A 43,530-nucleotide genomic window follows, 5' to 3' on the forward strand; every position below is an offset into this window, starting at 1 on the left:
ACCAATGATCGCTAAAACGACATCTTTCGGTGTAACACCTTGACCTAATTTGCCATCTACACGCACTAGCATGTTTTTCATTTTCTTTTGAACTAAGCATTGGGTTGCTAATACGTGTTCAACTTCAGACGTCCCAATACCATGCGCTAAACACCCAAATGCACCGTGAGTCGCTGTATGTGAGTCACCACAAACTACGGTCATACCTGGCAAAGTTAAGCCCTGCTCAGGCCCAACCACGTGCGCAATCCCCTGACGGATGTCGTTGATGTCAAACTGCACCACGTTAAAGGTTTTACAGTTGTCATCTAAAGTTTGTACCTGAATACGTGAGGTATCATCTTCAATACCTGCAATACCATCTGCACGCTCTTTTTTAGAGGTTGGTACGTTATGGTCAGGGGTTGCCACGTTGGCACTTAAACGCCACGGTTGACGACCTGCAAGTTGTAAGCCCTCAAACGCTTGTGGAGAAGTCACTTCATGTAATAAATGACGGTCGATATACAATAAAGCTGAGCCATCATCACGTTGGGTGACCAAGTGATCATCCCACAATTTGTCATACAAAGTTTTTGCTGTTGGATTTTGTGCTTGTTGGTTTTCGCCTGCCATGTCAGATCTACTCCACTGGACTGGGTAATTTTTTCATTCATTCGATTATAACCGCGAATTTGTATAAATCTAATTTATCATTTTTATTAATTTAAAAACTTTTGGGAATTAATATTTATATCGAAGCAAAATATTTTTTATCGGTTCACATTTGTTTTGTTTTCAGGTTAAGTTCAATCAACATCGTTTCATCTAAAAAATAATCACGACTAAAATCTAATTTTCCAATCAAAAATACAAAAATATTCGTTTTTACAAATTAAATAAGAATGATTATCCTTTAGCTATCACACAGAGAAATGCCAAAGCAGCACAGGAGTATTCTCATGAGTCATATTCAAAAATTTGTTGCTAACAATCAACGCATGTTCAAAAAGACTTTGAGCTACTACATTATGCACATCACCGTGGCAATGGTGGTTGGTTATGTGGTCACGGGTAATATTTGGATGGCCATTACCTTAAGTTTGGTGGAACCAACGGTTCAAGCGGTGGCTTATTTTATTCACGAACGTATTTGGGAAAAGAAAACACAAGCTGAAGAGACCAATATTATCGCCTAGTTAACATATAGTGATGATCTAGTCATCCTCTTCTCAAGTGAATACTGCTGTTCTGATTCTTCCTCTTAGATCATCGTAGCGCATGCACCGATGATCTTTTTTTACACCCTTTTCAATCCGCTCCCTTGAGGATATTTCTGCCTACAGTTTCAAAATATGTAGAATTTGTTTTGATTAATTCTAATTTTTTCTAAATAATAAACACAGTGATAAAAAATACTTATAGGTAGTTCAGATGAATCTTGCAGCCTTCGAAGCTTTTGTAAAAGTCATGGAAACGGGTTCTATTTCTTTGGCCGCAGATCAACTGTTTATTACCCAGCCTGCAGTAACCAAACGCATTCACAGTTTGGAAGATTATTTTGGTGTAAAACTGTTTGAATCGGCAGGACGTGGCGTACAAGCCACACATGCGGCACATTCATTGTTACCTAAAGTTAAAAACTGGCTGAATGAGCTGGGCGATATTCATCACACCCTCAGCCATGAACAAGGGCAAGTTCAAGGCAAACTAAAAATTGGCACCAGTCACCATATTGGTTTGCACCATTTACCCAATCATTTACGTGAATACGTACAGGAATTTCCCAATGTCACACTCGATGTGCATTTTGTCGATTCTGAACAGGCACATGAGCAGGTTTTGGCGGGAGATTTAGAACTGGCTTTTCTGACCCTTCCACCTAAACTGGATGAGCGCTTGGCTTATGTCACCATTTGGAATGATCCTTTGGTCTTTGTCGTGGCACCATTTCATCCTCTAGCAGGTCAAAAAAACCTACAATTGTCCGACTTACTTAGCTACCCAAGTTTATTGCCCGCTGCGCAAACCTATACTAGTCAAATCACCTTAGCAGAGTTTGAAAAGCAAGGGGTAAAACCTAAAGTCACCATGAGCAACAATCCGTTAGAATCAATTCGGATGTTGGTGTCTATTGGTTTGGGGTGGTCTGTTTTACCCAAAACTTTGGTCAACCAGGACTTGCAACAGTTAGATATTGATTTAGAAATGAACCGTCAACTCGGTATGGTATGGCACCCTGGGCGGACACAATCACGTGCAGTTTTAGAATTGATTGAGATGATGAAGCATTAAGCATCACAAGCGAAGCTATTTAAGCGATGGAGGCTCAAAAGTTCTACTATCTATAAACTTACTTTTCTAGACTCAATAAAATGCCCTCAAGTGATTCATCACTTGAGGGCTATTTTTATCAGCATTTCAAAATGCTGCGTGGTCTATTTCTTAACGATTGAGCGAATCTTCATGTAAAGATTCATTCAATTGATCCACCACAATCGCCCATGAACCATCCGATTTTATTTTTTCAACAATAAACTGACGTTGTGCGTCTGTCCAAAAATCAGCATCGGCAATATTGGTTTCTGCGCTCAGTTGATGTGTCACAATAAATTGCTGAATCGCTTCTTCACTGGCATCTAAACCTAATTGTTCAAATAAATGTGTCATTCTTGGGCGTACACCGCTCATTTTTTCACTCCTGCTGTTTTTTAATTCTTGCCTTACCTTAGCATGCCTATTCTAAAAATGAATGACATAATCCAACATTGCAGCAAATAAAAACAAAACAGAAACAAGCGACTAGTCACACCTGATACAGCGACAATTGCACTAGTCTGAGCTTTAAATTGACCAGTCCTGCACATCCCAACCTTGCTCTTCCGCCAAAGCCTGTAAACGTGCATCGGGGTTTACTGCAATGGCATGATCGGCATATTCCAGCAAGAAACGGTCGTTAATGGAATCTGAATATGCCCAAGACTCGGTCACATCACGACCTTCTAGCCATTGCTCCAAACGTACCAATTTGCCCTTTTGGTAACATGCGGTGTTAATTACCTTACCTGTATATTTTCCATCGACCACTTCCGCATTGGTGGCAATAATTTCAGTAATGCCAAATTCACGAAAAATAGGTGCCGTAATAAAGTCAGATGTTGCGGTGATGCCTACCAATTCATGTCCTAAAGCCTGATGACGCTGAATTGCTTTAAAACCTTCAGGACGCATTTGCGGACGAATCACCTTTTGCATAAATAATTCATGCAATTCGGTCAGGTATTGATTGTCGTGCTGAGTTAAAAATTCAAATACAAATTCGTTATATGCAATTGGGTCGAGCTGTCCTGCCTTATAGTCTTCATAAAACTTGTCGTTCATGGCGCGGTGACGGACTGGATCGACCAAACCTTCATTTACCAAAAACTCACCCCAAGAATGATCTGAATCAGTATTTAACAAGGTGTGATCGAGATCAAATAGCGCCAATTTCATGAAAATACTCGTAAAAACTGAAATTTAAGAAAAAAATTGTAAATCTATCTCCGCTAGTCGATAGAAATTCGTTAAGATCATAGCAATTTTAACATTATTTACACTTTGCGTTTTCGAGTTGGAGAAAAGAAATCATCATCCCCGAGTGCAAAGTCATAAATTAAACAATATTTAGGTAGCCAAATGATCGACTCAGAAGGTTTCCGACCCAATGTCGGGATCATTTTGGCAAACGAGTTTGGACAAGTTCTATGGGCAAAACGCATTGGTCACAATGCATGGCAATTTCCACAAGGAGGTATCCAATATGGAGAAACCCCTGAACAGGCACTTTATCGTGAGCTGAGAGAAGAAGTTGGCTTACTGCCCGAACACGTCCAAGTTATCGCGCAAACTAAAGGTTGGCTGCGTTATCGTTTGCCACATCGGTACATACGCACGGATTCAGACCCAGTATGTATTGGTCAAAAACAGAAGTGGTTTTTATTGCAACTGACGGCTTCAGCCCATCATATTCGGCTGAATTTGTCCGACCCACCTGAATTTGATCAATGGCAATGGGTCAGTTATTGGTATCCGCTCGGTCAGGTCGTCAATTTTAAACGTGACGTCTACCGTAAAGCGATGGTGGAATTGTGCAATCAATTACCGCTCAAAAAACCTTAAAAACCTGCAAAAAAATGTAGGTTTTTAAACTTAATGTTATAGACGCAGTTGTGATAACTTAGGGTCATGAGCTGTGTAACAACTGACCTAAAAATAACCCATCTAAATATGGAGTAGCGCGTATGTCAAACATGCAACTGGATACCCTTAGACGCATTGTGCAAGAAATTAATGCGTCCACCAGTTTGCATGAATCACTCGACATTATGGTGAATCAGGTCGCAGAAGCCATGCATGTGGATGTCTGCTCGATTTACCTGTTGGATGAACGTAATCAGCGCTACCTCCTCATGGCTTCAAAAGGTTTAAACCCTGAATCTGTAGGACATGTATCTTTACATACCAGCGAAGGTCTAGTCGGACTGGTTGGACAGCGTGAAGAAATCGTCAACCTAGACGATGCGCCTAAACATGAACGCTTCATGTATTTAGCCGAAACAGGCGAGGAAATTTATAACTCCTTCCTTGGCGTACCAGTCATGTACCGTCGTAAAGTAATGGGGGTTCTTGTGGTGCAAAACAAGGACAAACAAGACTTTTCTGAAGCGGCAGAGTCCTTTTTAGTGACGCTCTGCGCCCAGCTTTCAGGCGTGATTGCACATGCGCATGCCGTGGGCAATATTGATGTATTCCGCAAACCGAACAACCTGCCTGCCTACAAAACCTTTCAGGGGGTTTCGGGTTCAGGCGGGATTGCTTTAGGTCGTGCGGTCATTTTGTATCCTCCTGCGGACTTGGCTGCTGTGCCAGACCGTGAAGCCGATGACATTAGCGAAGAACTGACATTACTGGACAACGCACTCGATGCAGTACGTCAGGAAATTCAGGCGCTCGATGACAAAATGCAGGATGCCTTAATGGCGGAGGAACGTGCACTGTTTAGCGTATTCCTGCGCATGTTGGATGAAAATGCCCTACCTGCCGAAATTAAAGAACTGATTCGCGAAGGGAACTGGGCACAAGGTGCGGTGCGTATTGTGATTGACAATCACATTGCCTTATTTTCGCAAATGGAAGATGACTATTTACGTGAGCGTGTGTCTGATCTGAAAGATTTAGGCCGTCGTATTTTAGCCTCTTTGCAAGAAGCCGATGCCAGTCACCGTGAACTGACCGATGAAAGCATTTTAATTGGCGAAGAAATTTCCACCGCAGCTTTGGTAGAACTGCCTGTCGATAAAATCGCAGCGATTGTCACCACCGAAGGGGCGATGAATTCTCACATGGTCATTGTGGCACGTGCTTTGGGTATTCCAACCGTAGTTGGCGTAACTGAGTTGCCGATCAACAGCCTAGACGATGTGGAAATGATTGTAGATGCGCACCAAGGTCGGGTGTTTATCAACCCGCCACGTCGCATGCGGACACGCTATAAAGAAATTCAAAAAGAAGAAGAACAGATTGCCAAAGACCTCAAGCAATATGAAACCAAAGATGCCATTACCCCTGACGGCGTAGCGGTAAAATTGTATGTCAATACAGGCTTGATGATTGACGTGGTGCGTGGCGTACAACGCGGTGCTAAAGGTGTTGGTTTATATCGTTCTGAAATTCCATTTATGCTGCGTGACCGTTTCCCGGGCGAAGAAGAACAGCGTGCTATTTACCGCCAACAGCTCAGTCACTTTGCCAACAAACCTGTGGTGATGCGTACGCTAGATATTGGCGCAGACAAGGACTTGCCGTACTTTTCGATTGAAGAAGAAAACTCAGCCTTGGGTTGGCGCGGGATTCGCTTCACGCTAGATCATCCTGAAATTTTTTCTTCGCAAATTCGTGCCATGCTCAAAGCCAGTATTGGTTTGAATAATCTGCATATTTTGCTGCCAATGATCACCAGTGTCAGCGAGGTTGAAGAAGCCTTGTATTTGCTAGATCGTGACTTGCAAGCAGTGCAGGAAGAAGAACAGGTTAAAATCACCAAACCGAAAATTGGCATTATGGTAGAAGTACCGAGTGTGCTGCTGCAAATTGATGAATTTGCCCCGTTGGTGGATTTTTTCTCGGTAGGATCAAACGATTTAACCCAGTATTTATTGGCAGTGGATCGTAACAATCCGCGTGTGGCCAACGTCTATTCACACTTTCATCCTGCAGTACTGCGCGCCTTAACCCGCTTGGTGAAAGAATGTCATAAATATGACAAGCCTGTGAGCGTTTGTGGCGAAATGGCAGGAGATCCGCTGTCTGCGGTAATTCTGATGGCAATGGGCTTTAATACCCTGTCGATGAGCTCAAGTAATATCTTGCGGGTGCGTAAAGCAATTTGTCATGTACCAATGACCGATGCACAACATTTATTAGATCAGGCGTTAAAAATGAATAATCCGCTGATGGTGAAAAGTCTGATGGAATATTATTTTAAAACCCATGGCTTGGGCGATATGGTGAAACTAGCGACACGTATCGTATCTCCATAAAACTTAGTTTAAGCCTCAAGCAACACACCATTCACTCCAAAAACAACAAGGGCGATAATCATCGGAATATCGCCCTTGTTTGTGTTTGCTATAGCCTCGTTTGGCATTTTTCTTACGGTCTACAAAAACCTGACTTTTGTTGACCTCGTGCATGTGCTTGGCCACAAAGTTATGCTGAATAAGCTCAGGCTGTTTTTTCTTTGCCATTACGCTGTTCCTTTCGGTTGATCATGGAAATGAGCAGTGTCGCTACTCTTTTAGATGGAGATGTTGAGGGAAAATTCAAGCCAATTGCTTCTGCATAACGTGACTATTCTCTCACCAATGTTCCATATTAAATTGGGAAGCCGATCATACGCTTTTTTGTACATTTTACAAGCGATTTTCACTCAATAGTGCTAAGATAAAAAGAAGGGTAAATAAATTATTGCCGCCACTTTATCAGATTTTTCTGACGGTTATTTTTGAAGGCTATTTTAAAGAACACTCAGCGGCTTTACCCATACAATTATAGCATAAAATTATAAAAAATTTTATTACTTTTCAAATACTTATTAGTTATAAAATCCACTAGAAAAACTGCAATGATTGGCTAATATGAATATAGAAGATCAGTTTAACAAGACCATTAAAAACAGGAGTCAAATTCATGATTTATGAAGTTTCTGGAGATATTTTACTGAGCGAAGCACGTGCGATTGCTCACGGTGTTGCCCCTAACGATAACTTTGCAACAGGTTTGGCTTTAAGTCTGCGTGAGCACTGGCCTGCGCTATATAAAGACTTCCGCAACTATTGTCATATTTACCATCCTAAAGCGGGTGAGCAATGGACTTGGGTCAATGCCGAAGGTCAACGCATCGTCAACCTGATGACTCAGGAAGCGGCTTATGACAACGGTTCAAAACCAGGTAAAGCATCGACAGAATACGTCAACCGCACTTTGAAAAACTTAAAACAGTTGATTGAAGAAGAGAAAATTGAAAGCTTGGCGTTACCGCGTCTTGCAACAGGTGTAGGCGGTTTAGATTGGGAAGATGTACGTCCACTCATCTACAAACACTTAGAAGATTTGGATATTCCAATTTACATCTACACTCTATATCAAAAAGGTGTAAAAGCTGAAGAGCCTGCGAAATAAGTTTCGCTGAAGCAATCAGCTTTGCTACAAGCGAGCGTGATTGATCACGACTCGACTGCAATATACGGTTCAATTCACCCGTTTGGTTTTACCAAGCGGGTGAATTTTTTGTGCAGAATCAAGTAGCAAGGGATGCTATGCTGAAAATGCACGCTGCAAGATGGATGCAACATCGACCTGTTTAGGTTTAAGCATACCCACCACTTGCCCATGCAATGCACTATAACGCGACTGAATAAAACCTTCTGCCACAAAACTTGGCGCATAACGCAACAACAAAACCGCTTGTGCCAAAATCACCAAACGGCTCACCAAAGCACGTGCCATAAATTGTAAATCGTTGCTGTTCGTGGTCTGCAATAACTGCTGCAAACCATCTAATTCACTGCCCAAAATAGGATGAGTAACGGCAGTGCGAGCAAAATCCTGCAATAACACCTGAATCAGCTCAGGTTCTCGCTGCATAGCGCGTAGTACATCCAGACACATGACATTGCCTGAACCTTCCCAAATGGTATTTACAGGTGCTTCTTTGAAAATACGTGCCATGATGCTGTTATCGACATAACCATTGCCACCAAAAACTTCCATCATCTCACCTGTAAGTTCCACCGCGCGTTTGCAAATCCAGAACTTTGCAGCAGGGGTCATTAAACGCTTCCATGCCAAAGACACAGCATCATCGCTTTCATAACAATGTGCCAAATGAAAACTGAGCTGTACCGCAGCTTCAGTTTCCAAAGCCAAATCTGCCAAGACTGCCTGCATTAATGGCTGATTCGCCAAAGTCTGTCCAAATGCTTGACGTTGTCGAGTATAGGCAAGGCATTGCACCAAGGCTTGACGCAGCATGGCACTACTGCCCACAGCACAGGTTAAACGAGTGTAGTTCGCCATTTCAATAATGGTGGGAATACCGCGCCCTGCTTCGCCAATCATGATGCCCCACGCCTGCTGAAATTCGACTTCAGAACTGGAGTTACTCCGATTTCCCACTTTGTCTTTTAAACGCTGTACCTGAATATTATTTTTTCTGCCATCTTCTAACCAACGCGGTACAAAGAAACAAGCCAAACCATCTTGTTCGGTATTGGCAACCACCAAATGTGCATCACACATTGGTGCAGAGAAAAACCATTTATGACCTGTGAGCAAATAGGCTTGCCCACGCCCTGTTGCTGCGACTGGAATGGCAAGCGTTTGGTTGGCACGTACATCTGAACCACCCTGCTTTTCGGTCATGCCCATGCCCAACCAAATAGATTTCTTTTGTGAAATCGGCACATCACGCGGGTCATATTCATGCGATAACAGTTTTTCGCCCATGCTTGCCCATAATTCAGGTTCACGCTGAATGAGCGGAATACTGCCTAAAGTCATGGAATTTGGACATAAATTGCCACACTCAACCTGTCCCGCCAAATAAAAGCGACTGGCCCAATCGACCCATTTTGCCGTAGATTGCGGTTGTTTAAATGGATGTGCATGCGTGTCAAACTTGCGATTCAGCGCCATCCAGTGATGCCATGCGGGATGAAACTCCACTACATCTTTACGGCGTCCACGTGCATCGAAGGCATGTAAAATAGGCGTATGCCGATTGGCTAAATCGGCATAGTGATAATATTCTGCCGATGCTGCAATATGTCCCAATTCGCTCAGTCGAGTCTGATCTTGACTGCCATAACGGGTTAAAATTTCTTGTAAAACCGTATCGGTTTCAAATAAGTTATAGTCTTGTAATTCATCAAACTGATTTTGAATTTGATGGGTCATCCATGTCTGCATTGTGTCACTCCTAGATAAACGCGGTGCTATCATTGCATTCAGTATAGAGAAAAATATGCGCTCAGGTGTTCGGCTTTATTTATGAAAAATTCTGAGGTTCAAGTGCGCCGTAAGCCGCGCCAATCAAGGGCTAAACTGACTCAAGAGGCTTTACAAGAAAGTTTTGTTCGGCTTTTGCATGAACGCTCGGCAGCTGAAATTACCATTCGCGAAATTACCGATTTGGCAGGTGTCGGTTTAGGCACTTTTTATGAATACTTTGCCAAGAAAGAAGATTTACTGGCATTGACGATTCACCTGCAAGTCAAACAGCATGCAGAACGCTTAAAAAGTTATGCCCAACAGCAACTTGAGTTATCCACAGTTGTTGAAATAAACCGCTATATCGCAACAATCATTCAGTTTCAGCTTCAGCAAATTCAGGCACAACAATGGCTTTGGGCACAGACTTTTTTACTGGAACGACAAGTTTCACACATTGAAACTTACCAAAAAAGTTACAGCATGATGCTACAGATGTGGCAACAGATTTTCGCACCTGTCATACACAATGCCGAACAACAACTGCGCCTTGCTTTGAATCTGCATCGCATCAGTTATGGTTTTATTTCGCAAAGTTTATTAATCAATCCACATTATCAAGATTGGGATGCCTTGCACACCGATATTTCATTGGCGATTCAACCGTTTTTAGCAGCAGTTTCAGACATTTAGTGCAGCAAAACTGATTATTTAGTTTACAAAGATCTATCGAATACACCAATCATAAACAATAAATTTATCTATTTGTAAAATTATAAAAATCGTTTTACATTAAAATGGTGAGATTTGAAAAGCTTTCATCTACAAAGCCCGATCTGCATGGTATTGTGGTGTTGTAGTTGATTTTTTAAACAAACAAAACGGTTCATGGCCGCTTGTTTTAGAAGCTAAATTTCTAATACAGCCCACCACATGATGATCACAATAATGGAGAACAACGATGAGCCAAGAGATAAAAAAATGCCCTGTAACGCATTTAACCACCGATGCAGGCGCACCTGTTGTAGATAACCAAAATAGTATGACTGCGGGCGCACGTGGCCCACTCCTTACTCAAGATTTATGGCTCAATGAAAAGTTGGCAAACTTTGTACGTGAAGTAATTCCTGAGCGTCGTATGCATGCCAAAGGTTCAGGTGCGTTTGGTACGTTTACGGTCACGCACGACATCAGCCAATATACCCGTGCCAAAATTTTCTCTGAAGTTGGCAAAAAAACTGAAATGTTTGCTCGTTTCTCTACCGTTGCAGGTGAGCGTGGCGCTGCCGATGCAGAACGTGACATTCGTGGTTTTGCTTTAAAATTCTATACTGAAGAAGGCAACTGGGATTTAGTCGGTAACAACACACCAGTGTTCTTTTTCCGCGACCCACGTCAATTCCCTGACCTGAATAAAGCGGTAAAGCGTGACCCACGCACCAACCTGCGTAATGCGACCAATAACTGGGATTTCTGGACTTTGCTGCCAGAAGCACTGCACCAAGTCACCATTGTGATGTCGGATCGTGGTATTCCTGTGGGTTATCGTCACATGCATGGTTTTGGTAGCCACACCTATAGTTTTATTAATGCCAATAATGAGCGTTTCTGGGTGAAATTCCACTTCCGCACTCAACAAGGCATTCAAAACCTGACCGATGCAGAAGCAGCAGAATTGATTGGTCGTGACCGTGAAAGCAGCCAGACTGACCTTTACAATGCCATTGAACGCGGTGATTTCCCGAAATGGACGCTGTTCGTGCAAATCATGCCTGAACTGGATGCAGAAAAAGTCCCTTATCACCCATTTGACCTCACCAAAGTTTGGCCGAAAGGTGATTATCCACTGATTGAAGTGGGTGAATTTGAACTGAACCGTAACCCTGAAAACTACTTCCAAGATGTTGAACAGGCTGCCTTTGCACCAAGCAACCTTGTACCAGGAATTAGCTACTCGCCAGATCGCATGTTACAAGCGCGTTTGGTCAACTATGCCGATGCTGCACGTTACCGTGTTGGTGTGAACCATACACAAATTCCAGTGAATGCTGCACGCTGCCCTGTGCACTCAAACCGTCGTGATGGTCAGGGTCGTATGGATGGCAACTATGGCAGCTTGCCACACTATGAGCCAAACAGCTTCCATCAATGGCAAGAGCAACCACAATACCGCGAACCACCGCTAAAAATTCGTGGCGATGCAGATTTCTGGGATTATCGTGAAGATGATAGCAACTATTTTAGCCAGCCGCGTGCCTTGTTCAATTTAATGAACCCTGAGCAAAAACAAGCACTGTTTGATAACACGGCACGTGCGATGGGTGATGCTTTAGACTTTATTAAGTATCGTCATATTCGTAACTGTTATGCATGTGACCCTGCTTATGGCGAAGGCGTTGCAGCAGCTTTAGGCATGACCGTTGCCGATGCGCAAGCAGCACGTGCCAGTGACCCTGCACTTGGTCAGCCTGGCGTACTGTAATCTTTGTAGTTAAAGATCAAGTCAGTCTAAACAGCAAGACTTTAAACACCAAAACAAAGCCCCTATTTCGATAGGGGCTTTGTGTTCTATATCTATCATTGCCACTTTTCAGTAGCGTGAAAAGTAGCGTGTCACTTTTATTTAAGGTCAAGTTTTTAAAAGATTAAACAATTAATTTCTTACTCTCACGAATACAATAAAACGGATTCATCAGTTTAGAAGAACGCTTCATGGCTTGATGCAAATCTGCCTCAGGCTGATCACGTCCTTCATCAGTCAATTCAAAGGTTCGATAGTGAATTGCCAATGAACATTTGGAATGTAAGTCTTTATGTGCCTGAAAGGCATCTTCAGGGTTCATATGCATATAACGCATTAAATTGCGGGGTTCATAAGCACCAATCGGCAAAAGTGCCACGCGCGGTGCGCCAATGCGGGTTTGGATTTCTTTAAAGTGTGGCGAGTAACCTGTATCGCCCGCAAAGAAGCAATGATCTTGCCCATGTAAAATAGAAAAACCACCCCATAACGCCATGTTCTGATCGCGTGCGCCACGTCCAGAACCATGTTGTGCAGGAGTGTACACAATTTTCAACTCTTTAAACAAAGCCGACTGCCACCAATCCATTTCAATCACATGCAAGTCTGGTGGTAAATACCAAGCATTGCCCAAACCTGTATAAATAGGCATGGCAAATTGATGATTCAGCCATTTTAAGGTGGCTAAATCCATGTGGTCATAATGGTTATGGCTCAAGAAGACGGCATGAATGGTCGGTAAATCTTCCAGTGCAATCCCTGCAGGACAGGCACGTTTAGGCCCTCGCCCCTGTTTCGGACTGGCATGCTCTGCCCAGACTGGATCGGTTAAAAAGTTATACGGTCCAATTTGAATCAGCACCGTTGCATGCCCCACAAACCAAACTTGCCAATCATCCAAACTGGCGTGTGGACGTAATTGTGGCAAAGCACTTGGCGCTGTAAAAAATTGCTGTGCTTCTTGTTGCGGATTGACATTCCAACTGTTCGATTTGCGTTTTAGCAACCATTTCAATAAATCAGTTTGGCTGCGCCCCTCAGGACACGCAATCGGATTAAAAAACTGCGCTCCATCATAATGATTTGAAGGCAAAAACTGTAGCTTGGGTTTACGCCAAGTATGCGACCAACAGGCTTCCGTTGGCAGTTGAAAATGCTTTTGTTCCACGTTGTTCATGTAAGCCCAATAATATATAGCGCATCTACCATGATGCTTTTTATCCTGATCTGTTCAGAAAAAAACACAGCTTTGGTTCATGTGTTGACTCTATCACGCATAGTAGCGAAATCAAGCAGGCAATTTCCTTTATGTTTTTGTTGTTTTGAGAAAAAAGTCGTATCGACAGCGGGTTAATGATCGGAAATTTACACCTCAGATAAACGAGGCTTTAGAAAAACCTAAACACGGGTATAGCAATGCGGGCTTAGCGTTTAGCAAAATATTGTTCGCGCCATTCTTTCCAGAAATACATCACAATCCCGAACATCACCACGGCAATGCCAATAAACGCATTCATGCTGATGTGTTCATTATTTAAGGTCGCACCTAAAATTAACGCGATGATGGGAGTCATCACATTACTTAAAGATACGGTTGAGGCATTTAAACGACGAATCAGCCAGAAATAACACAGCATGGCGACAATAGACGACATGATCATGGTAAATACAAAACCAATCATGGCTTGGCTGCTTGGCATTTGAGTCGGGAAATGCGACCAAATAAAGGGAATTAATAACAATGACCCTGCCGATGATACCAATAAAGAACCTGTGGCTTGTGACATCGGCTTTAAAGGAGCATTGATTTGTTTGACCCAAAAAATTGAGCTGATATAGGACAGCATACTGATAAACATCAACACCACGCCCCATGGATTCACTTTGCTGTCGGCAGAGTCTGCAAAGACAAAGCTGAGTCCTGCAATCGCAATTGCCATCCCTGTCCACTGTAAGGCAATCAATTTTTGCGTGCGTAAAATCACATGACCAATCAAGCCTGCGATTAAAGGAGAAAAGCCAAAAATCAGCGCCATTAAGCCTGAAGTTAAATAATTGGCAGCCAAGTAAATAAATAGCTGTGCACCAATTAAATTCAGACTACCCGCCAAATAGCTTTTCACTGAGGTGTGATCAAAAGGCAGTGGATCGCGCATCAGTTTGAGCAAGCATAGCGCAATCACGGAAGCCCCAATGTAGCGGATAATCAAAACCCACATTGGATGAATTTCCTGCACACTCCAGACAATCGCCAATGGCGTGGTCGCCCAGATTAATACCAATAAGGCATAAATACTGGCGGTTACCACAACAGGAGATGTATTCGTATTCATCGCTTGCTCAACATAAAATGGACACTTTTCTTCGGCAGATAAAAAACAGACCCAAGTTGCCTCAGGTCTGTTTTTCATCAGTTCAAGCTTACTTCACCAATTTGCGAAGGTCTTGGCTCACATCTAAATATTTGTCTGCTTCAAAAGCAGCTTGTTTAGCAATCAGCTTTTTCAAGTGACGCATATCTTTGGCTGAGTTGACGGTAATTCCGCCGACAATCACGCCATCGGTCACACCAAACAATACGAATGAAGACTCACTGCGTTTGGAAGCATCCATCTCACCACGCACATGCCATTCTGCTGCTGACATATCTCCTACAAATTGGTAGTTAATGTCGAGTTGATCAGTCCAGAACCAAGCGGGATTGGCTACAGGATGTTCAACGCCCATCACATGACGCGCGAAGATACCTGCTTGCAGGTTAGCGTTTTCCCAAGTTTCTACACGACGATGGTTGCCACATTCACGCAGTTGTGATGCGACATCACCCGCGGCATAAATATCTGGGTTTGAAGTTTGACAGTTTTCATTCACATGCACCGCAAAGTCTGCATCTAAACCTGCTTCAACTGCCAATTGTGCGTTTGGAATAATGCCAATACCGTAAATCACCGCATCGGCACGTAGTTCTTCGCCACCTTCTAAGGTCACGACAATTTCTTCACCATCTAGCTTGCAGTCTGCAATTTGCGTAGACAGACGTACATCAACTCCTGCCAATAACTGCTGTTGCAGTAAAAACTCACTCAAGATGAGTGGTGATGAACGTCCCATCACCATTGGTCCCATTTCAATGACAGTTACCTGACAGTCTTTAAAGCGTGCTGAAGATGCCAACTCTAAACCAATCACACCACCACCAATTAAGATGATGCGACGACCCGCTTGCAATACAGGTACTAAGGCTTGCGAGTCTTCAAGATTACGCAGCGTGTAAACGTGTTTACCCAGCGCATCAAAATTTGGCAAACGACGTGCAGCACCACCCGTTGCAAGAAGCAACTTGTCGTAGGCAATGACCTCACCATTTTGCAATTCAACCGTATGCGCTTCGGCATTGATTTTACTCACGCCATTGCCACGAATTGTGGTCACACCTAGTTCTGCCAGTTTTTCTTCCGACAGAATCTCGATTTTGGTTTCTTCAGGACGCAAAATCACGTCTTTAGACAGCGGTGGACGCTCATAAGGCAAATGTGTTTCATCACCAATTAAGATGATATTGCCTGCATATTGATTGCCGCGCAGCTCAAGAATGGCGCTCGCCCCTGCCTGACCTGCACCCACAATCACAATTGTTTCTACACTCATGGGCTTAACCTTTTAACTCGGCAGATACGATGCCAAAGCCCGCAATCCACTCACTAATATCTTCATAGCAATGCGTGGTCATTTCATACGCACCCAGTTCATCTAACGCAGCAAAAGCAGCCATCCACGAACGGACTTCCTGACCACCACGACCACCATCGCGACGAATTTCAGCTTCGGTCATGGCTTCCATAGCCACAAAGTCTGCCTGTTTGAATTTTTCAAGCAAGGCAATATCCCACTCAGGGCTGAGTGGCACAGCCACAGAGGTATCACCTGCTGCAAGTTTTTGACCGACTGCAATCACTTTAGCCTGACGTGCATGACGTGCTTCAGGGCTCGGATTACGACCTGCAATTAAAAATTCTTCAACTTCTGGCGGTACTGAACCCATTTGTGGTGTTGGTGGATCGTGTGAAAGACCACCTGTACCCAAGACCAAAACGCGCTCATTTTCAAGATTCAACGACTTGATGAATTGACCCACAGCACGACCTAAAGCAATAGTACGCTTGGTGGTTGGCATCGGCGCTGCAGCGCCATTAATAAACACGGGAATGGTTGGATAACGATCTAGCTGCCCCTCACACAAAAAGTGTAATGGCTGAGTCACCCCATGGTCGGCCTGCATACGATACGAATATGCAACATCTACACCTTCATCCAACACACGGCGCACCATTGCCAAGGCTTTGTCTTCAGGCACATCAATACGGTTGTTGTCTTTGCCGTAGTCCCAGTCACCCGCAGCCGTAGCACGAATACCGACACAGAAACTTGGCATCAAATCGTAAAAGAAACCGTTGAAATGGTCTGGACCAAAGGTAATGATCAGGGTTGGATCGTAAGCTTTGACTTCGGCAGAAAGTTGCTCAAAGGCAGCACGAACTTTTTGTTCTTTAGATTGATCTTGCGGCGTTGCAAATTCCATTAAAGGACTGTGCGATGCACAAATGAGTTTAACGGCCATGAAAGACTCCTAAATAAGGAAGGCAGCCCAGAGAAAGGCTGCCGATTCGTCTATTGAATTTAGACTCAATTTTATTCGTCAAAAAAACCTGCACGTGGTTGACGCAAACCACGAATACCCAAACCACATTCTGCATTGATCAGAACGCCAGTCAGCGCACGGTTATTTTGACGCGATGCCAAGAGCACATAAGAACCGGTCATGTCTTCTGGCTCAGGCAAGAAATTCAGCGGCATACCGCGTGCAATTTTTTCAGGATCACGTGCATCGAGTAAGCCTAGGTTTTCCTGACCTAAAGATGCTGCGCCCTTAATATTGACATTCATCGCTGAAGGCGCAACAGCATTGACACGTACTTTAGGTGCCAATTCATAAGCCAACTCTTTCATGATGCCAACACCTGCATGTTTAGATGCAGTGTAAACAGGACCACCGCCTGAAGAATACAGCGCAGAATTAGATAAGGTTAAGATGATAGAACCTTCAGATTTCACCAATTCATCCAGCGCTGCTTTTGCCCCCAAGATTAACGCCTTGGAATTAATGCCCATGATTTCATCAAAGGCTTTTTCAAGCTGCTCACCAGACGTATTGACGATATCTGCGTAGTGATCCCAAATCCCTGCATTGCCAATAAAGCAATCTAGCTTTCCAAAACGCTCCACAGTGGCCTGCACAGCACGGACATTGTCTGCATAGTTGGCAACATCACCAGCGACTGCCACAATTTGATCACCAAAACGCTCTTTTAAGGCATCGACTTTAGATTGTGAACGCTGTAACACGCCCACATGCGCACCTTCTTCAAGAAAGCGCTCGACCAAAGCCCAACCTAAACCAGAACCGCCACCTGTAATCAGTGCCACTTCGCCTTTTAGCCAACCCATGCTTACTCTCCTGCCATTTCTACATATAACGCGCCGTCTTCAACCACCACAGGGAAAGTTTGAATCGGGTCGGTGGCTGGCAAGCATAATGCTTGACCAGTCTTTAAACAGAAACGTGCAGAATGCAGTGGGCATTCAACTGTGCCATCATCTTCAAGATAACCTTCAGACATTGAGGCATTGCCGTGTGAACAACGGTCATTCATGGCAAAGAACTCACCACCGTTGTTGAATACTGCCAGTGCTTCAATACCGTTCACACCGCAATCCACTTTTAACGCTTCGCCTTCGTCTAATTCGTCAACTTGGCAAACAAAGATTTTATTCATTAGAAGAATACACTCAGGTTGTGTGAGTTATAGGTTACTTGGTCAAGTACAATCTTACGGTTGAAGATCTGGAAGCCTAAGCCACCTTCAACACGACGGATTTTGTCATGGCGCTTACCACAGTAAATAGTCACGTCTTTCTCTTTTTGAGTACGGTACAACAAGTAAGTTACGTGTACGTCGTATTCACCTTCGACCTCTGTCGCTTCAACAATCACGTTGCTGACCATATGCGTGGTACGTGACGGAGGTTCTTCAGCCCATGCCATACCTGTTTCCAGACGTGCAACACGGCGCTCAAGCAAGTGTTTGTTGTCGTTGAACACCCAAGTTGTAGGTGGTTCAACCGAACGACGACGGTCACGGGTTTGCGCATTTGGTGTGGTACGCAAGGTATAAGAAATGTCTTCTGCCATGAGGTCTAACCACTCACGGAATTTCCAGTCGTCCAGCAATTTTGCTTCGCGATACAAGAATTGGCTCACTTCATGTTGAAGTTCTAAACTGATTTGACTCATTTCATTAGCTCCTTCTCGTATTCGTCAGCTGCTTTTTCAACGTCTTCCCATTTTTCATGGATCAGCAAGTCTGCCCAACGGCGGTACATACCACGTGCTGCAGTTTCAGAGAAAATGTAGTTGGTGATTCCTGGAATACCATCTTCACGTACTTTTTCGTTGCCTTTACCCATTTCGACAATGAGCTTGTTTTGACGTGCTTTATAGCCGCGCAATACTTTTTGAATTTCAATCCAGTTTTCAGAGTCATCTTGCTCTAAGAAACCTGCAGGACCGAAGGCACGTGTCGCAGAACGCTCAAATGCTTCTTTCACGTCTTGAGGTGCTTCAGCATCGGCAATACAGAATGCCCATACTTCAGTTTTGTTTGGACCACGTGGATGCCATACGCGCAGTGTTGCAGTACCGTTCAACCAAGACAGTGTTGGGAACATGGTGTTGTGACCTGCAAGACGTAAAGCACGTACTTCGCCTAAACGCTCTTTCACTTCTTCGTAAGTTTCGCGGAAGTAATTGGCAACTTCACCATCAACCCATACGTTTGCATCTGGTTTTTCTGTAAAGAAGAAACCTGAACCGTGACCACGTGAACCATACTGAATTGCATCTTTGGCAGTTTCCCAAACAGGACGAGCTGTTTGCGCTGCACCTAATTGTTTGGTGCTGTCATCATCTGGTTTTGCACCAAGTACCTGAATGGCAGAGGCGTGTGAGAACAAAGCGTGATATTGGTCAGAAGCAAACTGTTCTGCAGCAAATTTCCAGTTACAGTCAATTTCCCACTTGTGTACGCCACCAATAATTTCAGTACCACCCGGACGACGGTCAATCACGCCATCTAAGTACCAAGCGATGTCGCCCATGTATTCTTCTAGGTCTGGAGTGGTTTCATCCCAGCAACCAAAGATCAAGCCTTTGTAAGACTTCACGCGGTTGACTTCCACCAAGCCCCATTGCTCTTTACAAGCACCTTGTGGATACGCACGTTCTTCTAAAGGAATATCTTTGAGTGAACCATCAATACCGTAAGACCAACCATGATATGGGCAAGTAAATGCACGGGTATTACCACAGTCTGCAAAGCTCACACGCATAGAACGGTGACGGCACTGGTTTAAAAATGCTTTGATTGAACCGTCTTTTTGACGTGCCACAATAATTGGATCTTCACCCATGTAGGTGTTGAAGAAGTCGCCAGCTTTAGGAATTTGGCTTTCATGACACAGGAACAACCACGTACGGCCGAACACACGTTCAAGTTCTAATTCGTAGATATCTGGATCTGTATAAATAGATGGAGTGATACGTCCATTTTGTGCATCGACTAAAACGTCGATTTCGCGCACATCAATTTTTCCACTCATGAAAAGCTCTCCTGTGACCAACAACGGCACAAAGTAAATAGACTCAACTTCTGATGGATAATGGTTTTTTAGGGACGTTTAGTGAAATATTTTTTTTGTTTCAATTAATAGTTTTTATAGATTAATCCAACATTATATTTTGCATTTAAATCGTTGCATAATGATGAAACCCTATTTACTTCGTGAATGACACAATAATTCTCACCGAATAGTTGTTTATAGATCATTCTTTTATTAATCTATAATTAGACATATTTTGAATTAATCTTTGGAATGGTTGTATGGAATTACGTCACCTTCGCTACTTCATTACCGTTGCTGAAGAACTCAACTTCAGTAAAGCCGCACTTAAACTTTATACGGCTCAACCTTCGTTGAGTCAGCAAATTAAAGATTTAGAAGAAGATGTCGGCGTTAAGCTACTCAACCGTACCAAACGTAAAGTCGAGCTAACCGAAGAAGGTGCTGTATTTTTAGAACAGGCGCGTCTGACTTTGGCGCAAGCCGACAAAGCGGTTGCCATGGCACGTCAGGTGTCACAAGCCAAACAGAAAATGCTGCGTATTGGCTTTGTTCCTGTGGCAGAAATGAAAATTTTCCCTTTTGTACTGCCTAATTTACGAGTACAAAACCCAGAATTAAAAATTGAATTGCTAAGTTTGAACAACACTGAGCAAATGAAAATGATTAAAAAAGGTGAACTCGATATCACCTTTACCCGCCACAATATCAACAGTGATGAAATTGAGAGCCAGTTTGTACTGCGTGAACCGTTAATTTTTATTTTGCCCAAAGATCATCCGTTAGCAAAATACGAACGCATTCCTGTCAAAGCATTGAATGGTATTGATTTTATTATTCCTTCGGCAGAAGCTTCGTATAATCTGCATCACCTGATTGTCGATTTTGCCAAACAGCACAACATTGAACTAAACATTGTGCAAAAAGCTGACAACATTTTATTTAATATCAACTCGATTGGTATGGGCTTGGGCTGCACCATTTTACCGGGCTATGTTGCCCCCCTCACCATGGAAAATACCGTCATCCGCCCACTTGATGTAGAACTTCCGCATTTAGATTTGTACGTCAGCTACGGCAAAAACAGCCATTCCGCTGCGGTACAGAAATTTATGGAACTGCTCACACGTGTGTTCTATTTGGACATCAACCGCGAACAATAATTCTAAAACCACTCGCGTTTTTCAACCTTTCAAAAGTGCTTGCTGCTTGATGTAGTAAGCACTTTTTTTGTGCATCCTAAATGCTAAAACAAAGCTTTAGACTTAAGTCTAAACTTATTTTTTTAATCTTTTTCTGAACTACTGCTCATTCTTACACTCAAACATTCGCATTTTTGCAGTCTGCTTTTTCCTCGCTTCGCTACCACATTTCCTGCAAATTACAACTTAAGTCTAATAAGTTAAAATAGGCACCCCATCGCTATTTTCTAAAATTAAGCCGATGATAACAGGCAGTAACACCTTTAGATTGCACATCCAGAAAGGATCAAGAATGATAAAAACACCCTTCAGCAGAATGAAAACAGGGATTCAATATCGTCCTTATTTTTTTATCAGTTTTGTGATTACCATTGTGCTGTATGCTATTTTTCAGACCCTCACTGCATGGTCATGGTCAAACTGTTTATTGATTAGCTGGAATATCGCGATTTCCTGCTATTTGGTTTTAACCATGCGCAGTTTGTGGCACAGCGATCATGCACATATTTTACAACGTGCCCAACAACAAGATGCCAGCAAATGGCTGATTTTATTCTTGGTATTTCTAACCTTAGTGATGTGCTTTATTGCGATCATTGTCGAGGTGAATTTATTTGCACAAAGTGAGTTTGTGCGCATGGGACATTTTATTTTATCCATTACCACTATTTTATGTGCTTGGTTTTTTATGCACACCATTTTTGCGATTCACTATGCGCATGACTATTATTTGGCACTGCAACAGCAGCAAGAAGGTGGTTTGGATTTTCCCAAGACGTCGCATCCAACCTATCCTGACTTTTTATATTTCAGCTATGTGATTGGTACATCTGCACAAACCGCCGATGTCTCGATTAGCTCACAACCCATGCGGGTACTGAACACGCTACATATTATTTTGGCTTATAGCTTTAATACCACTATTTTGGCAATTTGCATTAACTTGGTCGCGAGCTTTATTCAGCACTAAATTGGGTACATAAAACACCCATAAAAAAGGATGGCAAATTGCCATCCTTTTTTACCTCACTGCGCTTAATTTACGCCACGTGCAGTTAAGTAGTTTTTAATCACAGTGTTAAATTCTTCCGCTTTTTCAACCTGTGACCAGTGACCACATTGGCTGAAAATGTGTGCATCGGCATGTGGCACAATATTTAAAATATCCCATGTACGCGATACTGGAATCACCACATCTTGCGTACCGTGAATCAGCAATACAGGCACAGTGATGTCTTTCATTTTGTCAAAGTCGAGTGGGAACTCGAAACGGTCACGGTCACGCGCGCCCACAACATCCATTAAACGGTCTGAAGCATAGTCATTTTTTGCAGAAGCAAAACGGACTTTGACCAACTCATCTGTAATCAAGTCTTTATTTACCACGAACATTGAAAGCGTCTTTTTAATGCCTTCTTCAGTCAATACAGGATTTGCATGCGCTTTGAGGGCTGCAGTCTGTTTTGCACCGCCTGTACCCATTGAGATAATACCAAGAACACGCTCTGGGTAATCCAATGCCAACTGGAATGCCAACCAGCCACCCAACGAGTTACCCACCAACCAAGTTTTTTCAATGCCCAATGCATCTAAAGTACGTACAGCATGATCTACCCATGCACGGATGCCATATTGTGTGCCCGGTGCAACCACAGTTTGACCATAGCCGATGGTATCAATGGCGATACAACGTGCTTGCTCACCAATTTGTGGCAAGTTTAACCACCAGTTTGCAGCAGCCGATACGCCTGTACCTGAACCGTGTAAAAATAGAATAGGTGTACCTTCACCCACTTCATGATAATGCGTTAATTCGCCTTCTGCTGTTTCAATCCATTTATCTTCTAAGCCAAAGAATGGATCTGTTGTATAGTCAGGGATTTGAACAGTGCTCATATATACTCCTCGTACAGTCTTTAGCTTGCGTTTGGCTCTAGGTATAGAATTTGACGTCAAGTGGACTCATTCAACATTACTTTTACAGGCTTATATTACCTGTTCACACGGCATCAACTGATACAAATTTACGATCACAACCTACAAAAAAACGATTAAACAACTCTTTGAATTTTATAAATTTAATAAAATAAAAGTCTTAATTTATATAAGGTATTTATTCAGTAAATATTAAAAAAAGAGCGACTATAAAAAGCCGCTCTAATTTTTATCTAGCTTTAGAATTTATAAGTGTAAGTCGTGGCGATACGGTGTTCTTCTAAGTCATTCGCAAAGTTAAAATTGGTATCGATGAACATATAATTAAAGCCTAAACCTTTAAGCTTACCTTCTGGCACAACATAGTTCACAATGACGTTATTTTCGTTTTCTTTACCTTCTGGCTTGCCTGCGCCCAGATCGATATTGTCACCGCGGAAATGACGTACTGTCGCTGTTAAACCAGGAACACCCACATCAGCAAAATTATAGGTATAACCCAAACTCCAAGAACGCTCATCTTTACGAATGAAGCTCGCCACAGACCAGTTGTCTAAGTAAGGCTGCGGCACCCACCCGCCCAAGGTCGGGAACATTGGGGCTTTTGTACCGTGCTCACCAAACATTTGTTGATAACCTAACTGTACAGTGTGCATCCCATTGTTGATTTTTGCACCCGCAGACACGGCCTGGCTGTCAATATTGCCATACAGCTTGTCACCCGATTCGCTGTTGTCAAAATAGCGTACATGGGTATCCAGCTTAGTTTTTTCAGCCAAAGTCGTTTTATAGTTTGCAGCGACATAATGTTGTTGATAGATGTTGGTTACATCCGCATACCAATAACTTCCACCTACTTTAGGGGTAAATTGATGATCTACTCCCACAAGATACATGCCATCGTCTGTGCTTAATTTATTCGCTTCAGCAGCAGAAAAATTATTTTGAGGGAACAACGTAAAATCTTGGTATTGGTTATCATAACGTGCATTAATACCGTCTAAATAAGCCAAAGTTAATTTAGTATCTTTTAAATCCTTTGATTCTAACCATGCACCGCTATAAGTCGTTAACAATTGACGCGATGGGTCAAAAAACACCACAGGTGACATTGGTAATAAGTCACCTACTTTTAATTCAGTTTCAGAAAATTTAACTTTTAGAGTTGCACCGACCTTACCAAAATGATCTTTTGACTCTTTACCATCATGCGGCAAAACCCAGTCTGCATTTTTATCACGACCATTGAGTTTTACTGCGTGTTGAACCAGAAGATCAGCACCCACCTGAATTACGCCTAAATCGTGATAACCCGATTTAGCATCCAAGGTGACTGCTTGTGACCATGAACCAAAGTTCCCCGCAGGGTTGTCTTTAATTTGACGATCTAAATAAAAATTCTTAAATTTAAGTTGAACATTGCTGTCGTCAATAAAATCTGCCTGAGTTGCAGTTGTCCCTAAAGTTGCTGTCGCAGCAAAAAGTGCTATCCATAAATTGTGACGATGCATGCGTTTTTCCTATTCATCCAATAAGCGAATCTGGGCATCATGCAAAACTCTTGTCATGAAAAAAATCCGACCACAGTATTAAGCTTTTCTACAAATTCAGCACTTTCTGTATCGAGCAGCTTTTTTCCAAGTTTTTTAATTCTTTTTAACGATAAAAAATTAAGCTCAAAATCCTCACTAAATGAATTTTTATTTGAATTCACTGCTTAATTTAGGTGAAAAACGCTGTTATTTTTTGCATCATGTGAAGGATTAATCTTTTTTAACTTTAAACCCATGTGTTAGCGTTATTTTCTATAAACCCAACTTATAAGAAAAACATTTTAATCAGCACAAAATTCAGCACATTTTACATCTTTCACAGCATAAAAAAGCACCCCAAACGCATTTGGAGTGCTTAATTCAAGTCTGCTTTATATTAAAAACTTAGGCTTGCATTTCACGTGCTTTAGACATAGTCAATGCCAAGTCTTCAATCATATCTTCCTGACCGCCCACCGTACCGCGACGACCAAGCTCAAGTAGAATTTCACGCGCAGATACTCCATATTTTGCTTCGGCACGTTTTGCGAACAATAGGAACGATGAGTAAACACCTGCATAACCTAAAGTTGCTGCATCACGGTCTGCACGAATTTGATGCGTCATCATTGGAATGATCAAGTCTTCAGCAATATCCTGCACTTTAAACAAGTCCACACCTGTTTCCATTTGCATACGGTTTGCGACCGCTACAAACAATTCAAGTGGTGTATTACCTGCGCCTGCACCTAAACCAGCCGAAGCCAAGTCAACACGGGTTGCACCTGCGGTCACAGCCGATACAGAGTTCGCAACGCCCATGCCCAAGTTATGGTGACCATGGAAACCAATTTCGATGTCTGAGGCGAGGTTGGCACGTAAAATACCTACGCGATCAGTCACATCTTGAGGCAACATATAGCCTGCAGAATCTGTTACATAGATACAGTTTGCACCGTAAGACACCATTTTTTGTGCTTCTTCGAGCAATTTTTCTGGAGAAGCCATGTGCGCCATCATCAAGAAGCCCACAGTGTCCATACCCAGTTTACGTGCTGCAGTAATGTGCTGTTCAGAAACGTCTGCTTCAGTCGAATGTGTCGCCACACGAATGGTTGCCACGCCTACATCATGCGCCATTCTCAAATGATCAACTGTTCCAATACCTGGCAGTAATAGTGCAGAAACTTTTGCCTGTTTCAGGTTTGGAATCACTGCTTTCAGATATTCTTCATCAGTAGCGGCTGCAAAACCATAGTTCACAGAGTTACCACCTAAGCCATCACCGTGTGTGACTTCAATTAAAGGCACACCTGCATCATCCAAAGCAGTGGCAATCGCAACCATTTGCTCTGGCGTGGTTTGATGGCGCATTGGGTGCATACCATCACGTAAAGTCATATCATTAATAATAATCTTAGACATTTTGGTATTCCTTAAGCTTCAGCAGTTTTGAAAACGTGTTCTGCAAACATTTCTGCAGTACGTGCAGCCGCTGCAGTCATAATGTCTAGGTTACCTGCATATTTAGGCAAGTAATCACCCAAACCTTCAACTTCCAAGAAAATTGAAACACGGTTGCCATCAAAAACAGGGCCGTTTACAAGTTTGTAACCCGGTACATATTTTTGCACTTCTTTGATCATGGCATGCACAGATGCTGTAATCGCTGCCTGATCTGGCTCACCTTCCACTAAGCAGTGAACGGTATCACGCATCATTAAAGGTGGCTCAGCTGGGTTAATGATGATGATGGCTTTACCTTGTTTTGCACCGCCAACTTCTTCAATCGCGCCTGCAGTGGTACGGGTAAATTCATCAATGTTTTTACGTGTACCCGGCCCCACAGATTTAGTTGATACCGTTGCAATAATTTCACCGTATTCCACAGGTTGAACGCGAGAAACTGCAGCCACCATAGGAATTGTTGCCTGACCACCACAAGTCACCATGTTGACGTTTGGCACTTCGCCCGCTTCAAGCAATGCTTCAAGGTTCACTGGCGGTACGCAGAATGGGCCAATTGCCGCAGGCGTTAAGTCAATCATCAACACGCCAAGCTCATTCAGTTTGCGGCTATTTTCTGCATGCACATAAGCAGAAGTTGCATCAAAAGCAATTTTAATGTCATCTTCAAGTACGTGAGGAAGAAGACCATCTACACCGTCACTTGTGGTTTTTAAACCCATTTTTGCCGCACGAGCTAGACCTTCAGAGGTTGGGTCAATTCCCACCATCCACACAGGCTCTAACCATTCACTGCGTTGTAATTTATAAAGCAAATCTGTACCAATATTACCTGGACCGATCATTGCACATTTAATCTTTTTCATGCATGTACTCTCTTAGAATCTCGATTTATTCCGCAGCAAACGCAGCTGTCACTGAACCAAAGCCTTCAATTTCGACTTTAAATTCTTCACCTGGCTGTGCAACAACCATAGGACCTAAAGCACCAGTTAAGATGATGTCGCCTTTTAACAATGGACGACCACGGCGCACCATTTCATCGGCTAACCACACGGCAGCGTTTAATGGATTTGCTAAACAAGCTTTACCCACGCCTTGAGAAACTACTTCTTCACCACGGGTCATCACCATTTTGCAGTTCACCAAATCCAGATTTTCTAGCTTGACTGGTTTTGAACCTAGAACGAATGCAGCAGAAGATGCGTTATCGGCCACGGTATCAATCAAACTAATTTTCCAGTTTTCAATACGGCTATCGACCACTTCAATGGCAGGCAAGGCATATTCAGTCGCGCTGATAATATCCGCATACGTGTGTTTTTCTTTGGTTAGATCTTGGTTAATCACCAATGCAATTTCTGCTTCTACTTTTGGCTGAATCAGCAAACCTGCAGGAATCGCTTCACCATCACCATAAGCCATATCGGCAAACAACATGCCAAAGTCAGGCTGATCTACACCCAGTTGTGCTTGAACCACTTTAGAGGTCAAACCAATTTTACGCCCCACCAAACGACGACCTTCTTTTAAGGCACGTTCGGTATTCACTTCTTGAACGGCATAGGCAATATCTACGTCAGCACTTTCACCACCAAGTTCTGGGCGGATTGGCGCAATCGCAGTTTGAGAGAGTTCGGCAGTACGTAATGCTTGCGCAACTGATTCAACAACAGCAGAATTCGACATCAATGTTTCCTTAAACTGCAAAAATTGGGCATATACCCCGAGATGTTGGAAAGGTAATAATAGAAAATAGGGATGATGACCCCGATCTTGTCCATTCTCAGGACAAGCTATCCAGCTCAGAGGTATGTAAACTGATTAAGAATCGGAAAAATGGCGGGTTTATGCCAATACTTATTTTCTTTTTTTCAATAGCTATTAGCTATTAATCTATTTTTATAAAAAGCAAGCAAAACAGTTGTCTGTAGGCTATGACATTATTTTCCGAGTCATTGACTCGGCAATTCGCAGCAATCTTAAAATGTCTTAATCCTAACTTTAGACTAAAAGCTAAGCCTTTTTATGACGCTCCCAAAAGTACATAAAAAAAGAGCAACCTGAAATTTTTCAAGTTACTCTAATTTCAAATTCATCTAAATTGTTTTACTGGGTTTAACTCGCCTGACGTAAACGATATTGCTGCACTAAAAAATCATGCAAACTCGGCACATCATCTGCAATGGTTAAAGGCTGATAACGCTGCAACACCTCTACACTATGCACGCCATAACTCACGCCTACACGCGGCATAGCAATATTTTGTGCCATTTCTAAATCGTAAGAAGTGTCACCCACCATAATCGCTTGCCCGACCTGCACATCGGTACTGCTCAAAATTTCCTGCAGCATTAAAGGATCAGGTTTAGATTTGGTTTCACTTGCAGCACGTGTCGCCACAAACAAATCCTGGCTTTGGGTTTGCGCCAACACTCGGTCTAAACCTTTACGGCTTTTGCCTGTTGCCACTGCCAATTTCAGTCCCAAACCTGACAACTCATCGAGCATATCTGCCACACCCTCAAACCAAGCATCGGTTTTTGAGTGTTCGACATAGTGTTCTGAATAGCACTGCAAAATCGCTTGATGCAGCTCTGGCACTTCAGGAAATAAACGCTGTGCCACTTCAGGCAAACCCAAACCAATAATACTTTTAGCCGCAGCATCGGTCAGGGGTTGCTGAAATTGTTGTGCTGCGAACTGCAAACTCGCCACAATTTGACCGACGGAATTAAATAAGGTGCCATCCCAATCAAAAATGATGAGTTCTACAGGTTTGTTCATATTAGATTCCTAGATTTGATTCGGCTTTTAAATTCCCTCGCTTTACCTTAACTCAAAAGGATAAACGACCAAGAATCAGCACATATATCACAACAAATATTCGATACGCGAAGGGCGACATGGATGTCGCCGTTTCGCTGTGGCACAGAGATGTTCCATCAGCGAAACAAAAGTTTTTTGTTACTTTTCATCTTTGAAAAGTAAGGCATAGCCTATACACCAAAAATTTAAATTAAAAACTTTAAAATGTGGCAGTGAATTACCCCTGAAAACCTCATCTCCTTTTTGCGAAACAATGTTCCTCATCTTTAAAAAGAAGCAAGCTGCTATCGCACAACAGAGAGTTACAAAAATTAAAACTCAGGTGGCGCCGTCGGCTTATCCGCCTTTTGCGCTCTCAACTGCGCCACCAAACTCTGCATATCTTCAGGTAAAGGCGCTTCAATCACAGGATAGCCTGGAATTTCCAAACGCATGGCATGTAAGCACAAACGACGTGGCGCAGGACCCCGATATTCAGTTTGATGACCATATTTATCATCACCCACCAACGGATGCCCAATGCTTAAACCATGCACACGAATTTGATGGGTACGTCCTGACAACGGCGAAGCATATACCAAGCTTGCATGCATAAAACGCTCAGCCACATTCCACTGGGTTTTAGACTCTTTACCTTCTTTAGATACACGTACACGACGTTCGCCATTCGCCAATTCATAACGATGCAACGGCGCATCAATCAATTGTTGATCCAAACTCACCTGCCCTTTGACAATCGCAGCATAAGTTTTTTGGATTTTATGTTCGCGCAATAAATCTTGCAGGGTTTTTAAGGTACTGCGTTTTTTGGAAATCATCACCAAGCCTGAAGTATCACGGTCAATACGGTGAATCAATTCCAAATATTTTTTACCTGTCGCAGCACGTAAGCCTTCAATCAACCCGTAGGCAACGCCACTGCCGCCATGGACTGCAATGCCCGAAGGTTTATTCACCACCATCAAGCCTTCATCTTCATAAACCACACGGCTCAATAAACCCTGTGCCACCTTGTCTGAAATTGGAGCAGCACTGTCGTCTTTTTGTTCATAGCGAATCGGCGCCACACGAATTTGATCGCCAATATTCAGTTTGGTTTCTGCTTTAATGCGCTTTTTATTGACCCGCACCTGCCCTTCACGAATCAAACGATAGATGCGACTTTTAGGCACCCCTTTTAAACGACTAAACAAAAAATTATCGATGCGTTGACCCGCTTGATGCTCATCCACTTCAAACCAAGTGACACTTTGCCATTGTTGGGTAGAATTCATACAGTTAAGAGACCTAATAAAATACTAAAATTGATTAAAAACTGATCATTTAGGCTATGCTTTACACAAGAAACATAAGCTTAGCCCATAGGCAGATGATGCAAGGTTTGATATAGTCAGCGCACGGAAACCATCGTCAGTGGGTTCACGTTGAATCTTTTCAGGTTTTTCTGAAATAGAGCAATCAACCAACATCCCACTACATACGAGCAGGTCCCAAAAGAATTATGCCGACGCCGAAGGCTTATTATATCGGCAAAAAAGCAAACTGTTGCGTTTAATTGTACCTCAGGTACATAAATCAGTTTGCCTGAAAAAATATGTCGCCAACTCTAGTTGGTTTTTAAACGTAAACTGATACACATCAGATTAGTCGCACCCTGAAAACCACTTCAGGCTAAAGCGTTTGATGTATTGGATCTGCACAATTTGTAAAGATACGACGATAATTCCGTATCAAGACACTCTATCTATGAAAGAAGAGATGATCTTCGAGCAATGTGACAGTGAAAGTTACACACATCCAATACACCGCTCGTCCGCCAGTGAAGCGATCAGGTGACTTTATCCGTTTAAAGGTTAAAGCCGTATTGCCATCATCAATACGTGAATCATACACCGCAGCCCCACACAAAAAGGCCGGTAAAAAAAACTCAGACCACAATTGGTTTTTTTGAGATCTGAGCAGTTGATCCGTGATGCTTGATGTTCGCTACGTGTCTAGCGATTTTTTGCTGTGTATCACTATTAGGTGTTACACCCATGAAACGTATGTTGATTAATGCAACACATGCCGAAGAAATTCGCGTTGCACTTGTCACTGGTCAGCGTCTTTACGATTTCGATTTAGAAAATCGTACCCGTGAACAAAAAAAATCGAATATCTACAAAGGTCATGTGACCCGTGTAGAACCTTCTTTAGAAGCCGTATTTGTTGAATACGGTGCAGGTCGCCAAGGCTTCCTGTCGATGCGTGAAATCGCAAACTCTTATTACAAAGCCGACCCTCGCCAAACTTCTAATATTCGTGAACTGATCACTGAAGGCACTGAGCTTTTGGTACAGGTAGAAAAAGAAGAACGTGGCAACAAAGGTGCTGCGCTCTCTACCTTCATTTCTTTGGCTGGTCGTTATTTAGTGCTTATGCCAAATAACCCGAAAGGTGGCGGTATCAGTCGTCAAATTTCAGGTTCTGTGCGTGAAGAACTCAAAGAAATGTTGGCATCTTTAAACGTGCCACGCGGCATGAGCGTGATTGTACGTACTGCGGGCATTGGTCGTTCACAAGAAGAATTACAGCTTGATTTACAACACTTGCTTGACCTTTGGGCGCAAATTCAAAACACCGCAAGCTCTGGCCCATCGCCAATGTTGGTACACCAAGAAGCAGGTGTGGTGACACGTGCGATTCGTGACTACTTACGTGATGATGTTGCCGAAATTTTAATTGACTCAGAACAAGCTTATAACGAAGCCTATAACTTCGTAAAAGCCGTGATGCCACGTCAGTTAGACAAGCTAAAAACCTATACTTTAAATGAGCCGCTATTCGCGCATTTTGGCATCGAAAGCCAAATTCAAACAGCTTATGAGCGTGAAGTGAAATTGCCTTCAGGCGGCTCAATTGTCATTGACCAAACTGAAGCATTAGTTTCAATTGACATCAACTCGGCTAAGTCTACCCGTGGTCAAGATGTTGAAGATACTGCGCTTAATACCAACCTTGAAGCTGCCGAAGAAATTGCGCGTCAATTGCGTTTACGCGACATCGGTGGTTTGGTGGTCATCGACTTTATCGACATGACCAAAGACCGCAACCAACGTATGGTTGAAGCCAAACTTCGTGAAGCAACACAAAGTGACCGCGCACGTATTCAATTTGGTCAATTATCACGTTTTGGTTTAATGGAAATGAGCCGTCAGCGCTTACGTCCATCACTTGAAGAAGCGACTGGTTACGTTTGCCCACGCTGTCACGGTACAGGCATGGTACGTGACCTACGCTCTCTTTCACTTTCAATTATGCGTAAAGTGGAAGAAATTGCCCTGCGTGAACGTCATGGTGAAGTTCAAGTCGAAGTACCTGTTGAAATTGCAGCATTCTTACTGAATGAAAAACGTCACAGTCTGGTTTACCTTGAGCAAACCTCAAATGTGCGTGTGACTGTATTACCTCACCCACACTTAGAAACCCCGCATTACGAAATTTCGTATAATCCTGAAGGCTTTGCACCAACCAGCTATGAACGTACTGAAGCAACTCGTTCAAGCGAAAAAGAGTTGGGTTATGAATCTTCTGAATGGCATTTAGAAGAAGCCGATCAAGCGCACAGCCACGCTGCTGCACCTGCGGCAGAAAAAACCTCTGCAAGAAAACCACAAGCAGCACAGCAAAATAAAGCATCTGCACAACAGCAGCTTGCACCTGCGGCAGCTACAACAGCTGCAAGCCCATGTGCATGGTTAGAAAACCTGTTTGTTCAAAAGCAAGCCAGCACTATTGATCAAGCACGTAGTGCCAACAATGCTGCAGCAGCCATTGAGCAAATGGTAAATAGCGGTGCTGTGAGCCGTGGTCAGTTTGGTCAAATTGCAACTGCGTCTACTGCCCCTGCTGCAAGCAGTCAAAATGTGTACCTTGCACCATCAACAGTGGCACAAAAAACTGAACGTGACTCTGCAGATAAATCTGCTGAACGTGAAGACAAACCTGCTCCGCGTCACAACAACAAAAAGCCGCGTCACAGCAACAACAATAACAAGCACAAAGAGCAACGTGAGCCGCAAACTCAGCACGATAATCAACAACATCAAGTGCATGAAGAAGTGGTTCAAATGTCGCGTCAGGAGCAACGTCAAGAAGCGCGTGAAAACAAACGCAACTCTCGTCGTCAGCACAACAATGACCAAGCACCGCAGCAGCAAGAAGCTCAAAACAACAATGAGCAGCAGCAAAATGCCGTACCACGTCGTGACCGTCGTAACCAACCTCGTCCAGAACGCCCAAATCGTCACCGCGACCCAAGCGTATTGAATGAGCAAGCACCTACCGCAGTGACTTCTAATCAGCCGAAAGTGGACTTAATTGATGCACCGCGTCAAGAGTTCAACACGACGGCTTTGGTGGTGAATGTCGATCAGGCTCAAACTGAAATTGTGGCATTGAATGCTGCGCCATTAGCGGCTGAACCAGTCACAGCAGTAGAAGCAACTGTGCCTGAAACGGTTGCTGAACCAACTCAAGCTGTTGCTGCGGTAGAAGCTGCTCCAGTTGTTGCAGAAGAAACAGCTGCACCTGCGGAAGTACAAGCACAACCGACTGCGCCTGCAAAACGTGCCAGCAACGATCCGCGTCAGCGTCGTCGTCAGCAACGTGAAGCTCAAGCACAGCAAGCAGCTGCACCAAAGTTAACGCCTTCACAGGTGCCAACTTTAGCGCAATACAGCATTGGTAGTCTGATTCGCCACGTCTATGGTGAAGATTGCTCAGTCCTGATTGAACAGTTTGGTTTAATTCCAACGTTCAATCGTGCTTTGCAAAAGTTCACCGATGAATATGCGGCAACGCTTGCAACAGCTGCGCCTGTGGCAGAGAAAAAACCTGTCACACGTGATGTGGAAGTTGCGAAAGCCGCACCAGAAGCAGAACCTGCACCTGTGTTAGATCTGACTCCACCAAAACCTGTGTCAGATAAGCGTGTTGCCAACGATCCGCGTGAGCGTCGTCGTTTAGCCAAACAAGCTGCTGAGCAAGCCTTGGAACAAGCCAAGCAAGCACAGGCAGTAGAAAAAGCTGAAGCAGAAAGCACACCTGCAGCAGAGCCAACGACTGACGTTGTGGCAACTACCGACGCATCTGTAGAAGCAAACTCTACTGCAGAAACGTCTGTAGCGCTAAGCACAGAAGTCGAAGCAACTACAGAAGTAAACCCTGAAGTAGAGGCTACAACTGAAGCTACTCAGCCAGAGTTGAACGCGCAAGACGACCTTGCACAAACTGTCACTGAAACTGCAGCAGCGCAAGAAGAAACTGCCGTTGAAGTGGTCGCACCTGTACAAGTGGAATTAGCAGTAGATGACCCAGTCGAAACTGCTGAATCTGAACAGGACAAAGCAGAAAAAGAGAAAATTGCACGTCCGCGTCGCCCACGTGGTCGTCCACCTAAAAAAGTAACTCCGCCAACTGAGTCTTAATTCGCACTTTTGCAGCGGAATAAAAAAATCCAGTCATTTTAATGACTGGATTTTTTTTGCTACTTTAGAGCAAATGCAGTGGTGACTTAAATTTAAGCAAGTTAATTTGGTGTTAGGTGTTTTTGATTTTTAACAGCTTTTATAAAAACATCAGTCAAAGCTAAAAATTAGGTTGATTGCACTAGGACTAAGGGATTACAAAACAATAAGACGCGATGCTTTGCAGATGCAACGGATGATGACAAAAACAGGATTCTTATGTACCAGATGACAAAAAGCGATTTAATTGGCTTAACGGATGTTGCGGCAAAAATTCCGCAGTTTATGACTAAAGTGCCCCACCTGATCACAGGGTTAAAGCAAGCCTATTTACGCACACCCAATACGCCTGCAGGCTTAGGTCTTGCGTTTGAAAAAGCCGTGCATCGTAACCCGCATGGTTGTGCCTTGATGTTTGAAGATCAGCAGTACAGCTATTTGCAGCTCAACGCATGGGCTAACCAAATTGCACATTACTATTTAAGCATTGGCGCACGCAAAGGTGATGTCATTGCGGTGATGTTGGAAAATCGCCCTGAATTAATTGCCAGTGTCATTGGCTTGGCAAAAATTGGCGTTATCGCGGCTTTGGTCAATACCGCACAAGTCGCCAAAGTTTTGGCGCACAGCATCAATTTAGTCAAACCAATTGCCGTGATTGTGGGGGAAGAATGTCGCCAAGCCATTGCCGATATTCGCCAAGAACTTGAGCTTGCAGAAAATCGTCTGTATTGGTTTGCAGATCAAAATACCCGTACCGATGCCGGCACTGCGCCTGAAGGTTTTCAAAATTTAGCGCAATGCATTGCATCATTCCCAAGCTTTAATCCTGCCACCACACAGTCGGTACAGAGCAAAGATGGGCTGTTTTATATCTATACCTCAGGTACAACAGGCTTGCCTAAAGCGGTGATTTTCACCAATAGCCGTTGGACGTTGGCTTATGGTACCTATGGTCATGTCTTGGGTTTAAATCAGGATGATGTGATGTACTGCACTCTGCCGCTGTACCATGCCACAGGTATTGTGGTGTGCTGGTGTGGCGTAATTGCAGGCAGTGCCACCTTTGCCATCCGTAGAAAATACTCCACTTCATGCTTCTGGCAAGATGTACACAAATTCAATGCCTCTGCGATTGGCTATGTGGGCGAATTGTGCCGTTATTTAATGGATGCGCCTGCTTCTGATTTAGAGCGTGGGCATCGTGTGACCAAAATGATTGGCAATGGCATGCGTCCTAATATTTGGAGCAAATTCAAAACACGCTTTGGTGTTCAAGAAATTCTGGAACTGTATGCGTCTAGCGAAGGCAACGTCGGCTTTAGCAATGTGTTTAACTTTGACAACACGGTTGGTTTTTCACCGACACCTTATGCGGTCATTCAGTTTGATAAAGAAAAAAATGAACCCGTACGCGATGCCAAAGGCAAATGCATGAAAGTCAAAAAAGGCGAAGTCGGCTTATTGATTGGAAAAATCACCCGTCGCTCACCGTTTGATGGCTACACCGACCCTGAAAAAAACAAGGCGGTGATGATGCAAAACGTGTTTAAACAAGGCGATGCCTATTTTAACACGGGCGATTTAGTCCGCGACATTGGCTTCCGTCACGCCCAGTTTGTTGATCGTTTAGGTGATACCTTCCGCTGGAAAGGTGAGAACGTATCCACCACAGAAGTAGAAAACATTGTCAGTGACTATGAAAAAATTGCTGAAGCTGTCGTGTATGGCGTTGAAATCCCACATACCAATGGTCGTGCAGGTATGGCTGCGATTACCTTAAACGAAGGCTGCCAGTTAGATGAACAAGACTTGCGTCAAATGCTGGTGGAGTTTAAAAAAGCAATGCCCGCTTATGCAGTACCCGTTTTTTTACGCATTCAAAAGCAAATGCAAACTACAGGTACATTTAAATATCAGAAGAACACCCTGAAAACTCAAGGTTTTGATTTAAAACAGTGTGATGAAAAAATTCTGGTGTTATTGCCAAACCAATCTGCTTATTGCGAACTGACCCAAGAAATTTACGACAATATTCAACAGTATCAATATCGCTTCTAAGCCACCAGGTTGCCTATTTTTTGATTAGATACGACAAATTTGTTGCATTTATAATCAAACATAGGCAACTTTTTTATTTTTTACTTGCGCTCGCTTCATATCTTGCTACAATACGCTCCATCAAACGAAGTGGTGCTTAAAACCCTCTGGTTTTTCTTGCACTTCACAATCAAGCCTGCTTGATTGCTGGTTCAGGGTCGTTAGCTCAGTCGGTAGAGCAGCGGACTTTTAATCCGTTGGTCCCGCGTTCGAATCGCGGACGACCCACCATTTCCTTGATCAACCTTAGATGGGTCGTTAGCTCAGTCGGTAGAGCAGCGGACTTTTAATCCGTTGGTCCCGCGTTCGAATCGCGGACGACCCACCATCTTCTTCAAGGTTGATATTCTAAAAATGATCATCATCATTTTTACTCCTCTGGGTCGTTAGCTCAGTCGGTAGAGCAGCGGACTTTTAATCCGTTGGTCCCGCGTTCGAATCGCGGACGACCCACCATTCCTTCTAAAAAATCCTTTAAATTACCAGTCATCACAGCACTGTTCTGTGGATCATACTGTTTCATAATTTACTATCAAATTCCCGTATTCTGCCCTGTTTGAATCACAGCCTTTTATCCACTACACCTTGCTCAATTCAGTTGTAGAAGATGTACCATCATTGGCAAATCATGCTTTACACATCCCAAATAAAAACTTGAGGCAAAACAAAAGCCCAAAAGTTTTTCACTCATAGGCTAAGGATTGAATGAGCGAATAATTAACTTGCTCTGATTAAATGATAATTTTGCGAAGGTAAGGGATTGCTTTTAAAGTATTCACGATTATTTTCTGTCGCAATCGCAATTTTGTTTTTATCCATAATTAAATTATGGTCTTGATCAATATTATAGTAAAAGTTCACCCCAGAGGCGCGTGCCACCACAATTTGATGTGCGTCTTCATCATAGAACCATAAGTCTTTGCGGTATTTTTTTTCATTGTCATAACTGATTTGCCCCGCATTGACAAAAATACGATGCGCTGTCCCATCAGGTAATAAGGTCAGAATATAATCGACTGTTCCGCGTTCGCACATAACAAACTTATCTTCACAGCTAATCTGAATAGTATAGCGTCCCACATAAGTCAGATGATTTTCGGGAATATGATGTTCTGTTGCAGCCGTTTGCATGGGTGCGGTTGCCTGCCCTGCTACTTCAGTCAGTCTTTTGGTTTCTACCTGTTCTGTATATTTTTGCACTGCAGCTTGCTCAAGTTGTGAATCATCGCATCCAAGCAATGCCACTGCACTCCATATAGAAACTGCGCAAATATTTAATTTAGCCGACACACTATCCCTCATATAGAGTGACCAGACCGAGTATTCAGTCCTATTCAAACCACCGAATAGACAGCTCAATGTAAGGCATGCTTTTCCTCAATCCTTTGTGGTCAAGCGCTTACTCTGCCCATCGCTTCTCTCTGATATTTTAGGTGGATGCTGGTTTAAGCAACACCAAAAGTTACATAACTTTACTAATTGCCTTGCTCACCGCCCTTTAAAAACCCAAGTGCATCACCATTTTTATTCTATATACAGATGATGTGCTGTGAAGCTAAACATCGGCATGTATTTATTTTGAATTTTAGATCTCTTAAGGAGAATTAGATGGCCAATGTTGGTTTATATCGCTCTAACCGCTCAAATATGATTGCTGGGGTCATGGGTGGTATTGCTGAACGTTTTGGTTGGAACGCAAATTTACTGCGCTTAATTTTTGTGATTGTTTCCGTGATGAGCGCTGCCTTTCCTGGCATTTTGGTGTATTTGGTGTTGTGGTTGGTGATCCCTAAACAAAACCAGTCGAATACAACAAACTATACTCAGGGCTACACAAGACCTGTGCGCACGGTCAATCCTGATCAAGACCGATAAACGGTATTGAAATTTTAAAGACTGACCATATTTAAAGATTCATAGGCTTGAATCATTTACCGATTCACTTGTAGACACCACCCTATTCACACAACTTTCTTCTTTTTCGCTACGATTGCTCCCCCAAGCATCGTAGCTTTTTTTTGCCTTTCAACCTGCAATATATTTTAAAAGTCACAGCATTTCAGGATTGAGTCGTGTTGAATACACATCGACAATGCGAGTCTATTAATTGGTCTTTACAGCAAGCTGTTGATTCAAGACGGCAATCATATCGGCACGGCTAATGATCCCCACCAAACGCTGCTGCTCTACCACAGGAATGTAGTTAAAAGAGCGCTCGACAAAGTACGGCACAAGGTCTTGAATACTTTGTTGCGGTTGCACCGTGACCACTTGGCGTAACATGATATGTTTCACTTGATGTTTCCAGCTATACGGCAAATCTGTTGCGTGTTTAAACCATTCCACTACTTCATACAGCGCCAAAGTTCCAACCAAATGTTGCTCTGTATCAATGACAGGTAAACTCATTAAATTCATGTGTTTGAATTTTTCTAAAGCACTGTGAATATCCTCATCTTGCTGCAAACTGACCACATCTTTACTCATAATATCGGCACAAGTCAGTGCTTGAGTTTGTCGTTCACTGGCTTTGTGTTGCGCTTCTAAAATGATTTTTTGTAAGTCGTATTCACTAATATCTAGCAACTGGGTTTGTGCATCTAAAACATCTTGAATATCTTGCGGCTGAATAGTGGCTTTTTGAGTAGGCGTTGGGTCTTGGGTACGTTGATTCAACTGTGGCGTTTGAGGATAAGGCTTGCCAATCATGCGGTTAAATACAATTGCAATCACCATCAGCAAAACTGAATTAAGCAGCACAGGATAAAAGATGAAGTGATAACCCAGCTCACGCACGGCATCTCCGCCAAGCACTGCGGTAATGGCCACTGCTCCACTCGGTGGATGCAGCGAATCGGTGGTCATCATCAAGAAAATAGATAAAGCCACAGCCACACTAAAGGCTTCGGTTAAATTTGGAATATATAAAGCACAGCTCACGCCCATAATTGCTGCAATACTGTTCCCAACTACAATATTCCACGGCTGCGCCAAAGGACTGGCAGGCACAGCAAACAACAATACCGAAGATGCACCCATTGGCGCGATATACCATGCGTTAATATCGCCCAACACCCACCAACTGATCAGGGAAGATAATGCCAAACCCAATAATGCGCCCAAACCACAAAGTAGGCGTTCTTTTAACGGCAATACTTTAAAATTGGGTTTCAGCGTATTCAGCCAATCAAGTTGTGAATGAAACACGGGCAGGCAATCCAGTGGTGACAATTGGACAAGATTATAAGGCAATCATTCAGTAAGATGTATTTGTTTTATATCTTTCATTTATCAGTGAATTTGTAAAACCCCAAACAACCAACCGCTAGTTGTGCTTTAACCTTTGCCAGCACCCCGCAAAATCCTTATAATTGAGCACAATTTTTCTCTAATTTTAAGTGGATGACCATGAGTCGCGCCATATCGCATATTGATACCTTTCAAGGCTTAATTCTTGCCTTACAAAACTACTGGGCGGAGCAGGGCTGCGTCGTTTTACAACCTTACGATATGGAAATGGGTGCAGGGACATTCCACACTGCCACTTTCCTACGTGCTTTAGGTCCAGAAACATGGAACGCGGCGTATGTACAACCATCTCGTCGTCCTAAAGATGGTCGTTATGGCGAAAACCCGAACCGCTTACAACACTACTATCAATTTCAGGTGGTGCTGAAACCAAACCCAGACAACATTCAACAGTTGTATTTAGATTCTTTAAAAGCAATTGGAATTGACCCATTGGTGCATGACATTCGCTTTGTAGAAGATAACTGGGAATCTCCAACTCTTGGCGCTTGGGGCTTGGGTTGGGAAGTATGGCTAAACGGCATGGAAGTGACTCAGTTTACTTACTTCCAGCAAGTCGGTGGTGTTGAGTGCTACCCTGTAACAGGCGAAATCACCTACGGTCTTGAACGTCTGGCAATGTACTTGCAAGGTGTAGACTCAGTTTACGACTTGGTTTGGACTAAAGGACAGTTTGGTACTGTAACGTATGGCGATGTGTTCCATCAAAACGAAGTTGAACAATCGACCTATAACTTTGAATACGCACCTGTAGAAAAAATGTTTGAACTGTTTGACTTCTATGAAGTAGAAGCGAGCCGTTTAATTGCAGCAGAATTACCGCTACCTGCTTATGAGCAAGTGATTAAAGCATCTCACTGCTTTAACCTCTTGGATGCGCGCGGTGCAATTTCTGTGACTGAGCGTCAGCGTTATATTTTACGTGTCCGTACTTTGGCACGTTCTATTGCACAAAGTTATGTGGCTGCACGTGCAAAATTAGGCTTCCCAATGGCTGAACCACATTTACGTGATGAAGTCTTGGCACAATTAAAAGCACAGGTTGAAGCGGAAGCCAAAGCGCAAAATACTGAGGAAAGCAAATAATGTCTAAACATACAGTTTTATTTGAACTCGGTTGCGAAGAACTCCCACCGAAAAGCTTAAAAACCTTACGTGATGCACTACTTGCAGAAACTGAAAAAGGTTTAAAAGATGTAGGCTTGGCTTTTGATGCAATTGAAGCCTATGCAGCACCACGTCGCTTGGCACTTAAAATTGCTAATGTTGATGCCGCACAAGCAGACACACAAAAACGCTTTGACGGCCCTGCTGTTCAAGCTGCTTACGATGCCGAAGGCAAACCAACCAAAGCCCTTGAAGGCTTTATGCGCGGTCAAGGCATTACTGTAGATCAAATATCTACATTCCAAGCAGGTAAAGTTGAAAAAGTGTGCTACTTAAAAGACGTGAAAGGTCAAAGCCTTGATGCGTTATTGCCACACATTTTACAAACAGCATTGGACAACCTGCCAATTGCAAAACGTATGCGTTCTGCTGCAAGCCGTACTGAATTTGTGCGCCCAGTAAAATGGGTCGTTTTACTTAAAGATCATCAAGTAATTGAAGCAACGATTCAAGACCATCAGGCAGGTAATGTCACTTATGGACATCGTTTCCATGCACCTGAAGCAATCACCCTTGCACATGCAGATGAATACCTTGAGAAGTTAAAAGCAGCGCACGTTGTCGCTTCTTTTGAAGAGCGTCAAGCGATCATTGATCAGCAAGTAAAAGCATTAGCGGATGAAGTGAATGCGATTGCAATTGTTCCTGCGGATCTACGTGACGAAGTCACTGCACTGGTTGAATGGCCGGTAGCTTTACGTGCCAGCTTTGAAGAACGCTTCCTTGCCGTTCCTCAAGAAGCCCTGATCACTACCATGCAGGATAACCAGAAGTATTTCTGTCTGGTGAATGCTGAAAACAAATTACAGCCTTACTTCATTACCGTTTCAAACATTGAGTCTAAAGACCCGACTCAAATTATTGAAGGTAATGAAAAAGTGGTGCGCCCACGTTTGTCTGATGCTGAATTCTTCTTCTTGCAAGACCAAAAACAACCACTTGCATCACGCAAAGAAAAATTGGCCAACATGGTTTTCCAAGCGCAATTGGGCACACTTTGGAACAAGTCTGAACGCATTGCCAAACTGGCTGTTGCTTTGGCGCCAATTACGGGTGCAAATCCGCAAGATGCAGAAAAAGCTGCTTTACTTGCAAAATGCGACTTAACCTCTGAATTGGTGGGTGAATTCCCAGAACTTCAAGGGATTGCGGGAACTTACTACGCACGTCTTGAAGGTGAAAATGACGAAGTTGCAGAAGCACTGGGTGAACAATACTTACCTAAATTTGCGGGTGATGTGCTTCCTAAAACCAAAACAGGCACGACGATTGCCCTTGCAGACCGTTTAGACACGCTCACAGGTATTTTTGGTATTGGTCAAGCACCGACAGGTTCTAAAGACCCATTTGCATTGCGTCGTTCTGCGATTGGTATTTTGCGCCTTGTAACAGAAAACGGTTTAGATGTTTCAATTGAAGACTTAATTAAACTAGCCTTGGCTGCTTATGGTGATGTCTTGAAAGACCACGACAAGACTTTGGCAGATGCAGTCGCATTCCTTGAAGGTCGTTACCGTGCGAAATACGAAGATCAAGGTGTTGCGGTAGATGTGATTCAAGCCGTTCAAGCTTTATCACCAAAATCTCCACTAGATTTTGATAAGCGTGTGAATGCAGTAAATCACTTCCGTGCCTTGCCTGAAGCGGCTGCATTGGCTGCTGCAAACAAGCGTGTTGCCAACATTTTAGCCAAAGAAACCGCGCCTGAAGGTACTGTCGTTGAAGTAAACTTGGTAGAAGATGCAGAAAAAGCATTATTCGCTGAACTTGCAAAAATCACACCTGTGGTTGAGCCATTATTGGCAGCAAAAGACTACACCACTGCACTTTCTCAATTGGCTGCATTACGTGCGCCTATTGATGCCTTCTTTGACAGTGTCATGGTGATGGCAGATGATGCTGAGTTGAAAGCCAACCGCTTACGTTTACTCGCGCAGTTACGTGATTTATTTACACGTGTTGCAGATGTAAGTGTGTTGCAGCACTAAAGTCTTAATTACTTGTAAATTAAAAGAAACCCCGCTATAAATTAGTGGGGTTTTATTTATGTGGGTAAAAATGAGTAAGTTAGAAAAGGGTGAAATAGCTCTATTTAAATATAATAAATTAAGATTTTCTTTTGCAAATTTAAACGCTGGTGATCAACAAATATTAACTAGTGATCCATGGTCGTTAATTAACTCACATCTCCAACAAAAAATATCAAAAAGCCGTGGTGAAAATAAAGTTTTTCTCGAACGTGCATTATATTTTTCTTCTCTTGCAGAGTCCTTTTACAAAGCAGCTAATAGTGTCTTACTGCCTACAAGAGCCACTCTTTTATACTATGGAATGCTCAACTTAGTTAAATGCTTCCTTTCTTATAACAAAATTGAGCTTGAAACAGTTCATGAGCATCATGGCTTAAACTTACCTCTTGGCACTGAAGGAGTAATTCAGGTAAAACCTAAAACCAATGAAGGCGTGAACATATTTGCTATATTTTCAGAAATACTTGGTAAAAAAATTAATCACCCATTAAACATAAACTTTCGTCAAGCTGTAACAAATATTCCTGAAATTCACAGCCTCTGTCATAGCTTAAACTTAATAAGTTGACAAAAATAACTAATCATGCGAAAAAGTTTTTTTAGTTAACAGATGTTCACACATGCCTCGAATTGTTTCTGTACCACTTAGTTTAGAACAGCGAGAACGACTCATTTTTCTGGCCA

At 43.1% G+C, this 43,530-nt stretch carries 37 protein-coding genes, 3 tRNA genes and 1 pseudogene (1 of these 41 cut by a window edge); 19 read left to right on the plus strand and 22 right to left on the minus strand.

From position 1 onward, the window contains the following. Window positions 1-615, minus strand: partial view of a 3-isopropylmalate dehydratase large subunit gene (leuC, locus tag AC07E5_RS15095; protein WP_498625742.1) — the 5' portion only. 834 nt of this gene lie to the left of the window's left edge; the window shows 615 of its 1,449 coding nt (coding positions 1-615); its start codon is at window positions 613-615; its stop codon lies beyond the left edge, outside the window. Window positions 616-941: 326 nt separating this feature from the next. On the opposite strand from leuC, the gene AC07E5_RS15100 reads away from it, so the two are divergent. After that, entirely contained in the window at window positions 942-1,178 is a 237-nt protein-coding gene (locus AC07E5_RS15100) for a DUF2061 domain-containing protein (protein ID WP_167845755.1), read from the plus strand. A 235-nt stretch (window positions 1,179-1,413) separates the two neighbouring features. Then, a complete protein-coding gene (locus AC07E5_RS15105; RefSeq protein ID WP_167845754.1) occupies window positions 1,414-2,274 on the plus strand; it encodes a LysR family transcriptional regulator in 861 nt (286 codons plus the stop codon). A 150-nt stretch (window positions 2,275-2,424) separates the two neighbouring features. On the opposite strand, the gene AC07E5_RS15110 is transcribed toward AC07E5_RS15105, so the two are convergent. Continuing rightward, on the minus strand, window positions 2,425-2,670 hold the full coding sequence (locus AC07E5_RS15110; RefSeq protein WP_498625743.1) for a DUF2789 domain-containing protein: 246 nt from the start codon (window positions 2,668-2,670) through the stop codon (window positions 2,425-2,427). Between the two features lie 153 nt (window positions 2,671-2,823). Continuing rightward, window positions 2,824-3,474, minus strand: a complete 651-nt coding sequence (locus AC07E5_RS15115; protein ID WP_168417510.1) for an HAD family hydrolase — start codon at window positions 3,472-3,474, stop codon at window positions 2,824-2,826. A gap of 183 nt (window positions 3,475-3,657) precedes the next feature. Between AC07E5_RS15115 and AC07E5_RS15120 the strand changes: the two genes are divergently transcribed. After that, window positions 3,658-4,140, plus strand: coding sequence for an RNA pyrophosphohydrolase (locus tag AC07E5_RS15120; RefSeq protein ID WP_004976084.1), 483 nt, complete (start codon window positions 3,658-3,660; stop codon window positions 4,138-4,140). A gap of 122 nt (window positions 4,141-4,262) precedes the next feature. Continuing rightward, complete coding sequence (ptsP, locus tag AC07E5_RS15125; RefSeq protein ID WP_179997404.1) at window positions 4,263-6,560, plus strand: phosphoenolpyruvate--protein phosphotransferase; 2,298 nt, start codon at window positions 4,263-4,265, stop codon at window positions 6,558-6,560. A 15-nt stretch (window positions 6,561-6,575) separates the two neighbouring features. Here ptsP and AC07E5_RS15130 read toward each other — a convergent pair whose 3' ends face one another. Beyond that, entirely contained in the window at window positions 6,576-6,767 is a 192-nt protein-coding gene (locus tag AC07E5_RS15130; protein WP_004976081.1) for a DUF7230 family protein, read from the minus strand. Window positions 6,768-7,209: 442 nt separating this feature from the next. Here AC07E5_RS15130 and AC07E5_RS15135 point away from each other — a divergent pair, with 442 nt between their 5' ends. Beyond that, window positions 7,210-7,701 carry a macro domain-containing protein gene (locus AC07E5_RS15135; protein WP_004976080.1) on the plus strand — a complete coding sequence of 164 codons (492 nt, stop codon included), beginning with the start codon at window positions 7,210-7,212 and terminating at the stop codon, window positions 7,699-7,701. 135 nt (window positions 7,702-7,836) lie between these two features. On the opposite strand, the gene AC07E5_RS15140 is transcribed toward AC07E5_RS15135, so the two are convergent. Then, entirely contained in the window at window positions 7,837-9,489 is a 1,653-nt protein-coding gene (locus AC07E5_RS15140; RefSeq protein WP_131261059.1) for an acyl-CoA dehydrogenase family protein, read from the minus strand. Between the two features lie 81 nt (window positions 9,490-9,570). On the opposite strand from AC07E5_RS15140, the gene AC07E5_RS15145 reads away from it, so the two are divergent. Next, on the plus strand, window positions 9,571-10,203 hold the full coding sequence (locus AC07E5_RS15145) for a TetR/AcrR family transcriptional regulator (protein ID WP_179993531.1): 633 nt from the start codon (window positions 9,571-9,573) through the stop codon (window positions 10,201-10,203). Window positions 10,204-10,471: 268 nt separating this feature from the next. Continuing rightward, on the plus strand, window positions 10,472-11,992 hold the full coding sequence (locus AC07E5_RS15150) for a catalase (protein ID WP_167845750.1): 1,521 nt from the start codon (window positions 10,472-10,474) through the stop codon (window positions 11,990-11,992). A 163-nt stretch (window positions 11,993-12,155) separates the two neighbouring features. Here the strand turns inward: AC07E5_RS15150 and AC07E5_RS15155 are convergent, their stop codons facing one another. The 8 genes from AC07E5_RS15155 to hcaE form a co-directional block, all read right to left on the minus strand. Further along, on the minus strand, window positions 12,156-13,208 hold the full coding sequence (locus AC07E5_RS15155) for an MBL fold metallo-hydrolase (protein ID WP_324529567.1): 1,053 nt from the start codon (window positions 13,206-13,208) through the stop codon (window positions 12,156-12,158). 247 nt (window positions 13,209-13,455) lie between these two features. Then, window positions 13,456-14,364 carry a DMT family transporter gene (locus tag AC07E5_RS15160; protein WP_324529568.1) on the minus strand — a complete coding sequence of 303 codons (909 nt, stop codon included), beginning with the start codon at window positions 14,362-14,364 and terminating at the stop codon, window positions 13,456-13,458. Window positions 14,365-14,452: 88 nt separating this feature from the next. Next, entirely contained in the window at window positions 14,453-15,679 is a 1,227-nt protein-coding gene (gene hcaD / locus AC07E5_RS15165; protein ID WP_131261062.1) for a 3-phenylpropionate/cinnamic acid dioxygenase ferredoxin--NAD(+) reductase subunit, read from the minus strand. A gap of 4 nt (window positions 15,680-15,683) precedes the next feature. After that, on the minus strand, window positions 15,684-16,649 hold the full coding sequence (locus AC07E5_RS15170; protein ID WP_167845747.1) for a 3-carboxyethylcatechol 2,3-dioxygenase: 966 nt from the start codon (window positions 16,647-16,649) through the stop codon (window positions 15,684-15,686). A gap of 71 nt (window positions 16,650-16,720) precedes the next feature. Further along, window positions 16,721-17,536 (minus strand): 3-phenylpropionate-dihydrodiol/cinnamic acid-dihydrodiol dehydrogenase, encoded by an 816-nt coding sequence (gene hcaB, locus AC07E5_RS15175; RefSeq protein WP_131261064.1) that lies wholly within the window; start codon window positions 17,534-17,536, stop codon window positions 16,721-16,723. 2 nt (window positions 17,537-17,538) lie between these two features. Continuing rightward, window positions 17,539-17,865 carry a 3-phenylpropionate/cinnamic acid dioxygenase ferredoxin subunit gene (gene hcaC / locus AC07E5_RS15180; RefSeq protein WP_004976057.1) on the minus strand — a complete coding sequence of 109 codons (327 nt, stop codon included), beginning with the start codon at window positions 17,863-17,865 and terminating at the stop codon, window positions 17,539-17,541. After that, window positions 17,865-18,383 (minus strand): 3-phenylpropionate/cinnamic acid dioxygenase subunit beta, encoded by a 519-nt coding sequence (hcaF, locus tag AC07E5_RS15185; protein ID WP_104853007.1) that lies wholly within the window; start codon window positions 18,381-18,383, stop codon window positions 17,865-17,867. The genes hcaC and hcaF overlap by 1 nt, the downstream gene beginning before the upstream one ends. Beyond that, a complete protein-coding gene (gene hcaE / locus AC07E5_RS15190) occupies window positions 18,380-19,747 on the minus strand; it encodes a 3-phenylpropionate/cinnamic acid dioxygenase subunit alpha (RefSeq protein WP_346781444.1) in 1,368 nt (455 codons plus the stop codon). The genes hcaF and hcaE overlap by 4 nt, the downstream gene beginning before the upstream one ends. 281 nt (window positions 19,748-20,028) lie before the next feature. On the opposite strand from hcaE, the gene hcaR reads away from it, so the two are divergent. Then, window positions 20,029-20,931, plus strand: coding sequence for a DNA-binding transcriptional regulator HcaR (gene hcaR / locus AC07E5_RS15195; RefSeq protein WP_004976051.1), 903 nt, complete (start codon window positions 20,029-20,031; stop codon window positions 20,929-20,931). A gap of 331 nt (window positions 20,932-21,262) precedes the next feature. Then, entirely contained in the window at window positions 21,263-21,940 is a 678-nt protein-coding gene (locus tag AC07E5_RS15200; protein ID WP_416713834.1) for a DUF1345 domain-containing protein, read from the plus strand. A gap of 65 nt (window positions 21,941-22,005) precedes the next feature. On the opposite strand, the gene AC07E5_RS15205 is transcribed toward AC07E5_RS15200, so the two are convergent. From AC07E5_RS15205 to AC07E5_RS15235, 7 genes are all read right to left on the minus strand, one after another. Then, window positions 22,006-22,866, minus strand: a complete 861-nt coding sequence (locus tag AC07E5_RS15205) for an alpha/beta fold hydrolase (protein ID WP_004976044.1) — start codon at window positions 22,864-22,866, stop codon at window positions 22,006-22,008. 278 nt (window positions 22,867-23,144) lie between these two features. Continuing rightward, on the minus strand, window positions 23,145-24,416 hold the full coding sequence (locus tag AC07E5_RS15210; RefSeq protein WP_154321082.1) for an OprD family outer membrane porin: 1,272 nt from the start codon (window positions 24,414-24,416) through the stop codon (window positions 23,145-23,147). A 426-nt stretch (window positions 24,417-24,842) separates the two neighbouring features. Continuing rightward, window positions 24,843-25,862, minus strand: a complete 1,020-nt coding sequence (gene dmpG / locus AC07E5_RS15215; protein ID WP_131261066.1) for a 4-hydroxy-2-oxovalerate aldolase — start codon at window positions 25,860-25,862, stop codon at window positions 24,843-24,845. Window positions 25,863-25,873: 11 nt separating this feature from the next. Beyond that, a complete protein-coding gene (locus AC07E5_RS15220; RefSeq protein ID WP_004976037.1) occupies window positions 25,874-26,770 on the minus strand; it encodes an acetaldehyde dehydrogenase (acetylating) in 897 nt (298 codons plus the stop codon). A 25-nt stretch (window positions 26,771-26,795) separates the two neighbouring features. Continuing rightward, a complete protein-coding gene (locus AC07E5_RS15225) occupies window positions 26,796-27,593 on the minus strand; it encodes a 2-keto-4-pentenoate hydratase (RefSeq protein ID WP_004976036.1) in 798 nt (265 codons plus the stop codon). A 429-nt stretch (window positions 27,594-28,022) separates the two neighbouring features. Beyond that, a complete protein-coding gene (locus tag AC07E5_RS15230) occupies window positions 28,023-28,691 on the minus strand; it encodes an HAD-IA family hydrolase (protein ID WP_154321084.1) in 669 nt (222 codons plus the stop codon). A 353-nt stretch (window positions 28,692-29,044) separates the two neighbouring features. Then, complete coding sequence (locus AC07E5_RS15235; protein WP_154321085.1) at window positions 29,045-30,007, minus strand: RluA family pseudouridine synthase; 963 nt, start codon at window positions 30,005-30,007, stop codon at window positions 29,045-29,047. Between the two features lie 762 nt (window positions 30,008-30,769). On the opposite strand from AC07E5_RS15235, the gene AC07E5_RS15240 reads away from it, so the two are divergent. The 5 genes from AC07E5_RS15240 to AC07E5_RS15260 all read left to right on the plus strand — a co-directional run bounded on the left by AC07E5_RS15240 (window position 30,770) and on the right by AC07E5_RS15260 (window position 36,796). Next, window positions 30,770-34,201 (plus strand): Rne/Rng family ribonuclease, encoded by a 3,432-nt coding sequence (locus AC07E5_RS15240; protein ID WP_498625747.1) that lies wholly within the window; start codon window positions 30,770-30,772, stop codon window positions 34,199-34,201. A gap of 258 nt (window positions 34,202-34,459) precedes the next feature. Beyond that, on the plus strand, window positions 34,460-36,301 hold the full coding sequence (locus AC07E5_RS15245; RefSeq protein ID WP_498625749.1) for a long-chain-acyl-CoA synthetase: 1,842 nt from the start codon (window positions 34,460-34,462) through the stop codon (window positions 36,299-36,301). Between the two features lie 194 nt (window positions 36,302-36,495). Further along, window positions 36,496-36,571 (plus strand) — tRNA-Lys (locus tag AC07E5_RS15250). A gap of 21 nt (window positions 36,572-36,592) precedes the next feature. Next, a tRNA-Lys gene (locus AC07E5_RS15255) sits at window positions 36,593-36,668 on the plus strand. Window positions 36,669-36,720: 52 nt separating this feature from the next. Next, a tRNA-Lys gene (locus AC07E5_RS15260) sits at window positions 36,721-36,796 on the plus strand. A 261-nt stretch (window positions 36,797-37,057) separates the two neighbouring features. Here AC07E5_RS15260 and AC07E5_RS15265 read toward each other — a convergent pair. Beyond that, on the minus strand, window positions 37,058-37,630 hold the full coding sequence (locus AC07E5_RS15265; RefSeq protein ID WP_225555815.1) for a hypothetical protein: 573 nt from the start codon (window positions 37,628-37,630) through the stop codon (window positions 37,058-37,060). A gap of 318 nt (window positions 37,631-37,948) precedes the next feature. On the opposite strand from AC07E5_RS15265, the gene AC07E5_RS15270 reads away from it, so the two are divergent. Further along, window positions 37,949-38,215, plus strand: a complete 267-nt coding sequence (locus tag AC07E5_RS15270; protein WP_131261073.1) for a PspC domain-containing protein — start codon at window positions 37,949-37,951, stop codon at window positions 38,213-38,215. Between the two features lie 228 nt (window positions 38,216-38,443). Here the strand turns inward: AC07E5_RS15270 and AC07E5_RS15275 are convergent, their stop codons facing one another. Further along, a complete protein-coding gene (locus AC07E5_RS15275; RefSeq protein WP_131261074.1) occupies window positions 38,444-39,547 on the minus strand; it encodes an HPP family protein in 1,104 nt (367 codons plus the stop codon). Window positions 39,548-39,748: 201 nt separating this feature from the next. Here AC07E5_RS15275 and glyQ point away from each other — a divergent pair, with 201 nt between their 5' ends. The 4 genes and pseudogenes from glyQ to AC07E5_RS15295 form a co-directional block, all read left to right on the plus strand. After that, window positions 39,749-40,735, plus strand: coding sequence for a glycine--tRNA ligase subunit alpha (glyQ, locus tag AC07E5_RS15280; protein WP_004976017.1), 987 nt, complete (start codon window positions 39,749-39,751; stop codon window positions 40,733-40,735). Continuing rightward, window positions 40,735-42,804 carry a glycine--tRNA ligase subunit beta gene (gene glyS / locus AC07E5_RS15285; protein ID WP_498625751.1) on the plus strand — a complete coding sequence of 690 codons (2,070 nt, stop codon included), beginning with the start codon at window positions 40,735-40,737 and terminating at the stop codon, window positions 42,802-42,804. Before glyQ ends, glyS begins: the two co-directional genes overlap by 1 nt. A gap of 70 nt (window positions 42,805-42,874) precedes the next feature. After that, window positions 42,875-43,414, plus strand: a complete 540-nt coding sequence (locus AC07E5_RS15290; RefSeq protein WP_498625752.1) for a YaaC family protein — start codon at window positions 42,875-42,877, stop codon at window positions 43,412-43,414. 52 nt (window positions 43,415-43,466) lie between these two features. Next, window positions 43,467-43,530: pseudogene (locus AC07E5_RS15295) on the plus strand (helix-turn-helix domain-containing protein); the annotation flags it as partial.

Source organism: Acinetobacter seohaensis (assembly GCF_056431365.1).

Bases quoted from the DNA above. Each gene is read 5' to 3' on its own strand.
- AC07E5_RS15100 (WP_167845755.1), top strand. From the start codon at position 942: ATGAGTCATATTCAAAAATTTGTTGCTAACAATCAACGCATGTTCAAA.
- AC07E5_RS15105 (WP_167845754.1), top strand. From the start codon at position 1,414: ATGAATCTTGCAGCCTTCGAAGCTTTTGTAAAAGTCATGGAAACGGGT.
- AC07E5_RS15110 (WP_498625743.1), bottom strand. From the start codon at position 2,670: ATGAGCGGTGTACGCCCAAGAATGACACATTTATTTGAACAATTAGGT.
- AC07E5_RS15115 (WP_168417510.1), bottom strand. From the start codon at position 3,474: ATGAAATTGGCGCTATTTGATCTCGATCACACCTTGTTAAATACTGAT.
- AC07E5_RS15120 (WP_004976084.1), top strand. From the start codon at position 3,658: ATGATCGACTCAGAAGGTTTCCGACCCAATGTCGGGATCATTTTGGCA.
- ptsP (WP_179997404.1), top strand. From the start codon at position 4,263: ATGTCAAACATGCAACTGGATACCCTTAGACGCATTGTGCAAGAAATT.
- AC07E5_RS15130 (WP_004976081.1), bottom strand. From the start codon at position 6,767: ATGGCAAAGAAAAAACAGCCTGAGCTTATTCAGCATAACTTTGTGGCC.
- AC07E5_RS15135 (WP_004976080.1), top strand. From the start codon at position 7,210: ATGATTTATGAAGTTTCTGGAGATATTTTACTGAGCGAAGCACGTGCG.
- AC07E5_RS15140 (WP_131261059.1), bottom strand. From the start codon at position 9,489: ATGCAGACATGGATGACCCATCAAATTCAAAATCAGTTTGATGAATTA.
- AC07E5_RS15145 (WP_179993531.1), top strand. From the start codon at position 9,571: ATGAAAAATTCTGAGGTTCAAGTGCGCCGTAAGCCGCGCCAATCAAGG.
- AC07E5_RS15150 (WP_167845750.1), top strand. From the start codon at position 10,472: ATGAGCCAAGAGATAAAAAAATGCCCTGTAACGCATTTAACCACCGAT.
- AC07E5_RS15155 (WP_324529567.1), bottom strand. From the start codon at position 13,208: ATGAACAACGTGGAACAAAAGCATTTTCAACTGCCAACGGAAGCCTGT.
- AC07E5_RS15160 (WP_324529568.1), bottom strand. From the start codon at position 14,364: ATGAATACGAATACATCTCCTGTTGTGGTAACCGCCAGTATTTATGCC.
- hcaD (WP_131261062.1), bottom strand. From the start codon at position 15,679: ATGAGTGTAGAAACAATTGTGATTGTGGGTGCAGGTCAGGCAGGGGCG.
- AC07E5_RS15170 (WP_167845747.1), bottom strand. From the start codon at position 16,649: ATGGCCGTTAAACTCATTTGTGCATCGCACAGTCCTTTAATGGAATTT.
- hcaB (WP_131261064.1), bottom strand. From the start codon at position 17,536: ATGGGTTGGCTAAAAGGCGAAGTGGCACTGATTACAGGTGGCGGTTCT.
- hcaC (WP_004976057.1), bottom strand. From the start codon at position 17,865: ATGAATAAAATCTTTGTTTGCCAAGTTGACGAATTAGACGAAGGCGAA.
- hcaF (WP_104853007.1), bottom strand. From the start codon at position 18,383: ATGAGTCAAATCAGTTTAGAACTTCAACATGAAGTGAGCCAATTCTTG.
- hcaE (WP_346781444.1), bottom strand. From the start codon at position 19,747: ATGAGTGGAAAAATTGATGTGCGCGAAATCGACGTTTTAGTCGATGCA.
- hcaR (WP_004976051.1), top strand. From the start codon at position 20,029: ATGGAATTACGTCACCTTCGCTACTTCATTACCGTTGCTGAAGAACTC.
- AC07E5_RS15200 (WP_416713834.1), top strand. From the start codon at position 21,263: ATGATAAAAACACCCTTCAGCAGAATGAAAACAGGGATTCAATATCGT.
- AC07E5_RS15205 (WP_004976044.1), bottom strand. From the start codon at position 22,866: ATGAGCACTGTTCAAATCCCTGACTATACAACAGATCCATTCTTTGGC.
- AC07E5_RS15210 (WP_154321082.1), bottom strand. From the start codon at position 24,416: ATGCATCGTCACAATTTATGGATAGCACTTTTTGCTGCGACAGCAACT.
- dmpG (WP_131261066.1), bottom strand. From the start codon at position 25,862: ATGTCTAAGATTATTATTAATGATATGACTTTACGTGATGGTATGCAC.
- AC07E5_RS15220 (WP_004976037.1), bottom strand. From the start codon at position 26,770: ATGAAAAAGATTAAATGTGCAATGATCGGTCCAGGTAATATTGGTACA.
- AC07E5_RS15225 (WP_004976036.1), bottom strand. From the start codon at position 27,593: ATGTCGAATTCTGCTGTTGTTGAATCAGTTGCGCAAGCATTACGTACT.
- AC07E5_RS15230 (WP_154321084.1), bottom strand. From the start codon at position 28,691: ATGAACAAACCTGTAGAACTCATCATTTTTGATTGGGATGGCACCTTA.
- AC07E5_RS15235 (WP_154321085.1), bottom strand. From the start codon at position 30,007: ATGAATTCTACCCAACAATGGCAAAGTGTCACTTGGTTTGAAGTGGAT.
- AC07E5_RS15240 (WP_498625747.1), top strand. From the start codon at position 30,770: ATGAAACGTATGTTGATTAATGCAACACATGCCGAAGAAATTCGCGTT.
- AC07E5_RS15245 (WP_498625749.1), top strand. From the start codon at position 34,460: ATGTACCAGATGACAAAAAGCGATTTAATTGGCTTAACGGATGTTGCG.
- AC07E5_RS15270 (WP_131261073.1), top strand. From the start codon at position 37,949: ATGGCCAATGTTGGTTTATATCGCTCTAACCGCTCAAATATGATTGCT.
- glyQ (WP_004976017.1), top strand. From the start codon at position 39,749: ATGAGTCGCGCCATATCGCATATTGATACCTTTCAAGGCTTAATTCTT.
- glyS (WP_498625751.1), top strand. From the start codon at position 40,735: ATGTCTAAACATACAGTTTTATTTGAACTCGGTTGCGAAGAACTCCCA.
- AC07E5_RS15290 (WP_498625752.1), top strand. From the start codon at position 42,875: ATGAGTAAGTTAGAAAAGGGTGAAATAGCTCTATTTAAATATAATAAA.